At 69.1% G+C, this 56080-nt stretch carries 58 protein-coding genes (1 of these 58 running past the window's edge); 44 read left to right on the top strand and 14 right to left on the bottom strand.

The window, feature by feature from the left end; all coding sequences use genetic code 11:
- From ASE78_RS17465 to ASE78_RS17435, 7 genes are all read left to right on the top strand, one after another.
- On the top strand, window positions 1-204 hold the 3' portion of the coding sequence (locus tag ASE78_RS17465; RefSeq protein WP_056498864.1) for an OmpA family protein. The gene continues 339 nt to the left of window position 1, outside the view; only the last 204 of its 543 coding nucleotides appear in the window; its start codon lies off the left edge, out of view; its stop codon occupies window positions 202-204.
- Window positions 201-734, top strand: a complete 534-nt coding sequence (locus ASE78_RS17460; RefSeq protein ID WP_056498862.1) for a flagella basal body P-ring formation protein FlgA — start codon at window positions 201-203, stop codon at window positions 732-734. The genes ASE78_RS17465 and ASE78_RS17460 overlap by 4 nt, the downstream gene beginning before the upstream one ends.
- A 97-nt stretch (window positions 735-831) precedes the next feature.
- Window positions 832-1131, top strand: coding sequence for a flagellar biosynthesis anti-sigma factor FlgM (gene flgM / locus ASE78_RS17455; protein ID WP_082448124.1), 300 nt, complete (start codon window positions 832-834; stop codon window positions 1129-1131).
- The gene (locus tag ASE78_RS17450) at window positions 1118-1450 is read left to right on the top strand and encodes a hypothetical protein (protein ID WP_056498860.1); all 333 of its coding nucleotides are present in this window, start codon (window positions 1118-1120) and stop codon (window positions 1448-1450) included. Before flgM ends, ASE78_RS17450 begins: the two co-directional genes overlap by 14 nt.
- 199 nt (window positions 1451-1649) lie before the next feature.
- Complete coding sequence (locus tag ASE78_RS17445; protein WP_056498857.1) at window positions 1650-2528, top strand: hypothetical protein; 879 nt, start codon at window positions 1650-1652, stop codon at window positions 2526-2528.
- Entirely contained in the window at window positions 2528-4615 is a 2088-nt protein-coding gene (flhA, locus tag ASE78_RS17440) for a flagellar biosynthesis protein FlhA (RefSeq protein WP_200909729.1), read from the top strand. Before ASE78_RS17445 ends, flhA begins: the two co-directional genes overlap by 1 nt.
- Window positions 4612-5337: a sigma-70 family RNA polymerase sigma factor gene (locus ASE78_RS17435; RefSeq protein ID WP_056498853.1), complete on the top strand. Its 726-nt coding sequence runs from the start codon at window positions 4612-4614 to the stop codon at window positions 5335-5337. Before flhA ends, ASE78_RS17435 begins: the two co-directional genes overlap by 4 nt.
- A 1011-nt stretch (window positions 5338-6348) precedes the next feature.
- On the opposite strand, the gene ASE78_RS17430 is transcribed toward ASE78_RS17435, so the two are convergent.
- On the bottom strand, window positions 6349-7470 hold the full coding sequence (locus ASE78_RS17430) for a flagellin (RefSeq protein WP_055758150.1): 1122 nt from the start codon (window positions 7468-7470) through the stop codon (window positions 6349-6351).
- A 245-nt stretch (window positions 7471-7715) separates the two neighbouring features.
- On the opposite strand from ASE78_RS17430, the gene ASE78_RS17425 reads away from it, so the two are divergent.
- The 20 genes from ASE78_RS17425 to ASE78_RS17330 all read left to right on the top strand — a co-directional run bounded on the left by ASE78_RS17425 (window position 7716) and on the right by ASE78_RS17330 (window position 24334).
- Window positions 7716-8975 (top strand): sigma 54-interacting transcriptional regulator, encoded by a 1260-nt coding sequence (locus tag ASE78_RS17425; protein ID WP_055758147.1) that lies wholly within the window; start codon window positions 7716-7718, stop codon window positions 8973-8975.
- The gene (gene fliE, locus ASE78_RS17420) at window positions 8972-9343 is read left to right on the top strand and encodes a flagellar hook-basal body complex protein FliE (protein ID WP_055758144.1); all 372 of its coding nucleotides are present in this window, start codon (window positions 8972-8974) and stop codon (window positions 9341-9343) included. The genes ASE78_RS17425 and fliE overlap by 4 nt, the downstream gene beginning before the upstream one ends.
- 1 nt (window position 9344) lies before the next feature.
- Window positions 9345-11063 (top strand): flagellar basal-body MS-ring/collar protein FliF, encoded by a 1719-nt coding sequence (gene fliF / locus ASE78_RS17415; RefSeq protein ID WP_056498850.1) that lies wholly within the window; start codon window positions 9345-9347, stop codon window positions 11061-11063.
- The gene (gene fliG / locus ASE78_RS17410) at window positions 11060-12067 is read left to right on the top strand and encodes a flagellar motor switch protein FliG (RefSeq protein ID WP_055758138.1); all 1008 of its coding nucleotides are present in this window, start codon (window positions 11060-11062) and stop codon (window positions 12065-12067) included. Before fliF ends, fliG begins: the two co-directional genes overlap by 4 nt.
- Window positions 12068-12080: 13 nt before the next feature.
- Window positions 12081-12818 (top strand): FliH/SctL family protein, encoded by a 738-nt coding sequence (locus tag ASE78_RS17405; protein ID WP_156351549.1) that lies wholly within the window; start codon window positions 12081-12083, stop codon window positions 12816-12818.
- On the top strand, window positions 12812-14143 hold the full coding sequence (locus tag ASE78_RS17400) for a FliI/YscN family ATPase (protein ID WP_055758135.1): 1332 nt from the start codon (window positions 12812-12814) through the stop codon (window positions 14141-14143). Before ASE78_RS17405 ends, ASE78_RS17400 begins: the two co-directional genes overlap by 7 nt.
- Window positions 14133-14561 carry a hypothetical protein gene (locus ASE78_RS17395; RefSeq protein WP_056498844.1) on the top strand — a complete coding sequence of 143 codons (429 nt, stop codon included), beginning with the start codon at window positions 14133-14135 and terminating at the stop codon, window positions 14559-14561. Before ASE78_RS17400 ends, ASE78_RS17395 begins: the two co-directional genes overlap by 11 nt.
- Before the next feature lie 31 nt (window positions 14562-14592).
- A complete protein-coding gene (locus ASE78_RS17390; RefSeq protein WP_056498842.1) occupies window positions 14593-15675 on the top strand; it encodes a flagellar hook-length control protein FliK in 1083 nt (360 codons plus the stop codon).
- Between the two features lie 12 nt (window positions 15676-15687).
- Window positions 15688-16338, top strand: a complete 651-nt coding sequence (gene fliL, locus ASE78_RS17385; protein ID WP_056498839.1) for a flagellar basal body-associated protein FliL — start codon at window positions 15688-15690, stop codon at window positions 16336-16338.
- 6 nt (window positions 16339-16344) lie between these two features.
- Window positions 16345-17304 carry a flagellar motor switch protein FliM gene (locus ASE78_RS17380; protein WP_055758124.1) on the top strand — a complete coding sequence of 320 codons (960 nt, stop codon included), beginning with the start codon at window positions 16345-16347 and terminating at the stop codon, window positions 17302-17304.
- A complete protein-coding gene (fliN, locus tag ASE78_RS17375; RefSeq protein ID WP_055758121.1) occupies window positions 17301-17597 on the top strand; it encodes a flagellar motor switch protein FliN in 297 nt (98 codons plus the stop codon). Before ASE78_RS17380 ends, fliN begins: the two co-directional genes overlap by 4 nt.
- A complete protein-coding gene (locus ASE78_RS17370) occupies window positions 17597-17851 on the top strand; it encodes a flagellar biosynthetic protein FliO (RefSeq protein WP_055758118.1) in 255 nt (84 codons plus the stop codon). The genes fliN and ASE78_RS17370 overlap by 1 nt, the downstream gene beginning before the upstream one ends.
- Window positions 17852-17970: 119 nt before the next feature.
- Entirely contained in the window at window positions 17971-18807 is an 837-nt protein-coding gene (gene fliP, locus ASE78_RS17365; protein ID WP_235515137.1) for a flagellar type III secretion system pore protein FliP, read from the top strand.
- A gap of 1 nt (window position 18808) precedes the next feature.
- Window positions 18809-19078 carry a flagellar biosynthesis protein FliQ gene (gene fliQ / locus ASE78_RS17360; RefSeq protein ID WP_055758114.1) on the top strand — a complete coding sequence of 90 codons (270 nt, stop codon included), beginning with the start codon at window positions 18809-18811 and terminating at the stop codon, window positions 19076-19078.
- Between the two features lie 351 nt (window positions 19079-19429).
- The gene (fliR, locus tag ASE78_RS17355) at window positions 19430-20203 is read left to right on the top strand and encodes a flagellar biosynthetic protein FliR (RefSeq protein ID WP_055758112.1); all 774 of its coding nucleotides are present in this window, start codon (window positions 19430-19432) and stop codon (window positions 20201-20203) included.
- Window positions 20200-21327: a flagellar type III secretion system protein FlhB gene (flhB, locus tag ASE78_RS17350; protein WP_056498836.1), complete on the top strand. Its 1128-nt coding sequence runs from the start codon at window positions 20200-20202 to the stop codon at window positions 21325-21327. The genes fliR and flhB overlap by 4 nt, the downstream gene beginning before the upstream one ends.
- A 102-nt stretch (window positions 21328-21429) precedes the next feature.
- Window positions 21430-22932: a flagellar filament capping protein FliD gene (fliD, locus tag ASE78_RS17345; RefSeq protein ID WP_056498833.1), complete on the top strand. Its 1503-nt coding sequence runs from the start codon at window positions 21430-21432 to the stop codon at window positions 22930-22932.
- Window positions 22932-23333, top strand: a complete 402-nt coding sequence (locus ASE78_RS17340; protein ID WP_056499323.1) for a flagellar protein FliS — start codon at window positions 22932-22934, stop codon at window positions 23331-23333. Before fliD ends, ASE78_RS17340 begins: the two co-directional genes overlap by 1 nt.
- 79 nt (window positions 23334-23412) lie before the next feature.
- Complete coding sequence (locus ASE78_RS17335; RefSeq protein WP_055758104.1) at window positions 23413-23946, top strand: NADPH-dependent FMN reductase; 534 nt, start codon at window positions 23413-23415, stop codon at window positions 23944-23946.
- 31 nt (window positions 23947-23977) lie between these two features.
- Window positions 23978-24334, top strand: a complete 357-nt coding sequence (locus tag ASE78_RS17330) for a hypothetical protein (RefSeq protein WP_056498830.1) — start codon at window positions 23978-23980, stop codon at window positions 24332-24334.
- A gap of 34 nt (window positions 24335-24368) precedes the next feature.
- Here ASE78_RS17330 and ASE78_RS17325 read toward each other — a convergent pair whose 3' ends face one another.
- From ASE78_RS17325 to hemC, 6 genes are read right to left on the bottom strand one after another with little or no spacing between them, the layout of a single operon-like run.
- Window positions 24369-25478, bottom strand: a complete 1110-nt coding sequence (locus ASE78_RS17325) for a CaiB/BaiF CoA transferase family protein (protein ID WP_056498827.1) — start codon at window positions 25476-25478, stop codon at window positions 24369-24371.
- Window positions 25475-25987, bottom strand: coding sequence for a GNAT family N-acetyltransferase (locus ASE78_RS17320; RefSeq protein ID WP_056498824.1), 513 nt, complete (start codon window positions 25985-25987; stop codon window positions 25475-25477). Before ASE78_RS17320 ends, ASE78_RS17325 begins: the two co-directional genes overlap by 4 nt.
- Window positions 25987-27171 carry an acyl-CoA dehydrogenase gene (locus ASE78_RS17315; protein WP_082467302.1) on the bottom strand — a complete coding sequence of 395 codons (1185 nt, stop codon included), beginning with the start codon at window positions 27169-27171 and terminating at the stop codon, window positions 25987-25989. The genes ASE78_RS17320 and ASE78_RS17315 overlap by 1 nt, the downstream gene beginning before the upstream one ends.
- An 11-nt stretch (window positions 27172-27182) precedes the next feature.
- Complete coding sequence (locus ASE78_RS17310) at window positions 27183-28112, bottom strand: hypothetical protein (protein ID WP_156349078.1); 930 nt, start codon at window positions 28110-28112, stop codon at window positions 27183-27185.
- 31 nt (window positions 28113-28143) lie between these two features.
- A complete protein-coding gene (locus ASE78_RS17305) occupies window positions 28144-28800 on the bottom strand; it encodes a uroporphyrinogen-III synthase (RefSeq protein WP_056498813.1) in 657 nt (218 codons plus the stop codon).
- Window positions 28797-29708 (bottom strand): hydroxymethylbilane synthase, encoded by a 912-nt coding sequence (gene hemC, locus ASE78_RS17300; RefSeq protein WP_056498811.1) that lies wholly within the window; start codon window positions 29706-29708, stop codon window positions 28797-28799. The genes ASE78_RS17305 and hemC overlap by 4 nt, the downstream gene beginning before the upstream one ends.
- Before the next feature lie 491 nt (window positions 29709-30199).
- Between hemC and tsaD the strand changes: the two genes are divergently transcribed.
- Window positions 30200-31240 (top strand): tRNA (adenosine(37)-N6)-threonylcarbamoyltransferase complex transferase subunit TsaD, encoded by a 1041-nt coding sequence (tsaD, locus tag ASE78_RS17295; RefSeq protein WP_056498809.1) that lies wholly within the window; start codon window positions 30200-30202, stop codon window positions 31238-31240.
- On the top strand, window positions 31237-32211 hold the full coding sequence (locus ASE78_RS17290; protein WP_056498806.1) for an NAD(P)H-dependent glycerol-3-phosphate dehydrogenase: 975 nt from the start codon (window positions 31237-31239) through the stop codon (window positions 32209-32211). The genes tsaD and ASE78_RS17290 overlap by 4 nt, the downstream gene beginning before the upstream one ends.
- Here the strand turns inward: ASE78_RS17290 and ASE78_RS17285 are convergent, their stop codons facing one another.
- The 3 genes from ASE78_RS17285 to ASE78_RS18455 all read right to left on the bottom strand — a co-directional run bounded on the left by ASE78_RS17285 (window position 32212) and on the right by ASE78_RS18455 (window position 35179).
- Window positions 32212-32808: an SRPBCC family protein gene (locus ASE78_RS17285; RefSeq protein ID WP_235515136.1), complete on the bottom strand. Its 597-nt coding sequence runs from the start codon at window positions 32806-32808 to the stop codon at window positions 32212-32214.
- A 117-nt stretch (window positions 32809-32925) separates the two neighbouring features.
- Window positions 32926-34752: an AsmA family protein gene (locus tag ASE78_RS17280; RefSeq protein WP_056498804.1), complete on the bottom strand. Its 1827-nt coding sequence runs from the start codon at window positions 34750-34752 to the stop codon at window positions 32926-32928.
- Window positions 34753-35011: 259 nt separating this feature from the next.
- A complete protein-coding gene (locus ASE78_RS18455; RefSeq protein WP_082448120.1) occupies window positions 35012-35179 on the bottom strand; it encodes a DUF1674 domain-containing protein in 168 nt (55 codons plus the stop codon).
- Window positions 35180-35279: 100 nt separating this feature from the next.
- Here ASE78_RS18455 and ASE78_RS17275 point away from each other — a divergent pair, with 100 nt between their 5' ends.
- From ASE78_RS17275 to ASE78_RS17255, 5 genes are all read left to right on the top strand, one after another.
- Window positions 35280-36542 carry an RsmB/NOP family class I SAM-dependent RNA methyltransferase gene (locus ASE78_RS17275; RefSeq protein WP_056498801.1) on the top strand — a complete coding sequence of 421 codons (1263 nt, stop codon included), beginning with the start codon at window positions 35280-35282 and terminating at the stop codon, window positions 36540-36542.
- Between the two features lie 283 nt (window positions 36543-36825).
- Window positions 36826-37485 carry a ribulose-phosphate 3-epimerase gene (rpe, locus tag ASE78_RS17270; RefSeq protein WP_056498798.1) on the top strand — a complete coding sequence of 220 codons (660 nt, stop codon included), beginning with the start codon at window positions 36826-36828 and terminating at the stop codon, window positions 37483-37485.
- Window positions 37482-39218, top strand: coding sequence for a heparinase II/III domain-containing protein (locus tag ASE78_RS17265; RefSeq protein ID WP_056498795.1), 1737 nt, complete (start codon window positions 37482-37484; stop codon window positions 39216-39218). Before rpe ends, ASE78_RS17265 begins: the two co-directional genes overlap by 4 nt.
- Before the next feature lie 70 nt (window positions 39219-39288).
- On the top strand, window positions 39289-40878 hold the full coding sequence (purH, locus tag ASE78_RS17260) for a bifunctional phosphoribosylaminoimidazolecarboxamide formyltransferase/IMP cyclohydrolase (RefSeq protein WP_056498793.1): 1590 nt from the start codon (window positions 39289-39291) through the stop codon (window positions 40876-40878).
- A 219-nt stretch (window positions 40879-41097) separates the two neighbouring features.
- Window positions 41098-41700, top strand: a complete 603-nt coding sequence (locus ASE78_RS17255; protein ID WP_056498790.1) for an HAD-IA family hydrolase — start codon at window positions 41098-41100, stop codon at window positions 41698-41700.
- Window positions 41701-41703: 3 nt separating this feature from the next.
- Here ASE78_RS17255 and ASE78_RS17250 read toward each other — a convergent pair whose 3' ends face one another.
- The 4 genes from ASE78_RS17250 to ASE78_RS17235 all read right to left on the bottom strand — a co-directional run bounded on the left by ASE78_RS17250 (window position 41704) and on the right by ASE78_RS17235 (window position 47194).
- Window positions 41704-42861, bottom strand: a complete 1158-nt coding sequence (locus ASE78_RS17250; protein ID WP_056498788.1) for a hypothetical protein — start codon at window positions 42859-42861, stop codon at window positions 41704-41706.
- Window positions 42862-42912: 51 nt separating this feature from the next.
- A complete protein-coding gene (locus ASE78_RS17245; RefSeq protein ID WP_235515135.1) occupies window positions 42913-43989 on the bottom strand; it encodes a serine hydrolase in 1077 nt (358 codons plus the stop codon).
- Window positions 43990-44108: 119 nt separating this feature from the next.
- Window positions 44109-45698 carry an L-aspartate oxidase gene (gene nadB, locus ASE78_RS17240; protein ID WP_056498782.1) on the bottom strand — a complete coding sequence of 530 codons (1590 nt, stop codon included), beginning with the start codon at window positions 45696-45698 and terminating at the stop codon, window positions 44109-44111.
- 551 nt (window positions 45699-46249) lie between these two features.
- Complete coding sequence (locus ASE78_RS17235) at window positions 46250-47194, bottom strand: ABC transporter ATP-binding protein (RefSeq protein WP_056498781.1); 945 nt, start codon at window positions 47192-47194, stop codon at window positions 46250-46252.
- An 87-nt stretch (window positions 47195-47281) separates the two neighbouring features.
- Between ASE78_RS17235 and ASE78_RS17230 the strand changes: the two genes are divergently transcribed.
- The 10 genes from ASE78_RS17230 (at window position 47282) to ASE78_RS17190 (ending at window position 55851) form a co-directional block, all read left to right on the top strand.
- Entirely contained in the window at window positions 47282-47509 is a 228-nt protein-coding gene (locus ASE78_RS17230) for a zinc-finger domain-containing protein (protein ID WP_056498779.1), read from the top strand.
- Window positions 47510-47860: 351 nt separating this feature from the next.
- Window positions 47861-48259: a hypothetical protein gene (locus tag ASE78_RS18855; protein WP_156351548.1), complete on the top strand. Its 399-nt coding sequence runs from the start codon at window positions 47861-47863 to the stop codon at window positions 48257-48259.
- Window positions 48260-48461: 202 nt separating this feature from the next.
- The gene (tldD, locus tag ASE78_RS17225) at window positions 48462-49883 is read left to right on the top strand and encodes a metalloprotease TldD (RefSeq protein ID WP_056498777.1); all 1422 of its coding nucleotides are present in this window, start codon (window positions 48462-48464) and stop codon (window positions 49881-49883) included.
- Window positions 49883-50086, top strand: coding sequence for a DUF2007 domain-containing protein (locus tag ASE78_RS17220; RefSeq protein WP_056498776.1), 204 nt, complete (start codon window positions 49883-49885; stop codon window positions 50084-50086). The genes tldD and ASE78_RS17220 overlap by 1 nt, the downstream gene beginning before the upstream one ends.
- 303 nt (window positions 50087-50389) lie before the next feature.
- Entirely contained in the window at window positions 50390-50728 is a 339-nt protein-coding gene (locus ASE78_RS17215; protein ID WP_055758758.1) for a P-II family nitrogen regulator, read from the top strand.
- Between the two features lie 11 nt (window positions 50729-50739).
- A complete protein-coding gene (locus ASE78_RS17210; RefSeq protein ID WP_056499318.1) occupies window positions 50740-52098 on the top strand; it encodes an ammonium transporter in 1359 nt (452 codons plus the stop codon).
- A gap of 161 nt (window positions 52099-52259) precedes the next feature.
- The gene (gene thyA / locus ASE78_RS17205; RefSeq protein WP_056498774.1) at window positions 52260-53156 is read left to right on the top strand and encodes a thymidylate synthase; all 897 of its coding nucleotides are present in this window, start codon (window positions 52260-52262) and stop codon (window positions 53154-53156) included.
- Window positions 53157-53166: 10 nt separating this feature from the next.
- On the top strand, window positions 53167-53655 hold the full coding sequence (locus tag ASE78_RS17200; protein ID WP_056498772.1) for a dihydrofolate reductase: 489 nt from the start codon (window positions 53167-53169) through the stop codon (window positions 53653-53655).
- Between the two features lie 45 nt (window positions 53656-53700).
- Entirely contained in the window at window positions 53701-54900 is a 1200-nt protein-coding gene (locus tag ASE78_RS17195; RefSeq protein WP_056498770.1) for a dipeptidase, read from the top strand.
- Window positions 54901-54909: 9 nt separating this feature from the next.
- Window positions 54910-55851: a bifunctional riboflavin kinase/FAD synthetase gene (locus ASE78_RS17190; RefSeq protein WP_056498769.1), complete on the top strand. Its 942-nt coding sequence runs from the start codon at window positions 54910-54912 to the stop codon at window positions 55849-55851.
- The last annotated feature ends 229 nt before the right edge of the window (window positions 55852-56080 follow it).

The raw sequence follows: 56080 nt of genomic DNA, 5'->3' as shown, positions 1-56080 counted from the left end.
GCGATCCTCGCCAGCGACCGCGCCCGCGCGCTCGCCGCCGTGCTCGTCGCGCAAGGGGCGGTCCGCCCCGCACAAATCGTCCTTGCCGCCCCCGCCACCGGCGGACGCGGCGTCCGTATCGATCTGGGCTTTGCCGGCGACCCGGCAAGCGCTTGCCGCCCGGCAGATGCCGGTTGCCGGCCATCCACAGGAGTGACCCGATGATCCGCCCGTTCCTTGGCATCCCGCTGCTCGCGCTGGCGCTGCCCGCGATCGCGCAGGGGTTCCAGCCGACCGCGCAACTCGATGCGGCGGTCGCGCAGTTCACCGGCGTGGGCGTGGGTCAGGAAGGCGGCGCGCAGATGCCGGTCGATCCGCGCCTGAAACTGGCGCGCTGCGCGATGCCGCAGTTCGGGTGGCTGTCCGATCGCAAGGACGCGGTGGTGGTGAGCTGCATGGCCCCGGCGTGGAAGATCTATGTACCGGTGCGCCGCGCGGTGCCGGTGGCGCCGAGCGCACCGGCAGCAGCGGTGATCGCCGCCGCGCCGGTGAAGGCCGAACCGGTGATCCGGCGCGGCGACCCGATCATGGTCGAGGCCGGCGCGCGCGGCTTTTCGATCACCCGCGACGGGGTGGCGATGGGCGACGCGCCCGCCGGGGGACGGTTGATGGTCAAGGTCGACCCCGCCAAACCACCGATTCAGGCGGTCGCGATCGAGGCGGGGCGGGCCGCGCTGCCGGGCTTTGCCGGCTAAATATTGCCCTTCGAAAAAATGCCGGTAATTTTTCCTAAAGGACTTTGCCGATCGGCCGTTACCCTCTGTGTCAGCAGTTCGTACAAGGACGAGGGACATGGTAGACCCGATCGGCAATCGCCCGATAGTAACGACAGGCCCGCGTGGCGTCACGCGGGTGCAAGCCCCGTCGCCGACCGCGCCCGTCGCGAGCGTCGATACCACCGCCCCCGTCGACAAGACGAGCGCGGTCGCGAAGACCGCCGCGTCGCTCGCCCAGTCACCCCCAGTCGATGTCGACCGGGTGGCGATGATCCGTCGCGCGATCGAGGAAGGCCGCTTCCCGATCTCGCCCGCGACCATCGCCGACAATCTCATCGCTCTCAAATTCGATTGGATCAGCCGTGAACCGTCGTGAAGCCCTGATCCGCGTCATCGACAGCCTGCATGCCGAGATCGCGGCATTGCAGGCCAACGACATGACCGCGCTCACCACCGCCACCGCGACCAAGCTGGCCAGCGTCGAGGCGGTGGCCGCCAACGACGACACGCCGATGGACGACGAGCTGCGCATGCTGACCGGCGAGGCGAAGCGGCTGAACGAGACCGCGCGCATCTACGTCAACCTGATGGCCGCCAACGTCCGTCGCCGGATCGAGCAACTGGGCGGCGGGGCGTTGCCGTCCTACCGGCCAACGGCTGCCGCCCGGACGCCGCGCATGGCGCTGGTGGGGTAGGACTATAGTACGCCCCTCCCTGACAAGGGAGGGGTCGGGGGTGAGTCGGCCTGCGAGGGAACGACAGCATCCGCCCCGAGCCTACCCACCCCCAGCCCCTCCCTTGTCAGGGAGGGGAGCGGTTTAATCCCGACAACCGTTGGAACTGGCACGCCCCTTGCTCTGCGTATCCCCGAACAGGGGAAGCAAAGTCGAGCCGATGAGCGTCGTTCCGCTACACAACCGAGCATCCGTCCAGAACGCCATCGCCAGCGCGAGCGCGCGGACCGGCGTGGACTTCCATTATCTGCTGGGGCAGGCGCAGGTCGAAAGCGGCCTGCGCGCCGATGCGCGGGCGGGCACGTCGTCGGCGACCGGCCTGTACCAGTTCGTCGAGCAGAGCTGGCTGGGCGTAGTGAAGGCGCATGGCGCCGAACATGGTCTCGGCTGGGCGGCGGACAGTATCCAACGCAGCGGCTCGGGGCGCTATTACGTCGCCGATGGCGCGACGCGACAGGCGATCCTGGGGCTTCGCAACGATCCGCAGGCCGCCTCGCTGATGGCCGCCGAACATGCCGCCGACAACAAGGCCGCGCTGGAAGGCACGTTCGGGCGTGAGGCGAGCGGCACCGACCTCTATATGGCGCATTTCCTCGGGCTGGGCGGCGCGCGGCAATTCCTTGCCGCCATGGCAGACAATCCCGGCCGGTCGGGCGCGGCGATGTTTCCCGCCGCCGCGCGCGCCAACCGCTCGATCTTCTTCGGCGAGGGCGGGCAGCCGCGCTCGCTCACCGACATCTACCAGCGCTTCGCCGCCAAGCTCGATCGCGGAACGGTGGCGGGCGGCGGTTCGGGCAACGCATCGGGGATGATGCAGCGCGCGGTGCAGTTGAACGGCTTCGACGGCGACGTGGTGCTGGGTAACGAGGCGCAGGGCAATGACGATGCGTGGCTGGCGACGACGCTCGCCAACCTGAACGTCGTGCGCGGCAAGCGCAGCACGATGAACGTGCCGCTCTCCGTCGCCTCGCTCTATCGCCCGACGCCGGATTCGGCGCGGCTGGCCTATTCGATCCTCGCCAATCTGGGAGTGTCATGATGCAGGCGGTGCTGAGCAACCCCCGCCTGCTGCTGCCGATGCTGCGCGGATCGGCGCTGCCCGGCGCGATCCTGCTGCTCGTGCTGCTGATGGTCGTGCCGATCCCGGCGTTCATGCTCGACATCTTCTTCGTCATGAACATCATGATCTCGATCGCGGTCCTGATGGTCGCGCTCAATGCGCAGAAGCCGCTCGACTTCTCCGCCTTCCCGACGGTGCTGCTGTTCGCCACGCTGTTCCGCCTCGGCCTCAACGTCGCGTCGACCCGCGTGGTGCTGGTCCACGGGCATGAGGGCGAGGCGGCGGCGGGCCATGTGATCGAGGCGTTCGGATCGTTCCTGATCGGCGGCGACTATGTCGTCGGGCTGTTCGTCTTTTCGATCCTCATCATCATCAACATGATCGTCGTGACCAAGGGCGCGGGGCGCGTGTCCGAAGTGTCGGCGCGCTTCACCCTCGACGCGCTGCCCGGCAAGCAGATGGCGATCGACGCCGATCTGAACGCCGGGCTCATCACCCCCGACGAAGCCCGCGCCAAGCGGATCGAGACCGGCGCCGAAGCCGATTTCTACGGCGCGATGGACGGTTCGTCGAAGTTCGTGAAGGGCGACGCGGTCGCCGGCCTGCTGATCCTTGCGATCAATATCGTCGGCGGGCTGATCCTCGGCGTGGTCAGCCACCAGATGGCGGTGGGTCAGGCGGCGCAGACCTATGTGCTGCTGGCGATCGGCGACGCGCTGGTCGCGCAGGTGCCCTCGCTGCTGCTGTCGATCGCCGCCGCCGCGATCGTCACCCGCGTCGCCTCCACTTCCGACCAGGATCTGGCCGGACAGATCGCGACGCAGTTCGCCTCGCACCGCACTTGGGCGCCGGTCGCCGGCATCCTCGGGCTGCTGGCGATGCTGCCGGGGATGCCGTTCCTCGTCCTCGCCCCCGCCGCCGGCATCGCCGGCTATGGCTCGTGGCGATTGAGCCGCGCCAAGGCCGCCCCCCCGCCCCCGCCGCCGGTGCCCGAAGCGGTCGACCTGTCGCGGATCGGCTGGGACGAAGTGGCCGACACCTGCAACATCATGCTCGACGTCGGCTATGGCCTCGTGCCGCTGGTCGACGAGCGCAAGGGTGCGCCGCTGATGGGGCGGATCACCGGGGTGCGCCGGCAATTGTCGAAGGATCTGGGCTTCGTGGTGCCGCAGGTGCGGGTGCGCGACGACATCAACCTCGCCCCCTATACCTATCGCATCATCATCGGCGGGGTCGTGGTGGGCGAGGACGTCGCGTCGGCGACCGAGATGCTGGCGCTCGACACCGGACAGGCGGTCGGCATGCTCGACGGCAAGCTCGCCAAGGACCCGACCTTCGGATTGGACGCGGTGTGGATCCAGCCGGGTGACGCCGATGCGGCGACCGGTGCCGGATACCTCGTCGTCGATCCGAGCACGGTGATCGCCACCCACCTCAATCATATCCTGACGACCAATGCCGCCGACCTGCTGGGGCCGGACGAGGCGCAGTCGCTGCTCGACGGGTTGAAGGAACGCGCCGCCAGCCTCGTCGCCGCGATCTGCCCGCAGCCGCTGACGCTGACCACGCTGACGCAGGTGCTGCGCGCGCTCTTGGCGGAGAACATCCCGCTCAAGGAGTTCCGCCGGATCGCCTCGGCGATCGCGGTCGTCGCGCAGCGGACGCAGGATGCCGACGAGATCGTCGAGCTGATCCGGCCGCAACTGGGCGCGCTCATCATCCAGAAGCTGTGCAGCGTGCGCGAGCCGCTGCGGGTGATGACGCTCGACGGGCATCTGGAGGCGCTGCTGGGACAGGCGATGCGCGCCGATCCGTCGCGCCGCCATGCGATCGAGCCCGATCTCGGCCGGCGCATCGTCGACGCGCTGACCCATGCCGCGCAGCCGCTGATGGCCGAGGCCAAGCCGTTCGCGCTGGTCGTCCAGCCATCGATCCGGCTGGCGATCCGCAAACTCGTCAAGACCTGCCTGCCCGATACCCCGGTGATGAGCTTCTTCGAGGTTCCCGAGGACAAGGCCGTCGAAGTCGTCGCCGTGATCGGCGCACCGGAGGCACTCGCCGCATGACGCAGCTTCAGCCCGCCCCTGCACTCTATACCCGCACCCAGCGGGCGAGCGGTGACACCGACGCGATCGTCCGCCGCCACCTGCCGCTGGTCCGCCGGATCGCGTGGCACGTCCATGGCCATATGAGCAGCATGGTCGATGTCGAAGATCTGGTGCAGATCGGCCTCGTCGCGCTGGTCGAGGCGGTGCCGATGTTCGAGGACCGCGGCCAGGTGACGTTCGAGCAATATCTGTCCACGCGGCTGCGCGGGGCGATGATCGACGAGCTGCGCCGGCAGGCGACGATCAGCCGGGGCGCGATGCAGCGCCGGCGGCAGTATCAAAAAGCGGTGACGGGCCTCACCACCGAACTGGGCCGGGCACCGGTGCCGGCCGAGATCGCGACGCGGCTGGGCGTGCCGCTGGCCAAGCTCCGGCAGGACTATGCCGACATCCAGTCGCTGCATTTCGATTCGATCGACGACGTCTATACCGACGAAGGGCCGTGGTTCATGGACGAGGGCCCCGATGCGTTCGAGGCGCTGGCCGAGGGCGAGTTGCGTACCCGGCTGATCGCGGCGATCAGCGCGCTGCCCGAGCGCGAGGCGCAGGTGGTGCAGCTTTATTACGTCGAGGAACTGAACCTCGAGGAAATCGGGCAGGTGCTGGGCGTCGGCGCGGCGCGGGTGTGCCAGATCAAGAAGAGTGCGCATGACCGGTTGAAGAAGGCGATGTCGCGCTAGCGCCTCGCGAGGCGTAGCGAAGCTACGTCGAGCTACCGGAGGCGCGGCCGGCCGGCGGCGCTTTAAGCGCCGTCCGACGACACGGGCTTTGCCCGTGGCGGGCCATGGGTCCGATCGACCTTCGAGTGGAACGCCGACAATCTTGCTTCCCAGTAGGAAGGTTGCGCTCCACAACCGGCCGACCCACCCCCGCCCCCTCCCTTCCAGGGAGGGGAGGAACTGAACCACTGCCGGGCAGGAGCCGCGACGTCAGCGTGTATGGATTCCGGCCTTCGCCGGAATGACGATGGTGGGTGGTACGGGCGGTTCGCCCTCGGTCGCCCGCGTCCGATCGACATTCGGCGCTCCGCAGCGCACCAACCGGCATTTCGGATCGAACGCGCTATCCGCTTCGTCACCCCCGGACTTGTTCCGGGGTCCACCTAGCCACACACGCTACCGCACAAGGCTCGGGCGACACCGATTGCCGAACCGTGGCCCCCGGAACAAGTTCGGGGTGACGATACGGAGCGGAATGTCGCGTCCGCAGTGCCACCCAATTCCCCCCAAAGTTGACAAAGTTTACACTAACGACGCGCCGGGCAAGGCGTAGCGCAGCTACGCCGAGCCGCACGAGGCGCGGCCGGCCGGCGGCGCTGACAGCGCCGTCCGACGACACGGGCTTTGCCCGTGGCGGGACATCGAGTCCGTCGGAACCGCTCCCGGTCAGGAACCGCAGCGTCGGCGTATATGGATTCCGGCCTTCGCCGGAATGACGATGGTGGGGGGTACGGACGGTTCGCCATACGACGCTCGCCGCCCGCGGGCTGCGAGCGAGCAGCACGGATCGCGGTGCGGAGCGGCGGCGGAGCGGCATCCGCCCGGCCTAGTATAAGGCGTACCCTGTAGGACAGCGCACGCGCGAAACCCCCGGGGGCGCATGGGCCACCGGGGGTTCGCGGTTCGCAGCCTTGGTCCGGTCCCGCCGCCTGTCGAGCAGGGGGGAGACGTCGGGACCGGACAGCGTGGGGCTTAGCCGAGCAGCTTGAGCACGCCCTGCTGCGACTGGTTCGCCTGGCTGAGCATCGCGGTCGAGGCCTGGGCGAGAATCTGCGACTTGGCGAGCTGCGTCGTTTCGGTCGAGAAGTCGGCGTCCTCGATGCGGCTGCGCGCGTCGGTGAGGTTCGTCATGTTCTGCGTCAGGTTGTTGACCGCCGAGCTGAGGCGGTTCTGCGTGGCGCCGAGCGACGCGCGCAGGCCGTTCACGTCCTTCAGCGCATTGTCGACGTTGGTCAGCGTGGTCGCCGACGCGGTCGCCGCCGATGCGTCGGCCGACTTCTGCGCGGTCGACACCACGATGTTGGCCGATGCCAGCATCGCCTTGGTGCCTGCCTTCAGCGCGGCGTCGGTCGCCGAGGGATCGCCGTCGACGACCTTCTGCGCGTCGTCGACAGCGGTCTGCTGCGCGGCGGTGTTGGTGCCCTTGGCGGTCGAGATGGCGAGCGATGCCTTGGCGTCGTTCAGCGACTGCAGGCTGGCGTCGTAGTTGGTCTGCGCCGAAACCTGCTCGGTCTTGGCGGTCTTGAGCGCCGTGGCGGTCACGGTCGAACCGGCGACGTTCAGGCCGTCGGCGGTCAGCTTCGTGGCGTCGAGCGACTTGATCTTGATGTCGACCGTGTTGTCCGAGGTCGCGCCGACCTGGATCGTCAGCGACTTGCTGTTGGCATCCTGGCCGGTCTTGTCGAACAGCTTCACGCCGTTGAATTCGGTGCGGTCGAGCACGTCGTTGATCTGTGCGGTCAGCGCCGAGACTTCGGTCTGGATCGTGGCGCGGTCGTCGGTGCTGTAGGTGCCCGACTTGGCCTGCACGCCCAGTTCGCGAACGCGCTGCAGCATGTTCGACACTTCGTTCAGCGCGCCGTCGGCGGTCTGCGCGAGCGAGATGCCGTCGTTGGCGTTGCGGACGGCCTGGTTCATGCCGCGGATCTGCGAGGTCATCGACGACGAGATCGCCATGCCGGCGGCGTCGTCCTTGGCCGAGTTGATGCGCTTGCCGGTCGACAGGCGCTCCATGGAACTCTTCAGCGCTTCGTTCGCCTGGGTGTTGGCGTTGGCGGCGCGCAGCGAGCCGATGTTGGTACCGATAACACTCATGGTAATGTTCTCCAGTCTGTCTTCGGCGACCCCGCATCCCCCCTGAAAAGCGTTCGGGAACGAAGCTGCCACAGGGAGTAACGGCGGCCCGGCGGCGGATTTAAGCGAAAAAATGCGGGCTTTTCCGGCGGCTCGCGCGCGCGCGAGTACGTACGCGGAGTACAGAGCCGAATCGGGAGTCATTTTACCGGGTGTTAACCAGACTCGCGGCAAAGGATTGTCATCCAGTGGGGAACCATTCGCCGATGCGCTCGATCTATCCATCCGCCGCCGTGCTCGCTTCCAAGTTCACGCTCGTCTCGTCGCTGCGTGCGCAGGGCTTCGCGCTGGCGAATGCCGGGCAGAAACCGGGACCGGGCGATGTGTTCGTGGTGATGGACGGCGAAGTGCCGCCGATCGCGGCGCGCACGCTGATCCTCGCCGACGGCCCCTGCCGCGCGGTGCCGTTCGCCGACGGGCGTCCGGCGCGGCTCACCTACACCAACGGCGATGCCGAGTTGGCGCATGCCTTTGCCGCCGCCCTGCTGCGCGGCCGGCACGAGGCGGTGGCGGCGGACCCGGAAAGCCTCGCGCTCTATGCGCTCGCCCGCCGGGTCGCGACCGCCGACATCACCGTGCTGGTGAACGGCCCGACCGGCACCGGCAAGGAAGTGCTGGCGCGCACGATCCATGCCGAGAGCAACCGGTCGGACGGTCCGTTCATCGCGATCAATTGCGCCGCCCTGCCCGAATCGATGCTGGAGGCGATGCTGTTCGGCCATGTGAAGGGCGCGTTCACCGGGGCGGCGGCGGCGGGCGAAGGCTTCTTCCGCGCGGCGAACGGCGGCACGCTGCTGCTCGACGAGATCGCCGAGCTGCCCCTCTCCCTCCAGGCCAAGCTGCTGCGGGTGTTGCAGGAGCGCGAAGTGGTGCCGATCGGCGCGACGCAGGCCGAGGCGATCGACGTGCGCGTCGTCGCCTGCGCCAACCGCGATTTGCAGGAAGAGGTCGCGGCCGGGCGGTTCCGCGCCGATCTTTATTACCGGCTGAGCGTCTTTCCGCTCACCACCCGCCCGCTGAGCGAGCGGCCCGACGATGTGGCGGCACTGGCCGCCGCGATGATCGCGCGCCATGCCGGGCACCGGGGCGAGCTGCCATGGGTCAGCGACGATGCGCTCGCCGCACTCGTCCGCCACGACTGGCCGGGCAATGCCCGCGAGCTGGAGAATGTGATCCAGCGCGCGCTGCTGCTGGGCGTGGGCGAGGCGATCGAGGCGCGCGACATCATCTTCGACCGGCCCGCCGGATCGGCGCGCGGCGCGATCGAGACGAAGGCGGGGACGCTGGGCAACATCGTGCAGATCCACGAATTCGCCGCGATCCGCCGGACGCTGGAGGAATGCGGCGGCAGCCGGATCGAAACGGCAAAGCGGCTGGGCATTTCCGAGCGCACGCTGCGCTACCGGCTGGCGAAGGCGCGCGAGGCCGGTGAGCCGATCGCCCGTGCGATGGCGGTGTCGGCATGAGCGGGATCGGCGGTGTCGGCGGTGCGATGAGCATCGACCGGGTGATGCAGCTTCGCGCGCAGATCCTCGAACGCAACCAGGCGCTGTCGCGCGCCAATGCCAGCATCGCGCCGCAGCCGATGCCGGCGGTGGCCGAACCGGTCCGCCCGGCGAGCTTCACCGACACCTTCACGCAGGCGCTGAAAGGGGTGAACACCCAGCAGAACCGCGCGAGCGAGCTGTCGGCGATGTACGAGCGCGGCGAGACGGTCGACATCGCCAAGGTGATGATGGCGCGCCAGCAGGCATCGGTCGGCTTCGAGGCGACGCTGCAGGTCAGGAACAAACTCTTGTCCGCCTACAAGGACATCATGAGCATGCCGGTCTGATATGGAAAACGCGATCACTCCCGCCGCGCCTGGCGGCACCCCGGCCGCGCCCGGCCGCTTCGCCAATCCGGTGGGGCAGTTGGGTGGCCTGCTGAAGCAGCCGGCGGTCAAACGCAGCCTGCCGATGATCTTCATGATCGGCCTGATCCTGTCGGCGGCGATCGCGTGGATGGCGCTGGCCACCCCGCCGCAGCGGGTGCTGTTCCCGCAACTGCCCGACAGCGACAAGCAGGCGGTGGTCGATGCGCTGAGCGCGGCGAACATCGAGAACCATGTCGACGATTCGGGCGGCGTGACCGTAGCCGAGGACGATTACCACCGCGCGCGCATTCTGCTCGCCGGACAGGATCTGCCGAAGGCCGCACCGGGCGGCTATGCGATCCTCGACCAGTTGCCGATGGGCGTCAGCCGCGCGGTCGAGGGCGAGCGGTTGCGGCAGGCGCGCGAAACCGAACTGGCCAAGTCGATCGGCGAGATCGATTCGGTGTCCGACGCGCGCGTCCATCTGGCCATGCCCGAATCGAGCGTATTCGTACGCGACAATGCGCAGCCGTCCGCCTCGGTCATCGTCCGGCTGGAGCCAGGACGCAGCCTCACCCAGTCGCAGGTCCGCTCGATCGTCAACCTCGTCGCCTCCTCGGTGCCGGGGATGAAGGCGGATCAGGTGACGATCATCGACCAGATGGGCGCGCTCCTCTCCAAGCCCGGCGACGGCAGCGGCAATGATTCGCTGACCGACGCGCGGATCGATTACCAGCGCCGCGTCGAGGACAAGTATCGCGCGCAGTTGACGACGCTGCTCACCCCGCTGCTGGGTGCGAACAATTTCTCGGCCGAGATTCAGGCCGATGTCGATCTGGACGAGAGTCAGGCGACGCGCGAAAGCTATGACAAGCAGGGCGTGGTGCGCGCCGAACAGGGCAACTGGCAGGGCAACAGCCCGGAGGCGGCGACGCCCGGCGGCATCCCCGGTGCGCTGAGCAACACGCCGCCCGCCGCATCGACGCTGAGCGCGGCGACGCCGGGTCCGGCGGGGGCCACGGTCCAGCCGGGCACTGCGCCGGGCGCGACCGCCCCGGTCAAGACCGCCGAGAATTTCAGCCGCGCCTATGACACCGGCAAGGAAGTGTCGGTGACGCGGGCGGCGCCGGGCGGCATCCGCCGCCTGTCGGTCGCGGTGCTGCTGCGCGAGGCGGAGGGCGGCAAGCCGCGTTCGGCGGCCGAGGTACAGCAGATCAACGATCTGGTGAAGGCGGCGGTCGGCTATAACGCGCAGCGTCAGGACACCGTCACCGTCATCAGCCGCAAATTCTCCCCCGACGTCGTCGAGATGGCGGCGCGGCCGTGGTACGACGCGGGATGGGTGCCGATGGCGGCGCGCAACGGCACCGCGCTGCTGATCGCGCTGCTGGTGCTGTTCCTCGGCGTGCGGCCGATGGCCAAGGCGCTGCTCAAGAAGCGCGAGGCGCCCGCCGACTCGGGGATGCCGATGGGCGGCGCGCTGCCCGCGCCCGATGCCGTGACGCTCGACGAGAATGGCGAGCCGCTGGCCGGAGCCGCCCCCGGCGCGCCGCCGCGCGAGGCGGTGAGCATCGAGATGCTGGAGAGCGCGCGCAGCTACGACGACCGCGTCGGGCTGGTGCGGGGCTTCACCCGCGACAATCCCGCCCGTGCCGCGCTGGCGGTGCGGGACATGATCCAGTCGGATGCCAAGCAATGAACGCGCCCACCCGAATCTATTCCGGCGTCGAACGTGCCGCCGTCCTGATGATGCTGGTCGGCGAGGAGGAAGCCGCCGCGATCCTCCAGAAGCTGGAGCCCGAGGAGGTCCGCCAGCTCGGCAAGGCGATGTTCGCGGTGGCCGACGTCAGCGAACATGAAGTGACGCTGGTGCTCGACGATTTCGTCGACCGCGCGCGCGAGCGCACCGCGGTGGGCTTCGACCCGCGCCCGCATATCGAGACGGTGATGACCCGTGCGCTGGGGCCGGACAAGGCCGAGAGCGTGCTGGCGCGGATCATCCCGGCCGAAGCGGCGTGCGCGATCGACCTGCTCGACTGGCTGGATGCGGGCGAGATCGCGGGGCTTATCAAGGACGAGCATCCGCAGATCGTCGCCGTGCTGCTCGCCAACCTCGACTCCGGCATCGCCGCGCAGGTGCTGGAAAGCATGCCCGAGGCGATCCAGCCGCAGATCCTGCACCGGATCGCGCGGCTGGGGCCGATCACGCCCGAGGCGATCGAGACGCTGAAATCGATGCTGTCGCGGCGGATGGGCGCGCGCCAGTCGTCGGCCGGGCTGCAACTGGGCGGGACCAAGGACGCGGCGCGCATCCTGTCGTCGGGCCGCAAAGCGACCGAGACGCGGGTCATGCCCAAGATCGCCAAGATCGACCGCGACGTGGCCAAGGCGATCGAGGAAGCGCTGTTCGTCTTCGACAACCTGCTGGAGATGGACAACAAGAACCTCGGCGTGCTGATCCGCAACGTCGACAGCGACATGCTGGTGCGGGCGCTGAAGGGCGTCGACGAGAGCATCCGCGAACGCTTCCTCGGCTGCATGTCGGCGCGCGCCGCCGACGGCATCCGCGACGAGATGGAAGCGCGCGGGCCGATGAAGCTGTCCGAGGTGCTCGACGCGCAGAAGGGCGTCATCACCGTCGCCCGGCAACTGGCGAAGGACGGCACGATCATGATGGGCGGAGGCGAGGACGATTATGTTTGAAGGTGCCGTGCCGATGTCCCCCGCCCCCAGCGCCGATTTCGTCGCAGGGTTCGCCAGCCGCCATGTCGCCGCCGCCGACATCCTGGCGCGCGCGTTCGGCGCGCCCGGCCCGTTCGCGGCGACCGGGGTGGTGCCGGCCCCGCCGCGCGGCTTCGCCGGCGCGGCCCCCGATGCCACCCCGAAGCATTTCCACCCGGCCGATCCCGACAGCAAGGCGACCGAGGGCTGGGACCCGTTCGACACGGTGGTCGAGGCGCCGGTGGTCGATGTGGTCGCCGAGGCGCATGCGGCGGGGTTCGCCGAGGGACAGGCGGCGGGCGATGCCGCCGCGCGGATCGACATGGCGCGCGATCAGGCGCTGCTGGTCCATCTGGCCGACGCGCTGGGCAAGGCGACGCACATCGACCGCGACGCGATGGCCGAACGGCTGCGGCTGACGGTCATGACGCTGGTACGCCAGATCGTCGGTGAGATCGGCGTGTCGGCCAATCACCTGGGCGACCGGATCGACGCCGCCGCCGACCTGCTGGCGGACGGGGCGGAGTCGGCGATCCTGCGGATGCACGCCGCCGATATACCGCTGGTCGAGGGCAAGCTGCCCAAGGCGGTGTTCCCGGTCGCCGATCCGAGTGTCGAGCGCGGCGGCTTCATCCTCGAATCCGCGTCGACCGTGGTCGAGGACGGACCGTCGCTGTGGCTCGACCAGTTGGGCGTGGCGATCGACCGTGTGCCGGTCCCCACCGCATGCTGAATCATTTCGCCGAGGATTATCTGGGGGCGCTGGCCCCCACCGGCTATCGCCCGCAGGCGCGGGTCGCCGGGCGGCTGGCGTCGTACGACGGATTGCTGATGGAGGCGGTCGGGCTGTCGCTGCCGGTCGGCACCGTATGTCAGGTCGCGACCGGTGACGGCGGCCATATCGAGGCGGAGGCGATCGGTTTTCGCAACGGGCGCACGCTGATGATGAACTTGGGCGGCCCCGCCCCGCTCCTTCCCGGCGCACTGGTGCGGCCGGGCGGTGCTCCGGGCGAGGCGGAGATCGGCGACGCGCTGCTCGGCCGGGTGGTCGATGGCGCGGGCAAGCCGATCGACGGCAAGGGACCGATCCGGGGGGCGGGCCGCTGGCCGCTGGGCGGCAAGCTGCAATCGCCGCTCGACCGGGGGCGTGTGCTCGAACCGATGGATGTCGGCGTCCGCGCGATCAACGGGCTGCTGACGATCGGTCAGGGGCAGCGTGTCGGCATCATGGCCGGATCGGGCGTCGGCAAATCGGTGCTGCTCGGCATGATGGTGCGCGCGGCGAAGGCCGATGTCGTCGTCGTCGGGCTGATCGGCGAGCGCAGCCGCGAAGTGTCCGACTTCCTCGAAACCAAGTTGAAGGGCGATGCCCGCCAGCGATCGGTGGTGGTGGCGGTGCCTGCCAACCATTCGCCGGTGCTGCGCATCCGCGGCGCACTGCGCGCGACCGCGATCGCCGAAGGATTTCGCGAGCAGGGCAAGAAGGTGCTGCTCATCATCGATTCGCTGACCCGCGTGGCGCATGCCGGCCGCGAGATCGGCCTCGCGCTCGGCGAACCGGCTTCCGCACGAGGGTATCCGCCTTCGGCTATCGCGATGCTGCCGGGGCTGATCGAGCGCGCGGGAACGTGCGTGCGCAGCGGTGGATCGATTACCGCCATCTATACCGTGCTGGCCGATGGCGACGACAACAGCGATCCGGTGGTCGATTCGGCGCGATCGATCCTCGACGGGCATATCGTGCTCAGCCGGCAGATGGCCGAGCGCGGCGTCTATCCGGCGATCGACCTCGGCCCCTCGGTCAGCCGGGTGATGACCGACATCGCCGACAAGCCGCATCTGGCCGCCGCGCGGGTGCTGCGGCGGCATCTGGCGACGTTCGAGGAGAACCGCGATCTGGTGCTGATGGGGGCGTATCGCACCGGCACCGACGCGGCGATCGACCATGCCATCGCGGCGCAGCCGGCGGTGATGGAATATATCCGCCAGGACGCCGATGAGATCGTGTCGCTGCCCGATGCGGTTGCCGAGCTGACCGGCGTGTTCGGTGACGGATAAATCCAAGCGCCTCGCGCGCGTGCTGCGCGTCCGCACGCTGCAACTGGGGCTGACCCAGGCCGACGAGGCGCGCGCCGCCGCGCGCGTGGCGGACGAGGCGGCGATGCGCGACCGCATTCTCAGTCTGGCGCAGGCGATCGCGCCGGTGACGACCCCGGTGGCCAGCGCGTCGAGCCTCGGCGCGGCGGCGCATTATCGCGAACGGCTGCATGTGTCGGCGCAACTGGCCGAACGGCGGGTCGCGCAGGCCGACGTCGGGCTGGAACAAGCGCGCTCCGCCACGCTGGAGGCAAGGCGCGACCAGAGCGCGGTCGAAAAGCTGATCGCGCGCGCCGATGCGGCAAGCGCGCTGAAGGAAATGCGCGCGCTGGAAAATGCGCCGCCGGTGCGCAAGCCAAACCGGCACGATCCTTGCTGATGGGTCCGTCGAACTCTCGACGGACCAGCGCATGCAGCCACTTTCCCCTCTCGAACGATCGATCGCCCCGCCGGGCCGGCCTGCACGGCGCGATGCCGGCGAGGACGCCTTTGCCGCGCTGCTCGCCGGGGTCAGCGAAGCGGCCGGCGACGACGTGCGGCAGCCCGCTGCCCCGCCGGGCGGCAAACGCTTGCCGGAAGGAGCGCCCGATCCGGCGTTGCTGCTGGCCGGGCTGATCCCGCCGCCGATGGTGCCGGTGGCGCCGCCGATGGTGCAGACGCCGCCCGCCGCCGTGGCCGGCACCGCGCCGGTGCCGCCATCGCCGCCCGGGATCGCGCCGCCGCCTGCTGTGCCCGGCGTATCGCCGGTGGCGGAGACGATCGACGGCCTGCCGCTGGCACCGCCGCCGGCCGAGGGCGCGCCGCCGCCGGCAATGGCGGAGGGCAAGGCGTTGCCGGCCGCTGCGTCCGACCTGCCGGTGGCCCCACGCCACCGGATGGCCGGGGAAGCCAGTGCGCCGGTGGTGACGATCGCCCCCCCTGCCCCGCCGGTTCCCGTACAGGTCGCCCATGCCGCGCCCGCGCTGCTGGCCGACACGCTGCCGGAGGAACGCGATTCCGCCACGCCGCGCGATGGCGACGTGGCGATGCCGTGGAGCATCGCCGGCATGGCCGAGGCGGTGCCGCGCCCGATCGCCGCGCCCGCCGCCGCCGATGACGCGCGGCTGGACCTGCGCGACGATCGCTGGATGCAGGGGATGATCGACCATATCGAGACGTTGCAGGGCGAACAGGCCGGGACTGGCGAGACGCGCATCCGCCTGTCGCCCGATGCGCTGGGCACCGTCGAGATCGTGCTGAGCCACGGCGAGGACGGCGTGGCCGTCCGCTTCGCCAGCGACACCGCCGATGCCGGGCGGCTGCTGGCCGATGCCCAGCCGCGCCTTGCCGAAATGGCGGCGCAGCGCGGGTTGAAGCTGGGCGGCATGCAGGTGGACGTCGGATCGCGGCAGGGCGACCCCCGCCACGATCCGCCCCCTGCCCCGCGCCGGCCGCAACCGTTCTCGGGCGCGCAGACGCCCGACCCCGTTACCGACGACCTTCGTATCGCCTGAGGAAACTGAACCATGAGTGACAAGGACAAGCCGGCCGACGCGCCGGTCAAGAAGAAGGGCAAGATGGGCAAGATGCTCGTCTTGGGGGTTGGCGTGCTGGTGCTGCTGGGCGGCGGCGTGGGGGCGGGCCTCTATGCCAGTTCGGCCGGGCTGATCGGCGGCGGCGGCCACAAGGAAGCGGCCGATCCCGATACCCCCAAGCTGGTGCCCAAGTCCGAAGAGGTTAAGGCCGGTGCCGAATCGGGCGGCGAATCGGGCGGCGGCGAAGGCGGCGAGTCGGGCGGCGGCAACGAAACCGTCGCCGAGGGCGGCAAGCCGACGCCCGAGGGCGAAGGCGGCGATCGCTATGCGTCGAGCTATTACGCGATGGAAAAGGAGTTCACCGCGAACCTGGCCGACAGCGTCCATTTCGCGCAGATCGGCGTCGCCATCTCGACACCCTATGACCATAAGGTGCTGGATAACCTCAAGACTCACGAGATTGCGGTGCGATCGGCGGTGCTGATGGCGCTGGGCGAGACGACCGAGGATCAGGTGTTCACCGCCGATGGCAAGAAGCAACTGGCGCTGCGGCTGAAGAAGGCGATCAACGACACGCTGGTGCAAAAGGAGGGATTTGGCGGGATCGGTAACGTCTACTTTACCAATTTCGTTGTTCAGTGAACGGGCATGGTTAACACGCCCGCAACCCCCGCCCCCGCCGACCGGCGCGAGAAGGCCCGACGCACTGCCACGGCGACGCATGTCGCGACGCTGGGGGCGACGAACCTCAACCCGTTCGGCGACCTGCATGCCTTCGAGCATCTGTCGACGCGCATGGCGCGATCGATGCGGCAGGTGTTCGAACCGCTGCTGCGCCGCGCCGTGCGAAGCTGGGCCGAACCGGTCGAGGTCGACCGGTTCGCGGGGTTCTGCGCGGGGCGCAAGGGGACGGGGCTGACGGCGTGGGTGCCGCTGACGCTGTCGAGCGGGGGCAGCCCGGCGATCCTGGTGATCGACGGCGCGTTCCTGCTCGAAACGCTCGACCTGTTCTTCGGCGGGTTCGGCGACGTGCCCAATCCGTTGCCGAGCGAATTCTCGCCCGCCGCCGAGGCGATGCTGCGCCGCCTCGCCCGGGCGATCGCGCAGCCGCTGTCGGAAGCATGGGGGCCGCTGGCCGGCATCGCGTTCGAGGCGGGCAACCCGGAAGCCAATCCGGCGATGCTCAGCGCGATCGACGGCGAGGACGCGGTGGTCGCGACCCGCTTCGGCATCGCCGCGCACGAGGGCCGCCCGACCTTCATCGACATTCTCTATCCCGTCGCCGCGCTCAAGCCGCACGCGCCGCAACTCACCACCAAGGTTCACGGCAAGACCGCGACCCCCGATCCGCGCTGGCGATCGGGCCTGACCCGCGCGGTCATGACCGTGAAGCTGCCGGTGCGATCGGTGCTGGCCGAACCGGTCGTGTCGCTGGGCGTGCTGCTGGAGCTGAAGGAAGGCGACGTCATCCCGATCAGCTTCGGCCCCGAAGTGCCGGTGTGGGTCGCCAACCAGCGGCTGGGCACCGGCACGGTCGGCACCGCCAACGGGCAGGCCGCGATCAAGCTCATCTCCATCGACCCCGGTTTCGAAGAGGATTTCCAATGAACGACATGACCGGCGGCTTCCCCGCCGAGGCGTCGCTCGCCGCCAATTTCAAGCTGCTGCAGGACGTCGACGTGCGGCTGACCGTCGAGATCGGTTCGACCCACCTGACGCTGCGCGAACTGTTGGCGCTGGGCGAATCGAGCGTGATCGAGCTGGACCGCGCCGCCAACGAACTGCTCGACGTGTTCGTCAACGGCACGCTGATCGGCCGGGGCGAGGTGGTGACGGTGGGCGACCGCTTCGGCGTGCGCATGACCGAACTGGTCAGCCCCGACAAGCGGGTCCAGCGCTGATGATGTGGTCGTACATCCTCAAGCTGGTCGTGCTGCTGCCGCTGGTGTGCGGCCTGATGATCGGCTGCCTGTATCTCTGGCGTCGGCTGGAAGCGCGGATGCCGGGCAACCAGGGCGAGCGGCTGGTGAAGGTGCGCGAGACGATGATGGTGTCGACCGGCACCAAGATCGCCGTGCTGGAATTTCAGGGCCGCCAGTTGCTGGTGTCGGTCAGCCGTAGCGGCGTGACGTTGCTGGATGGGGGCAACAAGTGAACACGCTGCGTTTGCCGTTTGCCCGGCTCCGGCCCGCTCCCCCACCCGGCCATCCACAGCGTACCCTTGATGGGTGGCCGGGTGGGGGAGCGGGCCGGAGCGGCCTGCCTCACAAAAACGTGGTGAAGGTCCGCCGCCCCACGCGGGCGCTGCCGCAATGGCGGCTGGAGCTGGTGCTGGCGGCCATCGGCCTGTTGCTGATGCTGTTCCTCGCGGTGCCGGCGTTCGCGCAAGCGGTGCCGGCGGCCCCTGCCCCGGTCGCCGCGCCGGGTGCCGCCGACGCGCTCGACCGGGCGCTCGGGCAGTTGGGCGGGGCCAACGACGCGCCGATGGCGCTGTCGTTGCAGGTCCTGATCCTGATGGGGCTGTTGTCGGTCCTGCCCGGCATCCTCCTCATGATGACCAGCTTTACCCGGATCATCATCGTGCTGTCGGTGCTGCGTCAGGCTTTGGGGTTGCAGCAGACGCCGCCCAACCAAGTGCTGATCGGCCTGTCGCTGTTCCTGTCGTTCTTCGTGATGGCCCCGGTCTTCACCCAGATCAACGACAGCGCGCTGAAACCCTATGCCGCCGGGCAGATGACCTCGACCCAGATGATCGAGACCGCCGGGCGTCCCTTGCACGCCTTCATGCTCAAGCAGACGCGGACCAAGGACGTGACGATGTTTGCCGACATGGCGAAGTCCGGGCCGATCGCGACGCCCGCCGACACGCCGTTTTCGATCCTGCTGCCCGCCTTCGTCACCTCCGAACTCAAGACCGCGTTCCAGATCGCGTTCCTGATCTTCCTGCCGTTCATCGTCATCGATCTGGTGGTCGCGACCGTGCTCATGTCGCTCGGCATGATGATGTTGTCGCCGACGATCATCTCGCTGCCGTTCAAGCTGCTGCTGTTCGTGCTGGTCGATGGCTGGGCGCTGACGATGGGCAGCCTTGCCGCAAGCTTCGTGAGGTAACATGGACGCAGGCTATTTCATGACCGTCGCGCGCGAGGCGATGTGGGTGCTGGCGCTGGTCGCCGCGCCCATCCTGATCCCGGCGCTGCTGAGCGGCCTCATCCTCGGCATGATCCAGGCGGCGACGTCGATCAACGAACAGACGCTGTCGTTCGTGCCCAAGCTGGCGGTGGTCGGCATCAGCCTTGCGGTGTTCGGGGGCATGATCCTCGGGCTGCTGGGCGATTTCACCACCAGCATCTTCGAGCGGATCCCGGAACTGGTCCGGTGAATTTTCTTTCGTCCTCTCTCCCCGTCACGCCGGCGGAAGCCGGAGTCCATGGATGGGGGGACGGCTGCGCTTCCTCGATGACACCCGACACAATGGATTCCGGCCTTCGCCGGAATGACGGAGTCGACATTCAGCTAAGGGTTCGACTCCTCCCCTCCCTGGAAGGGANNGGGTCGGCCCGTTGGCGGGCGTGACCTTCCCTCGCATGCCAACCCACCCCCAACCCCTCCCTTCCAGGGAGGGGAGCAATTTTGCTAGCTGTTCGACTGAACGTCGATCGGCCCTCGCGGTCGCGATCGTGGCACTGGGTCCCCGCCTTCGCGGGGATACGGCAGCGGGACAGGGCCGGCCATGCTAGGCCTCGGCCTCGCGGTCGAGCCGCAGCTTTGGGCGTTGCTGTTCACCATGGTGCGGGTCGGCGCGGCGTTCGTCGTGGCGCCGGTGTTCGGCGCGGTGGCGATGCCGGTGCAGGTGCGCGTGCTGCTGTCGGGGGCGATCGCGGTGCTGGTGCTGCATGCGCAGAGCTTCGCCATTCCGACCGAGATATTTTCGTTCACGACCTTCCTCGGCATCGCCGCCGAGGCGCTGGTCGGGTTGGCGCTGGGCTTCGTGCTCCAGATCGCGTTCGCCGCACCGCTGATCGCGTCGGAAGTGATCGGCATTTCGATGGGCATCGGTTTCGCCGCGATGGTGAACCCGCAGAGCGGCGCGCCGACGCCCGCGCTCGGCACCTTCCTGTCGGTGCTGCTGACCTTGCTGTTCCTGTCGCTCGACGGGCATCTGATCCTCGTCGACCTGATCGTGCGGTCCTATGAGATATTGCCGCCGGGCGCGGCGTGGCTGTCGGCGGGCAAGCTTCAGAACATCGCGATGTTCGGCGGCTATGCGTTTCTCGCCGGGTTGCTGCTGGCGTTGCCGGTCGGCTTCCTGCTGCTGTGCCTCAACCTCGTCGTCGGCATGTTGTCGCGCTCGGCCCCGGCACTCAACCTGTTCGCGGTGGGCCTGCCCGCCAGCCTGTTCGTCGGGGTCGTCGCGCTGTTCGTCGCGATGCCGGCGATGGGCGATTACATGCTGGTGATCGTGCGCGAGTCGCTCGACGCTACCAAAACGCTGGTGTTGGGATGAGCGAGGACAAAACCGAAAGCCCAACCCAGAAGCGCCTCGACAAGGCGCGTGACGACGGTGACATCCTCAAGTCCAAGGAACTGGGCACCGCGCTGGTCATCCTTGCCGGGTGCGGCTGGCTGGCGACGTTCGGGCCGTCGCTGGTGGCGGCGTGCAAGGCGGTGATGACCGCCAGCTTCACCTTCGGCCGCGGTGACATCGAGGATTTCCAGCCGTGGCGGCCCCTCATCGAAGCGGGCTGGAAGCTCGCCCCTTCGCTCGGCGCGATCCTGGCGTTCGCGGTGGTGGCGGGGATCGCCGCGCAGGCGGGGCTGACCGGCATCCGCTTCGATGGCAAGGCGATGGCGCCCAAGGGATCGCGGATCAACCCCGCCTCGGGCCTGAAACGTATCTTCGGGCCGCAGGGGTGGATCGAGCTCGGCAAGTCGCTGCTGAAGGTCATGCTGCTCGGGTCGATCGGCTATGTCATGCTCAAATCGGCGTCGCACAGTTCGCTGGGGCTGGTGTCGTCGAACGTCGAACAGGCGGTCGGCGATCTGGGCGGCACGTTCCTGACCTTGCTGTTCGTGATGGCCGGCGGGCTGGTGCTGATCGCCGGGCTGGACGTGCCGCTGGCGCTGTTCCAGCGGATGAACCGGCTGCGCATGACCAAGCAGGAGGTGCGCGACGAGCATAAGGAGAGCGAGGGCGATCCGCATGTGAAGGGCCAGATCCGCCAGCGCCGCCACCAGATATTGAAGGGCGGTTTCCGCAAGGCGGTGGGCGAGGCGCATGTCGTGCTGACCAACCCGACCCATTTCGCGGTCGCGCTGCGGTATGACCGGGGACGCGATTCGGTGCCAGTGGTGGTCGCGCGGGGACGTGGCGCGACCGCGCTGGCCATCCGCGAACTGGCCGGCGAGGCGAAGGTCCCGGTGCTGGAATATCCGCAGCTTGCCCGCGCGGTCTATTATACCAGTCAGGACGGGCAGGAGGTGCGCGACGATCTGTACCTCGCCATCGCCACCGTGCTGGCGTTCGTGTTCGGGGTGAACGTGCAGGCCGGCGGCATCCAGCCGCCGATCGACGTGCCCGCCGCCGCGCGGTTCGACGAAAACGGCAATCTCGCCGGCGCATCCGCGTGAGCGGGCCGGCACCGCACAGGAAACCCGGGTTTCCGAACGGAATCTCTAAAGAAAACCGCGTCGCTGCCGCTTGATGGATAGAGACGCGCGGGGACAAGTACGATGGCCATCACCACCAGCACCAGCACCGCGACGCCGGCCACCACCACGGCGGCCAAGACGACGACCACCGGCACCAACAGCACGACCGGCAACATCGCCAAATCGCTGGGCCTCGGATCGGGCACCGACACGGTCGCGCTGGTGAAAAGCCTGGTCGACGCGCAATTCGCCGGCAAGACGGCGCAACTGACCAAGCGGCAGGATACGCTGACCTCGCAGGTGTCGACGCTGTCCGAGGTCAAGAGCGGCATCACCGGCTTCGCCAATGCGCTGACCACGCTGGTCAAGAACGGCACGCTGGCGACGCAGTTGACCAGCAGCAGCGGCGTGGTGCGGGCATCGGTGCTGCCCGGCGCGCGCGTGGCGGGGACGATGGCGAGCGTCAGCGTCACCAGACTGGCGAGCGCGCAGGTCGCGGTGACGCGCGAGGCGGTTCCCGAGGGGACGGCGCTCGGCACCGGCAGCCTCACGCTGAAATTCGGCAAGGTCGACGGCAACGGCAGTTTCAACTGGAACGGCAAGGACATCGACCCGATCGTCCTCACCAGTGGCGATACCGCCTCGCTGCAAGGGATCGCCGACAAGATCACGTCCGCCAAGGCCGGCGTGACTGCCAGCGTCGTGTCGGACGCCAACGGCCAGCGGCTGGTGCTGAAAGGGGCCAGCGGCGAGGAACAGGCGTTCACCCTGACCGCGACCCCCGATACCGCCAACAATGGCCTCGAAAAGCTGAACGTCGGTTTCGACGGTTCGACCAGCGGTGCGCGGATGGTGACGCAGGCGGGCAATGCGCAACTGACCGTCGACGGCGTCGAACTGTCGCGCGATACCAACAGCGTGACCGGCGCGATTCCGGGCGTGCGGCTGGAGCTGACCGGGCTGACCGCCGGTGTGCCCGCGACGATCGGCACCACGCCGCCGACCGATGCGATCAGCCAGGCCGTGACCGATTTCGTCGCGACCTATAACGAAGTGATGGCGACCGTGCAGAAGGCGACCGATCCGATCACCGGCGCGCTGCGCGCCGATCCGGCGACGGCGTCGCTCAAGCGGTCGCTCCAGCGGCTGACGCTGACCGAACTGACCACCGCGGGCGACGACACCCCCAGCCGGCTGGCGCAGATCGGCGTCGCGACCAACCGCGACGGCACGCTGCGCGTCGAGACGGCGCAACTGGCCAAGGCGCTGGCGGACAACCCCGCCGCGCTGGAGGCGATGTTCGTGGCGGGCACCGGTGCGACCGGCAAGGGGCTGTCGGCGGCGCTCAACGCGATCTCGCTGGCGGCGGTGGATACCCAGACGGGTCTGGGCGCGACCTCGGCCCGCTATACCAAGGCGCAGAGCGCGATCGACGACGAAAAGACCAAGGTGACGACCCAGTCCGAAACCGTCAGCACGCGGATGACGCAGCAGTTCGCCGCGTCCGAAGCGCGCGTCGCGGCGTACAAGGCGCAGCAGGCGCAGATGGAAACCATGGTCAAGATGTGGACGGCGGATCGCTGATGGCCCGCTATGCCACCGTCCTTGCCGGTGATCCGGCGCAGACCTATCGCCAGGTCGATCTGGCCGGACGCACCGGCGGGGCCGATGCCCACGGCCTCGTTTCGCTGTTGTACGAGGAAGCGATCCGCGCGCTGCGATCGGCCGCATGGGCGGCGACCAACTACCGGTTCCAGATGAAGAGCGAACGGGTGACGCGGGCGATGGCGATCCTGTTCGCGCTGGAGGCGGGACTCGATTTCGACAAGGGCGGCGACCTGTCGCGCACGCTGTCGCGGCTGTACGCGGGGCTGCGCCAGCAGATCGCCGACGCCAGCATCGGCGACGATCCGGTGCCGTTTACCGACGCCGCCGCCTCGATCACCGACATCGCCGAGGCGTGGGAGATGGTGCGGCCGAAGTAGCCGGTCCGTCATTCCCGCCTGCGCGGGAATGACATCGCGAGCCTAGCGCCGCGCCCCGCCATCGGGTAGCGCACGCGCCATGACGCAACCGCATATCGTCGCGCTGGGCGGCACGCTTCGTCCGACCTCCGCCACCGCCACCGCGCTGGAACAGGCGCTAGCCCATGCCCGGTCGCTCGGCGCGCGCACGACGCTGCTGACCGGGCCGGCGATCGACTTTCCCAATTACGAACCGGAAAGTGCTGCGGGCCATGCCGGCATCCAGGCGTTCGTCGCAGCGCTGCGCGGGGCGGACGGGGTGATCGTCGGGTCGCCGGGCTATCACGGGACGCTGTCGGGCCTCGTCAAGAACGCGCTCGACCATGTCGAGCTGCTGCGCCGCGACGACCGGGTGTATTTCGACGGAATGCCGGTCGGCATCGTGGCGACGGCAGCGGGCTGGCAGGCGGCGGTGGCGACGATGGCGACGCTGCGTACCGTCGCCCACGCGCTGCGCGGCTGGCCGACCCCGGTCGGCGTGGCGATCAACACCGCCGAGGACGGCGCGCTCGACCGCGCCGATGCGCAGTTGCGGCTGATGGTCGAACAGATGCTGGGGTTCATCGGGCGGTAGCGTGCCCACCAATCGGGGACGGGGGTGGCCCATGCGGATCGTGACGGTCGTGCTGTTTCTGGCTGCGATCGGTCTGGCCTTCGTGGCCGGCTATGGCTTGCGCCGCTCGGCACCATCGGCGTCGCCATACGACCCCGAATACTGGCCCGGTTCGGAAGCGCAGATCGACGATGCCTATCGACGTTGGGCCGTCAAGGCGGGCGAGCCGGTCGATCAGGTAAAAGGAATGTGGTTTCCGCAGTTGATGTTCCTTCCAACACGCAATCAGGGCATCGGCCTGTCGTGCGTGAAGCTTCGGATCGAACGCGGGGCAATCGGCGGTTCGCCGGTATATTGCTACGATAACGACACCATGAAACTCGTGGCGGAATACAGCGACGTGGAATGATCCTTCGTCAGCGTGACGAAGAGGAACTACCCCCCTACCCCGCCCGCAGCGGCGCGCTGCCGCGCGCGACCATCCGTTCGCCGTCGATCACGATCGGTCCGGCCAGTCCCGGCAGTCCGTCGGGCGCGATCCGCATCCCCCGCGCCACCACCTGTGGGTCGGCGAACACCTCGTTCAGCAGGTTGATCGGCCCCGCCGGAATGCCCGCCGCCTCCAGCGCGTCGGTCAGCGCCGCCTTGCGCCAGCCGCCGACCGCCGCCTGCACCATCGGGATCAGTGCGCCGCGATTCACCACCCGCCCCGGATTGGTCGCGAACCTTGGATCAAGGTGGAGGTCGAGCCCGAGGATGGCGCACAGCCGCGCGAACTGCGTGTCGTTGCCGACCGCGATCACCAGCGCGCCGTCCGCCGTCTCGAACGCCTGATACGGCGCGAGATTGGCGTGGCCGTTGCCCATCCGCCCCGGCACGGTCCCGCCCGCCAGATAGTTGAGCGCCTGATTGCCCAGCACTGCCACCTGCGTATCGAGCAGCGCCATGTCGATATGCGCGCCCTCCCCGGTCAGGTCGCGGCGGCGTAGCGCGGCGAGGATCGCCACGGCCGAATAGACGCCGGTGAACAGATCGGCATAGGCCACACCGGCCTTTTGCGGCGGCCCGTCGGGCTCGCCGGTCAGCGACATCGCCCCGCCCATCGCCTGGATGACGAAGTCGTAGCCGGCACGGTGCGCATAGGGCCCGGTCTGGCCGAAGCCGGTGATCGAGCAGGTGACGAGCCCCGGCCGCACCGCCGACAGCGCGGCATGATCGAGGCCGTATCGGGCGAGGCCGCCGACCTTGTAATTCTCGATCACGACATCGGCCTGCGCCACCAGCGCGCGGACCTCGGCCTGACCCTCGGGCGTGCCAATATCGATCGCGACCGACCGTTTGCCGCGATTGGTCGCGTGGAAATAGGCTGCGTCGCGGTTGCGCCCCGCGTCATCGGTCACGAACGGCGGTCCCCAGTGGCGGGTGTCGTCGCCCGCGCCGGGCCGCTCGACCTTCACCACCTCCGCGCCCAGATCGGCGAGCAACTGCCCGCACCATGGCCCGGCCAGAATCCGCGCCAATTCGACCACGCGGACCCCGGCGAGCGGCTTCACGGCCGGCGCAGCGCGTACACGACATGCGGGACCATGCGCCCGCCCCGCAGCACATCGATGGTGCCGGGGCGCAGCACCGCGCCCAGCGCCGCCACCGCGGTGCGCGACCGGGCATTGGCCTCCCCGATATGGAAGGTGACGGTCGCCGCGTACCGGGTGATGTGATCGATCATCAACCGCTTGGTTTCGCGGTTATACCCACGCCGCCAGCGGTCGCGCGCGAAAAACGTCCAGCCAATCTCGATCTCGTCGGCGTCAGGGTCGTAGGGACCGTAGCGGCTCGATCCGATCACGCTGCCGTCCTGGGCATCGCGGATGGTCAGCATGCCGCCGCCCGCCATCCCCTCGTCGAAGAAGGCACGGAAGACGTCCGCCCGCCAGCGGTCGTGCGCGGGATGCTGGTCCCAGATCGCCGGGTCGGACGCGACCGCGAACAGCGCATCATAATCGTCCGCGACGCTCGGCGCGATCGTGACCAATTGGCCGCGCAATACCGGCTGACGGTTCATCAGAACGCGGCAATGCCGGTGATCGCCCGCCCCTGGATCAGCCCGTGGACGTCGTGCGTGCCCTCATAGGTGTTGACCGTTTCGAGGTTGATCGCATGGCGCATCACATGGAATTCGGCGGCAATGCCGTTGCCGCCGTGCATGTCGCGCGCGACCCGCGCGATGGCCAGCGCCTTACCGCAATTGTTGCGCTTGATGATGCTGATCGCCTCGGGGGCCAGCGTGCCTTCGTCGAACATCCGCCCGGCGCGCAATGCCGCCTGCAACCCCAGCGCGATCTCGGTCTGCATGTCGGCCAGCTTCAACTGCACCAGTTGCTTCGATGCCAGCGGCACGCCGAACTGCTTGCGGTCGAGCATATATTGCCGCGCGGCGTGGAGGCAGAACTCGGCCGCCCCCATCGTGCCCCATGCGATGCCGTAGCGCGCGCGGTTGAGGCAGCCGAACGGCCCCTTCAGCCCCTCGACATTGGGGAGCAGCGCATCCTCACCCACCTCGACGCCATCCATCACGATCTCGCCGGTGACGGACGCACGCAGCGACAGCTTACCCTCGATCTTCGGCGCGGACAGCCCCTTGGTGCCCTTCTCCAGCACGAAGCCGCGAATCTTGCCGTCATGCGCGTCGGACTTCGCCCACACGATGAAGACATCGGCGATCGGCGAATTGGTGATCCACATCTTGGACCCGCTCAACCGGTAGCCACCGTCGATCTTTTCCGCCCGCGTCCGCATGCCCGCCGGATCGGAGCCGGCATCGGGTTCGGTCAGCCCGAAACAGCCGACCCATTCGCCGCTCGCGAGGCGGGGCAGATATTTGCGCTTCTGCGCTTCCGAGCCATAGGCGCTGATCGGGTGCATCACGAGGCTCGACTGCACGCTCATCGCGCTGCGATACCCTGAATCGACTGCCTCGACCTCGCGCGCGACAAGGCCGTAAGCGACATAGCCCAGCCCCGCGCCGCCATATTCGGGATCGATCGTGGGACCCAGCAGCCCCAGTTCGCCCATCTCGCTCATGATCTCGCGCGCGAAATCCTCGTCGAGAAACGCGCGGGTCACGCGCGGCAACAATTTCTCGCGGGCATAGCCGTGCGCCGCGTCGCGCACCATCCGTTCCTCGTCGGTCAGTTGCTGATCGATAAGGAACGGGTCCTGCCAGTCGAAGCGGCCCATATCGGCCATGGTGATTGTCCTTACAGCGTGGGGGCGAGCGGGTCGGGCGTCGCCGACGGGGTCGGGAGCGGGACGGGTGGTGGCGCGATCTGCGCCACCGGGGCCGGGGCCACCTGCGGCAACGGCGTGTCGAGCGCCAGCGCCTCCAGCTCGATCAGCGCCTTGCGCGCATCGACATAGCGTTTGGCCGCGGCGTTCCAGTCGGTGGCGCTGGCCCCGCCCGGCATCCGCTCGACCTCACCGATCGCCAGTTCGACGCGACCGGTGTCGAGCCGGCGGCGCGCCCGCTCCAGCCGGTCGGACGGGCGGCTGCTCGGCGTCGGCCCCTGGCGGATCACGATCAACTGCCCTGCCTCGCGCCGCAGCGACTGCCACCAGTTCTGGTCGGCGGGACCAGCCAGCAACTGGTTGGCCGAGGAATCGAGCCCGCTGCGCAGATCGTCGAGCGTTACCGGCTGGCGCGCGGCGGCAAGGATGGTGCGCACCGCATCGCCCCGCGCCGCGCCGAAGCGCACCCGCAACTGGTTTTCGAGATAGCCGAGCGGCAACCCGCGATCGAGCGCGCGGCGCGCGGCGATCACGATCATCATATTTTCGGCACGCGCGGCGAAGCCCGCCGCCGATCGCGCGCCGGTGTCGATCGCGGCGATCCGCGTCTCCAGCTCGGCCACCTGTGCCGACAGCGTCGCCTCGCGCGCCGACAGCGCGGCGAGGTTCGGCAAGGCGGCGGCAACCGGCGCGGCGCTCGCCGCCGGGGTCGGCTGGGCGACCGGCGTCGTGGTGGCGGCACGCAGCGTCCAGCCGAGGCGCGGGGCGACATAATAGAGCACCGCCAGCGTCGCGCCGATTCCGATCAGGAAGGCGACGCATGCCGCCGCCATCCATCGCCCGCCCTTCGCCCGCCGGGTCGGGCCGTTTGCCGCCATGAAAGGCGCGTCGTCGCTGGTCATGCGCGCCTTATCCCCGTGCGCGCCGACCGGGTCAATCACCGGCAAGCGCAAGGCCGGCGGCGATCACCGCCGGATCGCTCGGCATGGCGGCCACCGCGACCGCGCGCCAGCCGTTGCCGAGCATCATCGCCGCCGCCGGCGAGATCGCCGCGACCGAGGTGGTGCCACGATCCGCCACCAGCGCCGCCAGTCGCGCCGCCGCGCGCGGCGAATGGACCAGCGCCACGCTGCCCGCCAGCCGGTCCATCCCGACCGGTTCGGTGGGCACGGCGGCATAGACCGCGCGGATCGTCGCCACCACGCCATGCGCCGCCACCGCCCGGTCGCGCGCGGTCAGCAGCAGCGCGCGGCGCACCCCCGCCGCGCGCGCCGCATCGAGCAGCGCCCGGCCATCGCCCGCCCCGGTCGCGACCACGCGCAATCCCGCGTCGCGCGCCGCCCGCGCGGTCGCCGCACCCACCGCATGGACCGGCAGATAGGCGAGCGCGGCCAGCCCCGCCCCGGCGTGGCGCACCGCATTGGCGCTGGTCAGGATCAGCGCGTCATGCGCCTCCGCCGGCAGTTCCCACGCCAGCGGCACTATAGCGAACAGCGGCAGCGGGATCGCCTCGCCCCCCAGCGCCCGGATCCCCGCGACGGTCGCCGCATTGCCCGGTTCGGGGCGCAGCACCGCCAACGGCACGCTCACCGCGCGAACAGCCGCGCGACGCTTTCGGGCGCTTCGTCGAGCAGCCGTTCGGCAAGGGCGCGCGGCAGGCCGATGTCGTCGATCGCGCCGCTCGTGCTGCCGGTGACGTGCGCGCTGCCGTCCTGCGCCAGCAATTGCGCGGTCAGCGTCAGCACGTCGCCCTCGATCCGCGCCAGCGCGCCGACCGGCGAATGGCAATCGGCGCCCAGCGCTGCCAGGAAGCCGCGCTCGGCGCGCACCGCCTGATGCGTCGGCAGGTCATCGATCGCCGCCACGAAGGCGAGCGCGGCGGCGTCCTCGGCGCGCACCTCGATCCCGACCGCGCCCTGCGACGGGGCGGGCAGCAGCGTGTCGACCGGCACGGCATGGCCGATGGCGTGCCGCCCCAGCCGTTCGAGACCGGCGGCGGCGAGCAAGGTCGCATCGACCTCGCCCGCCGCCAGCTTGGCGAGGCGCGTGTCGACATTGCCGCGAAACAGTACGATCCGCGCATCGGGGCGGTGGCGCAGCACCTGCGCGGCGCGGCGCGGACTGCTGGTGCCGACCACGCCGTTCGCCGGCAGATCGGCAAGGCTCGCGATCCCGACCAGCCGGTCGCGCACGTCGGCGCGCGGCAACATCGCGGCGATGCGGATCTCGGTCGGGCGAATCGTCTCGACATCCTTCATCGAATGGACCGCCGCGTCGATCTCTCCGCCACACAGCGCCCGGTCGAGTTCCTTGGTCCACAGCGCCTTGCCGCCGATCTCGGCAAGCGCGCGGTCCTGCACCCGGTCGCCGGTGGTGCGGATCGGCACGATCTCGATCGTGGCGGGGTCCACCCCATGCGCCGCCGCCAGCGCCGCGCGCGTGGCGTGGGCCTGTACCAGCGCCAGCGGCGATCCGCGCGTGCCCAGTCTGAACATCATGGCGTTGCTCGCTACGCATCGTTGGCGTGTTGGGCAAGGCGGATAGGGTTCACGCGAAGGCGCGAAGGGCGCGAAGGGGTTGGTTCACGCGGAAGCGCGGAGACGCGGAGGGGGTTGCGATCCGGGCCAGCCGCCCGCGACCGGGAGACGACAACGCCAGCGGACGACGGGGCAAGCCCCGCCTCGAACGCGACCCCCTCCGCGCCTCTGCGCCTCTGCGCGAAAATCACTTCTTCCTGCTTTCTGGCGGACGGAGAAATAGGGAAGGAGTTTTCGCGCAGAGGCGCGGAGGCGCGGAGAATGTTGTGTTCCGGGTGAACCGGTCGCCTCCGGTAGACGAACGACGATAGCCGCTACGCGGCAAGGTCGGTCCCGAACGCAACTCCTCCGCGTCTCCGCGCCTCCGCGTGAACCACCCTTCTTCGCGCCCTTCGCGCCTTCGCATGAACCAAATATCGCCCCGCCGACCAAACCGCGCTAGAGCACCGCAAATGCCCCACCCCCTCATCCTCGGCATCGAATCCAGTTGCGACGAAACCGCCGTCGCGATCGTGCGTGGCGATCGCACCATCCTGTCGCATCGCCTCGCCGGACAGGAAGCCGCCCACGCCCCCTATGGCGGCGTCGTGCCCGAGATCGCGGCGCGCGCCCATGTCGAGATCCTGCCGGCCCTTGTCGAAGGCGCGCTCGCCGATGCGGGCGTCACGCTCCATCAGGTCGATGCGATCGCCGCCACCGCCGGTCCCGGCCTGATCGGCGGGGTGATGGTCGGCCTCGTCACCGCCAAGGCGCTGGCGCTGGCGGCGGGCAAGCCGCTGGTCGCGGTCAACCATCTGGAGGGGCATGCGCTGTCGCCACGCCTGACCGATCCCGACCTAGCCTTCCCCTACCTGCTGCTGCTGGTGTCGGGCGGGCATTGCCAGTTGCTGCGCGTCGACGGGGTCGGCGCCTATCGCCGGCTCGGCACCACCATCGACGATGCGGCGGGCGAGGCGTTCGACAAGACCGCCAAGGTCCTCGGCCTCGGCTACCCCGGTGGCCCGCGCGTCGAGGCGGCGGCGGCGCAGGGCGATCGGCGCGCGGTGCCGCTGCCCCGCCCGCTGACCGGCACGCCCGATCCGCATTTCTCGTTCGCCGGCCTCAAAAGCGCGGTGCTGCGCGCGCACGAATCGGGTCGCTACAGCGTGCCGGACATCGCCGCCTCGTTCAGCCAGGCGGTGATCGACTGCCTCGTCGACCGCACCAGACTGGCGCTGACGCTCGCCGGGCCGGTCGAGGCGCTGGTGGTCGCCGGCGGGGTCGCCGCCAATCGCGGCGTGCGCGCCGCGCTGGAGGCGCTCGCCACCGCGCACGGCCTGCGCTTCGTCGCCCCGCCGTTATGGCTGTGTACCGACAATGGCGCGATGATCGCGTGGGCCGGGGCCGAACGCTTCATGGCCGGGCATAGCGATCCGCTCGACGTCGCCGCCCGCCCGCGCTGGCCGCTCGACCCGAATGCGGAAAAGGTGCGCGGCGCGGGAGTGAAGGCATGAGGATCGGCGTCATCGGCGGCGGGGCATGGGGCACCGCGCTGGCACAGGTCGCGGCGCGCGGCGGCGACGTAACCCTGTGGGTCCGCGACGGCGCGCTGGCCGACACGATCAACACCGCGCGCGAGAACCCGCTCTACCTGCCCGGCATCCCGCTCTCCCCGGCGATTCACGCGACGACCGACAGCGCGGCGCTGGGCGATGCCGATGCGTTGCTGGTCGTCTGTCCGGCGCAGCACGTCCGCGCGGTCCTCTCTGGAATCGACGTCGGCACCCGCGCGCTGGTGTTGTGCGCCAAGGGGATCGAGGCGGGCAGCAGGCTGCTGGTCGGCGAGGTCGCCCGCTCGGTCCATCCGGACGCCCCGGTTGCGGTCCTCTCCGGCCCGACCTTCGCGCACGAGGTCGCCCGTGCCAAGCCGACCGCCGTCACCCTCGCCTGCGCCGATCCGGTCTTGCGTGATCGCCTTGCCGCGCGCCTCGCCGCGCCGGGGTTCCGCCCCTATGCCAGCGACGACGTGATCGGCGCGGAGATCGGCGGCGCGGTCAAGAACGTCCTCGCCATCGCTTGCGGCGTGGTGGAGGGTGCGGGGCTGGGGCAGAACGCCCGCGCGTCGGTGATCGCGCGCGGCTTCGCCGAGATGACCCGCTTCGGCATGGCACGCGGCGCGCGGGCGGAGACGCTTGCCGGCCTGTCGGGCTTGGGCGATCTGGTGCTGACCTGTTCGTCGACCGCCTCGCGCAACTATTCGCTTGGTGTGGGGCTTGGGCAGGGCCGCGCCGCCGCCGAGCTGTTGTCCGATCGCCGCACCGTGGCCGAAGGCGCGTTCACCGCCCCGGTGCTGGCGCAGGCGGCGGCCGACGCGCGGATCGACATGCCGGTCACGCAGGCGGTCGGCACGCTGCTGGCCGGCACCCCGGTGGGCCAAGTGATCGAAGCGCTGCTCAGCCGCCCGCTGAAACCCGAGGGACGGTAATCACAAACTCGCCGCCAGCGCCTCCAACTGGTCGGCGCACTGGTTCCAGCCGGGCTCGAACCCCATCGCCGCATGCTGATCGCGCGTCTCGGCGGTCCAGTGGCGGGCGCGGGCGATATAGCGGGTGCCGCCGTCCTCGTCGGCGAAGGTGATCGTCGCGACCATGAACGGCGCGCCGTCGCCGGGCACGAAGCCGGCGGTGAATGCATCGGTCGTCACGATCCGTTCGTTCGCCACGATGTCCAGAAAGACGCCGCGATGCGGCATGTCCGCCCCCTCGGGGCTGCGCATCGTCACGTCGAACGCCCCGCCCGGTCGCGGATCGACCACCGCGTCGGCGATCGTCCATGGCGCGGGCACAAACCAGCGCCGCAGCAGATGCGCCTCGGTCCAGCAGCGGAAGATGGCCTCGCGCGGGGCCTGTAGCAGCCGGTCGAGCACCAGTTCGCGCTCGGCAGGGAAATCGGTCATCGTCATCGCTCCCGACAGGATCGGCACCATGCTGCCGCATCCGCGCGCGCCGATCAAACCAGAAGACAGATCGACCTTCAGCCAATGCCACCGCGTTTCGTCGTTCCCGTGCAGGCGGGAACCCATAGACGCAACGGGCGCGATGCTATCACCGGCGTCGGCGTATATGGATCCCCGCCTGCGCGGGGATGACGCGGGGTTCGACGGCAAATTTCCCCTGCCAAAGTTGAATGTCGATCCGGCCTACCGCATCGCCCGCGCGATCAATGCGCCGCAGTTCGCGTCACTGGCCAGCGGGTCCTGCCGCCCGCCGATCGCCTTGCCCAGCATCCTGAGGACGCCGCCGACGCTCTTGGTGCCCGGCGGGATCGCAACTTGCGGCGATTGCAGCCGCCCCGTCACCATGACCGGCCGGTCGAGCCGCAACAGCGTCGCCTGTTTCGGTGCGCCGGTCAGCGACAGCGACAGCGTCTCGTCGGCAAGGTTCACTCGGCCCTGCCCTCGCGTCTGCGCACGCGACGTGTCGATCACCAGCGGATCGACCCGGCCGATCCCGTTGGTCACGTCGAGCCGCAGCGCGAGGCAGCGCAGCCGCGCCTGCGCATCGTCATCGGTCGTCACCCCGCGCGCTACATCGGCACCGAGCAGCGAGGCCAGCTTGGCGGGCAGCGTGCCATTGCTGGCGGCGAAACCGATCGTGCCGTCCGCCCGGCCGATCGCCGCGCGCACCGTATCGCCGCTGCCGACCAGCTTCAGCCGCGCGCGCAGCGGCGCGTCGACCGGCGCACCCCCGGCAAAGGTCGAGATACGCGAATCGGACAGCGTCAGGTCGAAGGTCGCGCGCGGCACGCGCCGCCCGCGCTGGTCGACGATCACTTGTCCCGCGATCTTCCCCTGCGACAGCGCGATCGTCAGCGGCGCGACGGTCAGCCGCCGATCGGCGATCGCCAGCGTCGCATCAAGGCCGCGCACGGCGTCCGCCTCGCGCAGCCGGTCGACATGCACCGCCAGCCGCCCGTCGAGATTGGCGAGCTTGGCAAGGTTGATCCGCGTGCCGGGCACCACGCGCGACCCGATCCGCCGCTCGATCGCCGCCGCCCGCGCCCGCCCCTCGTCGGTTTCCAGATCGGCGAAGGCCAAAGACGCGAAGCGCAGCCGGCCGTCGATCTTCGTCGTCTCGCCATCCTTGGTCACGCTCGCCCGCGCCTCGGAAAGTCGCGAGGCACCGATCGTCCCCGAGAGCCGCTCGACCGTCCATGTCGGATCGTCGTGGCGGACCTTCGCGCTCAACCGCACCGGCTGCGTCCCGAACAGCCCGGCCTCGATCAGCGCGTCGAGCGTCTTGAGATTGTCGGCGCGCGCGGTCAGCTCGACCGTCATCCGCTTGGTGTTGAGCGGTGCTGCCATCACCCCCTTGGCATCGACGGTGATCGTCGGCCCGTCGACCCGCGCGACGAACGGCCAGTCGCCGTCGCTGCGGATAACCGGGCCGGTCAGCGCCACCCGCACCGGGCGATTGTCGATCGCCCCGGTCCCGCTCGCGCGGAAGCCCTGGTCGTTCGACGTGACCGTCACCGCGAACTGCCGGTTCTGCACCGCGTCGCGATAGTCGATCACGAGGTCGCGCACGGTCAGGCTGGTGATGTCCGACGCCGATCCGCCCTTGCCCCGCTTGTCGGGTGCCCAGTTCTTGGTGCCGTCCTTCGCGCGCACCATCGCCACCCGCCCGCCGTCGACCGCCAGCGCGGTCAGGTCGAACTTGCCGCGCAGCAGCGGCAGGACGCGGAAGCGCAGGTCGATCCGGTGGAGCCGCACCAGATCGCCGGGACCGGCCCAGCTCGGCTGGGCGATGCGCAAGTCACGCACGATCAGTGTCGGCGAGAACGACAGCGGCTGGACGCGCTCGATCGTCCCGATCGACACATCGGCCCCGAACCGCTCGGCCAGTTTCGCACTCACCCGGTCGCGCAGCACGCCCCAGGGAAAGGCGGCGAGGACCAGCAGCACGAGCAACAGAAGGGCAGCGATACCGCCCAAAAGATACCGCCAGAATCGGGGAAGCGAAGCCATGGAGCGACAAGCCCGAACCCGGCGGTTCGTTCCATGGGCGCAATGGAATTACTGACAGGGGTGAAGGTTGCGTACGCCCGACACCTCTTTCCCCAAAGCGAAGGAAGCACCTGACAACCGACCGCCTTCTTTCATCGTCACCCCCGCGCAGGCGGGGGTCCATAAACGCTGCCGTCGCGCAACCAGCCGAGACCCCGGCGTGTATGGATTCCCGCCTTCGCGGGAATGACGAGTGTAGGATGTCTTGCCACCCGCCCCCCTAAAAATCGACCGCGATGCCCTTGTGCGTCCAGTCGCCATAGCGCGTCGGGCTGAGGCCAAGCGGGTCGTCGGTGTCGTTTTTGGGCGGCAGCGGTTCGGGGGTGGGCACCGGCGGCGACTTGGAGAGATGCGCAGGCGGCTTCACATGAGCGGGGCGGTTGCCCATAGGGGAGTCCTTATCCGGTTCCGTCGGGCATGATCTCGGCGGACCAGCGACAGGATTCAAGTGATCGATCTTTTCATACCCCGTTCGGAGGCGCGCTGACATGGCCCCCCCCCGCCTCGCTCCCGAAGCGCCCGGCGTCCCCGCGCGCCGCGCCGCGCTGCGCCTGCTCGATGCCGTGCTGCGGCGCGGCCTGCCGCTTGAAGCCGCACTCGCCTCGGCGACCGGCGATCTCGACCGGCGCGAGGATCGTGGGCTTGCCCATGCGATCGCCGCCGCCGTGCTGCGTCGCCTGCCCGATCTCGACGCGCTGATCGACAGCGCAACGCAGCGCCCCTTGCCCGACGATGCCAAGGCGCGTTTCGCGCTGCGCATCGCCTTGGGGCAGGCGCTGGTGCTCGGCACCCCGCCGCATGCCGCGATCGCCACCGTGCTGCCGCTGGTCGACGGTGGCCCGCGCAAGCTGGTCCATGGCGTGTTCGGCACGCTGATGCGCGGCAACGCCCGCCTGCCCGACGCCGCCAGCCTGCCCGCCGATACCGATGCGCGCTGGGTGACGGCATGGGGCGAGGACATGGTCATCGCCGCCGCGCAGGCGATCGCGCAGCAACCCCCACTCGACCTGTCGCTCAAAGGCGATAGCGGTCCCGACGGCGTCACCCTCGCCCCGCGCCATCGCCGCCTTGCCGAAGCAGGGCCGATCGCCGATCTGCCGGGCTATGCGGCGGGCGACTGGTGGGTGCAGGACCTCGCCGCCTCGATCCCCGCGCGACTGCTGGGACAGGGGCCGGGCACCGCGCTCGATCTGTGCGCCGCGCCGGGCGGCAAGACGCTGCAACTGGCCGCCGCCGGATGGGACGTGACCGCGCTCGATTCGTCGGCGGCGCGGCTTGCGCGGCTGGAAGAGAATATGGCGCGCACCGGCCTATCGGCCAGAATCGTCACCGGCGACGCGCTGGTGTGGAAACCGGCCGAGCCGGCCGACGCGGTGCTGCTCGACGCGCCGTGCAGCGCGACCGGCATCTTCCGCCGCCACCCCGACGTGCTTCACCGCGTCCGCCCCTCGGTGATCGCCGAAACGGCGGCGCTGCAAAAGCGCCTGCTGGGCCGCGCCGCCGACTGGGTGAAGCCCGGCGGGCGGCTGGTCTATGCCACCTGCTCGCTCGAACCGGCCGAAGGCGAAGTGCAGCTCGACCGTTTCTTAAGCGAGCGCAGCGATTTCACGGTCGAACCGGCGCGCGTGGACGAACTGCCCGAAGGCGTGGTGGCGCACGAGAGCGGCTATGTCCGCACGCTGCCTGGCATGCTGGCCGAGGCCGGTGGCATGGACGGTTTCTTCATCGTCCGTCTGCGTCGCGCCGGATAAGGGGTTTCACGCGAAGGCGCGAAGAAGGTATTTTCGCGCAGAGGCGCAGAGGCGCAGAGGCGCGGAGGGGTTGCGTTCGGGGCCGGGTTCGCCGCGTCAGTGACTGTCCCTCGCGAACGTCTCCCGGTTGCGGGCGGGTCGTTCCGGGCGATACCCCTCTGCGCCTCCGCGCCTCTGCGCGAACCAAAACTTCTTCTCCTTTCGCGGCCTTAGCGCCTTCGCGTGAAACACAATCTGCCCACAAACCTTGCCGCCCCCAAAGACCATGCTAGGACAACACCCTATGTCATCCGTCCGCATTGCCCCCTCGATCCTCTCCGCCGATTTCGCCCGGCTGGGCGAGGAGGTCCGCGCCATCGACGAGGCGGGGGCCGACTGGATCCATGTCGACGTCATGGACGGCCATTTCGTCCCCAACCTCACCATCGGCCCGATGGTGATGAAGGCGCTGCGCCCCCACTCCGCCAAGCCGTTCGACGTCCATCTGATGGTGACGCCGGTTGACCCGCTGATCGACGCCTTTGCCGAGGCCGGGGCCGACATCCTCTCGGTCCATCCCGAATCCGGCCCGCACCTCCACCGCACGCTCCAGCGGATCAAGGCGCTGGGCAAGCGCGCCGGCGTGGTGCTGAACCCCGCAACTCCGGTCGAGGTGGTCGATCAGGTCATTGATCTGGTCGACCTGCTGCTGGTCATGAGCGTCAATCCGGGCTTCGGCGGACAAAAGTTCATCGACAGCCAGTTGACCAAGATCGAAGTCCTGCGCCGCCGCATCGACGCGACCGGCCGGGCGATCGACCTGCAGGTCGATGGCGGCGTCGACCGCGTGACCGCGCCGCGCGCGATCGCCGCCGGGGCCGACTGCCTCGTCGCCGGCACCGCGACCTTTACCGGCGGCCCCACCGCCTATGCCGCGAACATCGCCGCCCTGCGCGGCGCATGACCGAACCGCCGCCGATCGACGAGCCGCGCGACGGGATCGATGTCGGCAAGCGACTGGTGCGGCAGGGCGGCGGCACCGGTCTGTCGCTGTCCGAACGGGTGCGCGACAAGCTGCAACGCCTCGCGTGGCGCACCCCGCTGCACGGGCTGCGGCTGAAGGGCCGCCATCCGCTCAAGCTGATCGCGGTCGCCGACGATCCGTTCCTCGGCGATCTGGATCGCGGCGCGGCGCTGCTCGCGGGCAAGCTGATGGTGCGCGGCGAAGCGCTGCCGCTCGACCGGCTGGAACTGGCCCGCCCCAAATTCTCCGCCGCCTTCGCCGAACATCTCCACGGCTTCGCATGGCTGCGCGACCTCTCCAGCGTCGCGCCGCGCGTGACGGCGGTGCCGATCGCCGAGACGATCATGCTGCAATGGCTGGCCGACCATGGCGAGCGGATCACGGAAGCGGCATGGAACGCCGCCACCTGCGGCCGGCGGATGCTGTCATGGATCGCGCACGCGCCGTTGATCCTGTCGTCGACCGACCTCCTCTATCGCTCGCAGGTGCTGCACGCCTTTGCCCGCACCGCGCGCCATCTCGACGGCGAAGCGGGCAAGGCCCCGGCGGGGATCGCCGCGATCGTCGCATGGACCGGGGTGGTCGCCGCCGGCCTCGTCATTCCCGGCGGCGATGCCCGCCGCGCGTTCGGCGAAACCGGCCTGATCCGCGCGCTGACGACCAGCGTGTTCGAGACCGGCGGCCTCGTCGGCCGCTCGCCCGCCGATCAGCTCGACGCGGTGATGACGCTCGCGGCGTTGCGCGAAATCTATGCCGCGCGGCGGATGACCATGCCCGAACCGGTCGCCGCGCATCTGACGATCATGGTGTCGGCGCTGCTCGGCGTGTGTCACGGCGACGGTGGCCTGTCATGCTGGCAGGGCGCGGGGCCGGTGCCGGGCGAGCGTATCGCCGACGTCGTCGCCGCCACCGGCGTGCGCACCCGCCCGCTTCGCCACGCCGGCGACTGGGGCTATCAGCGGCTGGCGGCCGGACGCACCATCGCGATCGTCGACGCCGCCCCGCCCCCGGTCGCCCGCGCCGCGCACGAGGGATGCGCCTCGACGCTCGCGTTCGAACTGTCCGATGGTGGGCAGCGGATCGTCGTCAACTGCGGCGGGGCGAACATCGCCGCGCTGACCCTGTCGGCCGATCTGCGCCGCGCGCTGCGCTCTACCGCCGCACATTCGACCTTGGTGCTGTCCGACACCAATTCGACCGCGATCCAGCCCGACGGCTCGCTCGGCAAGGGGGTCGGCGTGGTCGACATGGCCCGGCAGGAAAGCGACGCGATCAGCCGGATCGAGGGGAGCCACGACGGCTATGCCAAGCGCCTCGGCTTCCAGCACCGCCGCGTCCTGACCTTGAGCGCCGACGGCCGCGACGTGCAGGGCGAGGACATGCTGATCCCGACCGGCCGCCGCGCGCGGCGTGGCGACACGCCGTTCGTCGTCCGCTTCCACCTCGCCCCCGGCATCGCGATCGAAGCCGGCCCCGACGACCAGACCGCCTTCCTGCGCCTGCCAAACGGCCCCGTCTGGCAATTCCGCGCGAAGGGCGCGCTGCTCTCGGTCGAGGAAAGCCTGTGGATCGGCCCCGATGGCCTGCCGGTCGAGACGTTCCAGTTGGTACTGGCCGGCACCACCCCGCCCGGCGGCCACGACCTGTCGTGGCGGTTCCACAAGACGCGGTAGCGACCGGATCGCGATCGTCCGCCTCCCGCCCCCTTGCCCTCCCCCGCCATTCGCGCGAAAGGGCGCGCCCATGGAAAACGTCCCCGCGAAACGCGCCCTGCTCTCGGTCTCCGATAAGACCGGTATCGTCGATCTCGCCACCGCCCTTGTGGGCTACGGCGTCGAGCTCGTCTCGACCGGCGGCACCGCCGCCGCGCTGCGCGACGCCGGGCTCGCCGTCCGCGACATTGCCGACCTGACCGGTTTCCCCGAGATGATGGACGGCCGCGTCAAGACGCTACACCCGATCGTCCATGGCGGGCTGCTCGCGGTGCGCGACAATCCCGAGCATGTCGCGTCGATGACCGAACACGCCATCGGCGCGATCGATATTGTCGTCGTGAACCTCTATCCGTTCGAGGCGACGGTGGCCAAGGGCGCCGACCGCGACACGATCATCGAGAATATCGACATCGGCGGCCCGTCGATGGTGCGTTCGGCGGCCAAGAACCATGATGCGGTGGCGATCGTCACCGACCCGGCCGATTACGCCGCGCTGATCGCCGAACTGGCCGAGACGGGCGGTGCGACCACGCTCACCACCCGCCGCCGCTTCGCCGCGAAAGCCTATGCCGCCACCGCCGCCTATGATTCGGCGATCGCCCAGTGGTTCGCTTTCGCCGATCAGGGACAGGCGTTCCCCGACACGCTCCCGCTCGCCTTCACCCGCGGTGCCGAGCTGCGCTACGGCGAGAACCCGCACCAGTCCGCCTCGCTCTATATCCCGCGCGGACCCGGCGCACGGGGCATCGCGCAAGCCCAGCAGGTGCAGGGCAAGGCGCTGAGCTACAACAACTACAACGACGCCGATGCCGCGCTGGAACTGGTCAGCGAATTCCGCGACGGTCCGCCGACCGTCGTCATCGTCAAGCACGCCAACCCCTGCGGCGTCGCCAGCGGGATCACGCTGATCGAGGCGTACAAGGCCGCGCTGGCGTGCGACAGCGTGTCGGCGTTCGGCGGGATCATCGCGGTCAACCGGCCGTTGGACGGCGAAACCGCGCGCGCGATCAGCGGCATCTTCACCGAAGTCGTCGCCGCGCCCGATGCCGATGACGAGGCGAAAGCGGTGTTCGCCGCGAAAAAGAACCTGCGCCTGCTGCTGACCGGCGACCTGCCCGATCCGGCGCGCGGCGGGCTGACCGTCAAGACCATCGCCGGCGGTCTCCTCGTCCAGTCGCGCGACGCCGGCAATCTGGCGCAGGTCGACCTGAAGGTGGTGACCAAGCGCCAGCCGACGGACCAGGAACTCGCCGACTGCCGCTTCGCCTGGACCGTCGCCAAGCACGTCAAGTCGAACGCGATCGTCTATGCCAAGGACGGCAGCACGGCGGGCATCGGTGCGGGGCAGATGAACCGCCTCGAATCGGCGCGCATCGCCGCGTGGAAGGCGAAGGACGCCGCCGACAAGGCCGGCTGGGATGCCCCGCGCACGCTCGGCTCGGCGGTCGCCTCGGATGCCTTCTTCCCCTTCGCCGACGGCCTGCTCGCGGCGGTCGAGGCCGGGGCCACGGCGGTGATCCAGCCCGGCGGCTCGATCCGCGACGACGAGGTGATCGCGGCGGCCGACGCGGCGGGTCTGGCGATGGTCTTCACCGGCATGCGCCACTTCCGCCACTAAGCCGGATCGACATTCAACGAGATATTTTCACGACCTGCTCCCCTCCCTGACAAGGGAGGGGTTGGGGGTGGGTAGGCCGGTTGTGGCGCGCTTACGTTTCCTTATCAACCCACCCACCCCCGGCCCCTCCCTTGTCAGGGAGGGGAGCAGGGCGGCCAGCAAGGAACCGCAACGCCCGCCACGATTGCCTCCCCCGCCCGCCCCGGCTACCGGCACCCCATGCCGATCTTCCGCGACACGCCCTACGCCGCCTTCCTGTTCGACATGGACGGCACGCTCCTCGATTCCGGCGCGGCGGTCGAGCGCGTCTGGCGGCGCTGGTGCGCGCGCCACGGCATCGACGCCGACGCGCTGATCGCGGTGTGCCACGGCGTGCGCGGCGAGGACACCGTCCGCCGCTTCGCCACGCCGGGCATGGATGTCGCTGCCGAGGCGGCATGGCTCAACGCCGCCGAACTGGAGGACGTCGACGGCGTCGTCGCGATCGATGGCATCCACGCGCTGATCGCCACGCTTGCCCCGACCGACTGGGCGATCGTCACCTCCGCGCCGCGCAATCTGGCGCAAGTCCGCCTGCACGCGATCGGCCTGCCGCTGCCGGAGGTGTTCGTCACCGCCGAGGACGTGAGCGAAGGCAAGCCCGACCCGCAGGGCTTCCGCCTCGCCGCGCAGCGCCTCGGCGTCGCGCCAGAGGATTGCCTGGTGTTCGAGGATTCGCCGGCCGGCGTCGCGGCGGGCAGGGCGGCGGGTGCCGCCGTCGCCATCGTCGGACCGCGTGTCGCCGCAGAAGAGGGAACCTACGCGATCACCGACTATCGCTGACCTTCAGGCACCATAGCGCGACGCGATCCGATCGCGGCGCTGCGCGATCGACACATCGGGATCGAACTGCACCAGCGTCGCGCTGGTGTGGCGCAGCGCCGCTTCGATCGCGGACCAGCGATCGGCGGAAACCGCGAAATACAGCGTCGTGCCGCGCATCCGCCACGCCGGCACGCTCGCCGCGATCCGGCGCACCACCGCGACCAGATGCTCCTCCGACAAGGTAGCGAACGCTGCATCGCCCATCGTCGGATCGGTCAGCCGCTCGCGCACCCAGCCTTCGGATACGGCATAGTCGGGCGCGTCTGGCTTGCGCAGCACTGTCGTCCACGAACTGCGGCCGTCGCCGAACCGGCGCGCCCTCGCCTCGTTCAGATAGTCGTGCCAGCTTCGCTCATCGTTGATCGTTGGTCGGCGCAACGGGGCGAGGAACGCTGCCTTGTGCTCGGCCTCGGCCGCCAGCTTCGCGCGGTAGACGCGGCAGCCCGCCGTGCGCGCCCGCCCCCAGTCCCACGCATCGGCGAATGACGCCGCCCCGTCCGACACGCGAATCGTCAGGTCGACGGTACGCGCGTCGCGCACATAGCCGTGCTCGGGAATGACGATCGGCAGCATGATCCGCGACCCATTGTCGGAAAAGCGCGGCACGCCCCGCCAGTCGATCGAACTGACCGAGTGCGGCAACGCATCGACATAGAATGCCGGCAAAACATCACCGAGCGACAGCCGCCGCACGACCTTGCCGTCCGGCCCATACAGCACGATCGCGTTCGGGCCGTAACCGGTGCCATGCCAGTCGTCGAACGTTGCGGCATAGCGTCCGTCGTCGCGCACGATCGCGTCGACCGACGCCACCCCGTTCGGGATCGGCCGGTCCCACACGACCCGCCACCGGCCGTCTTGCACCCGTTCGACCCGCGCCCGCGCCGCCTTCGACCCATCCTCGCGCTGCCCTGGCGTCGCCTTGCCGTCGACCATGTCCTCGAAATACGCCAACTGGCTGTCGAGATCGCGCGGCGTCACGATCATCCGCGCCCGCCCGTTGGCCGACGGATAGGTCATAACCTCCGGCAGTTCCCAGCTATCGGCACACGACGGCTCGACCGTCGCCGACAGCCAGACCATCGCCCCCAGCACCGTCGCGATCGATCGCAGTAGCATCCCGCCCCCCTTGTCAGCGCAGGATGCCGCCTCCCCCGCCTGCCGGCAAGCTCAGCCGTGGACCGCCACGATCGACGATACCACCGTCTGGATCAACTGCTGGCGTTCGGGCACCGGCCGCGCGGTATCGCCGATCATCACCGCAATCGCATAGGCCTTGCCGTCCGGGGCGGTAATGATGCCGATGTCATTGAACCCGGCGGTGCGCCCGGCCAGATCCTGTCCGGTCCCGGTCTTGTGCGCGACGCTCCAGCCCGGCGGCAGCGCGGCGCGGATCCGCGCGCGTCCGGTGCGGGTATGCGCCATCGTGTCGAGCAGCCAGGCGGTCGACTGCTGCGACAACAGCATGCCGTGGTGCAGCCGTGCCAGCGCATCGGCAATCGCCCCCGCGCCTGCGCCATCGGGCGGATCGGCGACATAGGCCTGATACGCCGCGCGCCGCACATTGGGATCGAGCCGCGAGCGCGCCTGCGCGAACGCATTGCCCTGCGAATATTCCTGCTTCCACGACAGGCCGGCGGTCCTGGCCTGCAACAAGCGCTCACCCGGACCGAAGCGGATGTTGCCCAGCCCCCGGCTGGCGATGAAGTCGCGCACCGCCACCGGCCCGCCGACGAGGTTGAGCAGCTTGTCGTTGGCGGTATTGTCGCTCATCGTCAGCGCCCGGCGCAGCAGGTCGCCGACCGTCGTGTTGAACACGCCATCCTTCATCAGATAGGCGATCGGCTGGTGGAACAGCGTCAGGTCGCTGCGCGTGATCGCGACCGGGGTGGTCAGCGCCAGCCGGCCCTCGTCGATCGCGCTCATGGTGGTCATCGCCACCCACAGCTTGCTGACCGATTGCTGCGGCATCCGCCGGTCCATCGCATGGCCGACGACCCAGCCGTCGTCGATGCTGCGCACCGCGATGCCGACATGGCCCTGGAACCCGCCGCCCAGCGCGTTGATCGCCTGCACCAGTGCTGCCGGCGCGGGCCGGGTCTGCGCGGGCAGCGGCACTGCCACCGAATAGCGTTCGGCGCTGGCATGCGCCTGTGGCGGCATCGTGCGTGTCGCCACGCCGATCGCGCCTACGCTCACCAGTCCCACCGCCAGCATCGCTCCACGCGACCGGACCAACTTCTTCATGCCTACGCCCATCACACCCCGCTACCCGCACCATGGTTGGTATCGGGTGAACGGCAAAGTGCGCGACCGAGCGGTTGCGACGAAATACCCGGTACGAACGACGAACCGCGAAACCGCTTTCAGGGCACCAGAATCGTGTCCACCGCCGCCGCTGCCGTCTCGGGGTAATCCAGCGTATAGTGCAGCCCCCGGCTTTCCTTGCGGTGCAACGCCGATCGCACGATCAGGTCGGCCGACTGCAACAGGTTGCGCAGCTCGATCAGGTCGGGCGTCACCCGGAAATGCCCGTAATAATCGGCCACTTCCTCGTTCAGCATCGCGATGCGGTGGCGGGCGCGCTCCAGCCGCTTGGTGGTGCGCACGATGCCGACGTAATTCCACATGAACCGGCGAATCTCGGTCCAGTTCTGCTTGATGACGACTTCCTCGTCCGAATCGGCCACGCGGCTTTCGTCCCACGGCCGGATCGCGGGCGGCGGCGGCAGGTCGCCCCAGCGCGCGGCGATGTCCGCCGCCGCCGCCTCGCCGAACACGAAACATTCGAGCAGCGAGTTGGACGCGAGGCGATTGGCGCCGTGCAGTCCCGATTGCGACACCTCGCCCACCGCATACAGCCCCGGCAGGTCGGCGCGCCCCGCGCGGTCGATCACCACCCCGCCGCAGGTATAATGCTGCGCCGGCACCACCGGGATGCCCTGCCGCGTCATGTCGATGCCTAGCCCCAAAAGCTTGTCGTGGATGTTGGGGAAGTGCCCGCGCACGAAGTCCGGGTCCATGTGACTGATGTCGAGATGGACGTAATCGAGGCCAAAGCGCTTGATCTCGGCATCGATCGCCCGCGCCACGATGTCGCGCGGCGCCAGTTCGGCACGGGGATCATAATAGGGCATGAAATTCTTGCCGGTCGTCGGGTTGAGGAGCTTGCCACCCTCGCCGCGCACCGCCTCGGTAATCAGGAAGTTCTTGACCTCCAGATTATAGAGACAGGTCGGGTGGAACTGCATGAATTCCATGTTCGACACGCGGCACCCCGCGCGCCACGCCATCGCGATGCCGTCGCCGGTCGCCCCCCTGGGGGCAGTGCTGAACAGATAGGTCCGCCCCGCGCCGCCGGTGGCGAGGATCGTCGCCCGCGCGGTGTACAGCTCGACCCGGTCGGTCGCGCGGTTGAAGGCATAGGCCCCCCACACATTGCCCGCCCCCGAATAGCGCTGCTCGTGCCGGCTGGTCGCAAGGTCGACCGCGACCATGTCGGGCAGCAGGGTGATGTTGGGATGCGCCTTCGCCGCGCGGATCAGCGCTTCCTGCACCGCCCATCCGGTGGCGTCGTCGACATGGACGATGCGGCGATGCGAATGGCCGCCCTCGCGCGTCAGGTGCAGCGCGTCGCCGTTCATGTTGAACGGCACGCCCAGCTTCGCCAGCCGCTCGATCGCCGCCGGCGCGCCCTCGACCACGAACTCCACCGCCGAGCGGTCGTTGAGGCCGGCGCCCGCGACCATCGTGTCCTCGACATGGTTCTCGAACGTGTCGCCGGGTTCGAGCACGGCGGCGATCCCGCCCTGCGCCCACGCGGTCGACCCCTCGTTCAGCGCCCCCTTGGCCAGCACCGTCACCCGGAACCGCTCGGCAAGGTTCAGCGCGGCGGTCAGCCCCGCCGCACCCGATCCGATGATGAGGACGTCGGACTGGCACGCATCGTTGGGCAAGGGGCTCTCCGCGGTTCGTTTCACCCCCGCCTACGCGGGTTTGCCGGCGGGTTACAAGGCGGTAGGGGGAGCCAGGCGTTCACGCGAAGGCGCGGAGACACGAAGGGGGTCCGGCGTCCCACAAGCGCCGCCGTTACCACAACCCGTTCACGACAACCACGCCAGCCACCACGAGCGAGCGCCCCTCTGCGCCTCCGCGCGAACCTCTTATCTAAGCCAGCGATGCCCCCTGGACACCCGCCACACCCACGTCGTCATCCCGGCGAAGGCCGGGATCCACCGCGCCGCGCACCCGCCGGCGTCGGCGCTCGCGGAACCATGGATCCCGGCCTTCGCCGGGATGACGGAGGTGATCGGGTTGGGCGATGGTCCCGAAAACCCGGCAAGGCTGAAAGAAGGTTGTTCGCGCGGAGGCGCGGAGGCGCAGAGCGGCCCCGACTGCCGATCGCGTCCGCCACCATCACCGCCGGGGAAGAAACGAGGGCGCATCCGGCCACGCAACCCCTTCGCGTCTCCGCGCCTTCGCGTGAACCAACCCTCTTACAGACCCCTCAAACGTTGGTCAGATTGAGGAACACATCCTCCAGATCGGCCTCGCGCGTCACCACGTCGACGATGCCGTATCCCTGCCCCGCGACCGCCGCCAGCACCTCGCCCGCGTTCGCCACGTCCTTGCGATACGTCACGGCCAGCACCCGCTCGCCCTTGCGCTCGACCTTCTCGAAACAGCCCGCATCGGGCAGCGCCCCCACGTCGCGGTCCAGCGTCAGTTCGACCACCTTCTCCTGCGCCAGCTCGATCAGCGCGCGCGTCGGCTCGTTCGCCACCACCCGGCCGTGGTTGATGATCGCGATCCGGTCGCACAGTTGCTCGGCTTCCTCGAGGTAATGGGTGGTCAGCACCACCGTCACCCCCTGCGCGTTGAGGTCGCGCACATAGTCCCACAATTGCTGGCGAAGCTGGATGTCGACCCCGGCGGTCGGCTCGTCGAGCACGAGCACCGGCGGCGAATGGACCATCGCCTTGGCCACCATCAACCGCCGCTTCATGCCGCCCGACAGCGTCCGGGCATAGGCGTTGGCCTTGTCCTCCAGATGTACCGCGCGCAACAGGTCCATCGTCCGCCGCTGCCCCTTGGGCACGCCGTACAGCCCGGCCTGGATCTCCAGCGTCTCGGACGGTGTGAAGAACGGATCGAACAGGATTTCCTGGTTCACGATCCCGATCGACGCCTTGGCGTTGCGCGGGTGCCTGTCGATGTCGAAGCCCCAGATCGACGCGCTGCCGCTGGTCTTGTTCACGAGGCCCGCCAGCGTGTTGATGAGCGTCGACTTGCCCGCCCCGTTCGGCCCCAGCAGCCCGAAAATCTGCCCGCGCGGCACATCGAACGACACCCCGTCGAGCGCCACCTTGGGCGCGGCCCCGCCCTTGCCCCCCGCATAGGTCTTGCACAGGTCGCGGATCGAAATGGCGGCGTCGGTGTGGGGGCTGGTCATGGCTGTGGCGATTACGCGCATGGGCGTGCGCCGCCAAGTGCCGATCCAACTTGTCGCGCGGCGGCCACGTTGCTATTCGCGCTATCCATGTTGCCACCGCCCGAAACCTTCCGCGTCACCTCCCCTCGCGTCGCCTGCGACGGTGGCGGCGAGATCGCGCCCGCACTCGGCCATCCGCGCGTCTGGCTCCAGATCGACGAGACCGGCTATGTCGACTGCGGCTATTGCGACCGCCGCTTCATTCTGGCGGGCAGCCCGGCCGACGGCGCGGACCAGTCGACGTTGAAGGATCATGGGGACGGCGCCGGGCGCTGAGATCGACCGAAGGTCGAGCGAATACCAGCGGCCGGCGCAGGGCAAGCTCACCCTTGCCCTGCGACCGACGACGCGGCTCCGCCGCGGCGCTGACGTTCGCCTTCCCATTTCCCAAAACGTCATCCCAGCGAAGGCTGGGATCTCTTGGTAATAGCGCGGCACCTTCGTCGGTAGAGGCCCCAGCCTTCGCTGGGGCGACGTTCAAGTCCGACCGGAACAGGCTTTCCTACAAATCGCCAGCCTGACAGACTTCCACACGTTCTTCGAACTGTGGAAACAATTCTGAACGTCCGTCCTGCGTGGTCGGGATCATTGTTGGCGAGGCACGGCGTCAACCGCTACCGTCTTCCCATGCGCACGAACCTAGAATTCAGATCGTCGAAATTGTCCGACGTTCCATCGGCGGACGGTGTACCGGTTGGCGAAGCCGTCGCCAACCTTTTGAAAGACGAACTCCCAAAGCACGGGTTCGCAGTTTCCCGAATCCTCCCCGAGGATTGGGGATGGATAATCTGGATCGAAAACCCATCCTTCCCGCTGTGGGTCGGCTGCGGATTCTACGGGGAATGGGACGACGGCATGCTCCTCTTCATCCAACCAAACCGGCCCTATGTTCGGCGCTGGTTCAGAAAGCTGTCCGTTGCTGAAACCGTCGAACGTCTTGCCATGGCGCTGGAAAGCATCGTCCGGCAATCCGGGAAAGCCAGCGAGGTCCGCTGGTGGACCGAAAGCGAAAATATTCGCGGATAGCATCCTGCATCAACACGCATCGACCATTCATGCGCAAACTTCGACGCTTAAAAGTGTCTCGTCACTACGCGGAACCAGAAGCGAATAACGGCGGATTAATGCGATAATGGGCCTTTCGACCTTCCGGGGGTCATCGTTCCGCGTAACCTTCGCCAACTTCCACCCCCATTCCCCCACGCCCCCACCGCCCTATATTAGGCAAATGACCCCAACCGATCCCCGCTCGTTCCTCTATTCCGGCGACCTTGATCCCGCCGCCGCGCTCCGCGCCACGCAGGCGACGCTCGCCAATGCCGAGGACGGCGAACTCTACCTCCAGTACCGCCGCTCGGAAGCATTCGGCTTCGACGACGGCCGCCTGAAGACCGCGTCCTACGACACCAACGCCGGCTTCGGTCTGCGCGCCGTGTCGGGCGAGACGACCGCCTTCGCCCATGCCAACGAACTGTCCGAAGCCGCCATCCGCCGCGCCGGCGAAACGATGGCGCTGATCGATCGGGCGAAGGGTGCCAAGGCCCCGCCGCCGCGCGGCAACAACCGCCATCTCTACACCGCCGCCGATCCGCTCGACCTCGTGCCGTTCGCCGACAAGGTGGCGCTGTGCCAGGCGATCGACGCCACCGCCCGCGCCCGCGACCCGCGCGTCTGCCAGGTCTCGGCCAGCCTGCTCGGATCGTGGAGCGTCGTCGAGATCGTGCGCCCCGACGGCTTCGTCGCCACCGACGTCCGTCCGCTCGTCCGCCTCAACGTCTCGATCGTGGTCGAGCAGAACGGCCGCCGCGAAACCGGCAGCTTCGGCATCGGCGGCCGCTATCTCTACGATTCGCTGATGGACCCGGCGACTTGGGCTCGCGCGATCGACGTGGCGCTCGCCCAGGCGCTGGTGAACCTCGACGCGGTCGCCGCCCCTGCGGGCGAGATGACCGTGCTGCTCAGCCCCGGCTGGCCCGGCATCCTGCTCCACGAAGCGATCGGCCACGGCCTCGAAGGCGACTTCAACCGCAAGGGCACCAGCGCCTTTTCGGGCCGCATCGGCGAGCGGGTCGCAGCGCCCGGCGTCACCGTGATCGACGACGGATCGATCGCCGACCGGCGCGGCTCGCTCTCGATCGACGACGAAGGCACGCCGACGCAGGAGAATGTGCTGATCGAGGATGGTATCCTCAAGGGCTATATCCACGACCGGCTGAACGCCCGGCTGATGGGCGTCGCCCCCACCGGCAACGGCCGGCGTCAGGACTTCGCCCATGCGCCGATGCCGCGCATGACCAACACCTTCATGACCGCCGGCAACGACGATCCGGCCGAACTGCTCTCGCGCGTGAAAAACGGCATCTTCGCCAAATCCTTCGGCGGCGGGCAGGTCGACATCGTCTCGGGCAAGTTCGTGTTCTCCTGCACCGAGGCGTACCGGGTCGAGAACGGCCGGATCGGCGCCCCGATCAAGGGCGCGACGCTGATCGGCGACGGCCCCAGCGTGCTGACCAAGGTGCTGGGCGTTGGCAACGACTTCGCGCTCGACGAAGGCATCGGCATGTGCGGCAAGGCCGGGCAATCGGTCCCCGCCGGCGTCGGACAGCCGACATTGCTGGTCGGCGGGTTGACCGTCGGCGGCACCGCCTGATGGCGCTGGTCGAACTCGGCCGCTTTCCCCGCGTCGAGGCGCAGATCATCGTCGGCCGGCTAACAAGCGAAGGATTGCCCGCGATCGCCTTCGACAGCGAAACCAGTTTCGCCGAGGGGAGTTGGTTGTTGATCCCGGTGCGCGTCATGGTCGACGAGGATGACCTCGCCGCTGCCCGCGCGTTGCTCGACGACACTGTCTGAAAACGCGCGGTTGCGCGTTTTGCGGTGCCGGCCCGCTCCCCCTCCCGACCACCCACAGCGTATCCTGAATGGGTGGTTGGGAGGGGGAGCGGGCCGGCACCGCACTTAAAACTCGCCCTTTCGCGAGTTTCCAAACGAATCCGCCGCTCCTGCCTGAAAAACAGGCAACATTGCCGCGTTGCACAATTTTACCGCTTGGTAACGATTGAGGCAGCGGCAGAACCGCCCGAAACGCGCCGTTCCTGCGATTGGCACGCCCCTTGCGATGTAGCTGCCAAGGGAAACAAGCGACGAGGGGGCGACATGAAACTAGTCATCGCCATCATCAAGCCGTTCAAGCTGGATGAGGTACGCGAAGCGCTGACCGAGATCGGGGTCGCGGGCATGACCGTGACCGAGGTCAAGGGATTCGGCCGGCAGAAGGGCCAGACCGAAATCTATCGCGGCGCGGAATACAGCACCAACATGGTGCCCAAGATCAAGATCGAGGTCGTCTGCGACAGCGACATCGCAGGCCGCGTCGTGGAGGCGGTGCAGGTCGCCGCCAACACCGGCGCGATCGGCGACGGCAAGATCTTCGTGCTCGACGTCGGCCAGGCGGTGCGCATCCGCACCGGCGAAACCGATTTGACCGCTTTGTGATGGGGGGCATCATGAAACATCCGATGAAATTGCTGGCCGGTGCAGGCCTCGGCCTGTTTGCCGCATTGCCCGCATGGGCGCAGGACGCCGCGCTTCAGGCACCCGCCGCCGCGCCGGCGGCGACCGTTGACAAGGGCGATACCGCCTGGATGATGGTGTCGACCATCCTCGTGCTGATGATGATCCTGCCCGGCCTCGCGCTGTTCTACGGCGGGCTTACCCGCACCAAGAACATGCTGTCGGTCATGACGCAGATCGGCGCGGTCAGCGCGCTCGCGATGCTGTTGTGGGTGATGTACGGCTATTCGCTCGCCTTCGGTCCCGACGTATCGAGCGCGACGCTGGCCAACTTCATCGCCAGCCCGGCCAAGGCGTTCCTTGCCGGGGTCACGCCCGCATCGCAGGCGGCGACCTTCACCGCCGGGGTCGAAATCCCCGAATATGTCTTCATCTGCTTCCAGATGACCTTCGCCGCGATCACCATCTCGCTGGTGCTCGGCTCGGTCGTCGAGCGGATCAAGTTCGCGGCGGTCATGGTCTTCGCGATCGTGTGGCTGACGATCACCTATCTGCCGATCGCGCACATGGTCTGGGCGGCAAGCGGCTATTTCTTCAAGGCGGGCGCGCTCGACTTCGCCGGCGGCACCGTGGTCCACATCAACGCGGGCGTCTCGTCGCTGGTGCTGGCGGTGCTCCTCGGCAAGCGCCTCGGCTTCCCGACCGAGCGCATGGCACCGCACTCGCTGACCCTCACCATGGTCGGCACCGGGCTGCTGTGGGTGGGCTGGTTCGGCTTCAACGCCGGCTCGGCGCTCGAAGCCAACGGCACCGCCGGCCTCGCCATGATCAACACCTTCGTCGCCACCGCATCGGCCGGCCTGTTCTGGATGCTCGCCGAGAAGTTCTCGGGGCATAAGGGTTCGGCACTGGGCTTCTGCTCGGGGATCATCGCCGGCCTCGTCGCCGTCACCCCGGCAGCAGGTAACTCGGGTCCGTTCGGCGCGATCGTGCTCGGCGCCATCGCCTCGATCGTCTGCTTCTTCGCCGTCACCGTCGTGAAGCCCAAGCTCGGCTACGACGACTCGCTCGACGCCTTCGGCATCCACGGCGTCGGCGGCATCATCGGTGCGATCGGCACGGCGGTGGTCTATGCCCCGTCGCTCGGCGGACCGGGTGCGGCGGACTATGACATGGGCGCCAAGCTCGGCGTGCAGGTCTTCGCGGTCCTCGTCACCATCGTCTGGGCCGCCGTCGGCACCACCATCGCGTGGTTCGTTGCCAAGGCGCTCACCGGTGGCCGCGTCTCGAAGGAAGTCGAACTGGAAGGTCTCGACCTCGGCGAACACGGCGAACGCGCCTACAACATCTGATCTTTCTTTCGGGTGGCGGGACGACCTCCCTCACCCGACCAACAGTTTCCTCCTGCGGAAAAACACTGGGCCGGTGCGGCGACGCACCGGCCCTCTTTTTTATTGGCGGCCGCTGGCCTAGGCCGACGCAACCCTACGCCGTGAAGCGAAAGACCCCGACGATGCGCCACCCCGAACACCAGTATCTCGATCTGCTGGAGCAGGTGCTGGACCATGGCGACGAACGGATCGACCGCACCGGGGTCGGCACCCGCTCGATCTTCGGCGCGATGCTCCGCTTCGATCTGAGCCAAGGGCAGGTGCCGATCCTGACGACCAAGCGCGTCTACTGGAAAACTGCGGTCCGCGAGATGCTGTGGTTCCTGACCGGGAACACCAATATCCAGCCGCTGCTGCGCGACAACGTCCGCATCTGGACCGACTGGCCGCTCGCCGCCTATCGCCGCGACACCGGCGAGGCGATTGAACAAGAAGCGTTCGAACAACGCATCGTCGAGGACGACACCTTCGCCGCGCGCTGGGGCGACCTGGGGCCGGTATACGGCAAGCAATGGCGCCGCTGGCTAGGCAGCGACGGCCGCGAGCACGACCAGATCGCCGATCTGGTCCACACGCTGCGCACCAATCCGACCAGCCGGCGGATGCTGTTCCACGGCTGGAACGTCGGCGAACTCGGCCAGATGGCGCTACCGCCGTGCCACATGGTGTACCAGTATCACGTCACTTCGGACGGCCGGCTCAACTGCCTGCTGTTCCAGCGCTCGGTCGACCTGCTGCTCGGCGCCCCGTTCAACTTCGTCGGCGCGACCGCGCTGCAACTGATGCTGGCCGATCAGGCCGACCTGCGACCGGGGGAGCTGGTGTGGGTGGCAGGCGACGCGCACCTGTACCGCAACCATCTGGAGCAGGCGCGCGAGCAATGCGGGCGCGAGCCGAGGGCATTGCCGACGATGCGGCTGGTGCGGAAGGCGGCGGGGATCGATGGCTATTCGATCGGGGATTTCGTTGTCGAGGGGTATGCTCCCCATGCCGCGATCCGGGGCGAGGTTGCAGTTTGAAAGGCCACCGATGATCGATGCCATCCTTGCCCGCGCGACCAATGGCGTGATCGGGCGTGACGGGCAGTTGCCGTGGCATCTGCCGGCGGACCTTAAACGCTTCAAGGCGCTGACCATGGGGCGGGCGATGGTGATGGGGCGCAAGACGTTCGAGAGCTTTCCCGCCCCCCTGCCAGGGCGGCGGCATATCGTGCTGACCCGCGATCGCGACTGGACGGCCGAGGGGGCCGAGGTCGCGCATGCTCCGGATGCGGCGCTGGCGCTGGCCGGGCCGGACGCGGCGGTGATCGGCGGGGCGGAGATCTTCGCGCTGTTGCTCGACCGGATCGAGCGGATCGAGCTGACCGAGGTCCATGCCGCGCCGCCGGGGGATGCGGTAGTGCCCCCGTTCGCCGGTTGGCGCGAAACGTGGCGCGAGGACCACAGTGCGACAGGCGATCGGCCGGCGTACAGCTTCGTGACGCTGATCCGCTCGACTCTGCCCGACACGCGGGTCTAAGGGCCGCGCCAGCGCCAAGCTGGGCGCCAAGGGAACAGGGCGGCGATGCGCAAGGCGATCTGGTGGGGCGTGGCGTTGCTGGCGATCGCGGCGGCCGCGTTCTTCGCGCTGGTGCCCGGCATCGTAGAGCGATCGATGAACAAGGTGGAGCCGACCCCGGCGCTGGCCGCGCGCTTCGCCGCCGGCCAGCCCGCGACCCAGGCGACCGGGCCGATCGTCGACCTGCATGCCGACACGCTGCTGTGGTCGCGCGACCTGATGACGCGGGCGCAGCGCGGACAGGTCGACGTGCCCCGGCTGGCGGCGGGCAATGTCGCGCTCCAGGTCTTTTCGTCGGTGACGAAGACGCCGCGCGGGCAGAATTATGACGCCAACGATGGCGACAGCGACAATATCACCCCGCTGGTGGTCGCGCAGTTGCAGCCGGTGCGGACATGGGGGTCGCTGCTCGAACGATCGGTGTGGCATGCGACCAAGCTGCGCCGGACCGCGCGCACCTCGAACGGGGCGCTGCGGCTGGTGACGAACCCGGCCGAACTGGATGCGCTGCTCGCCGACCGGGCGGCGGCGCGGGGGGTGCGGCCGGTCGGGGCGATGCTGTCGATCGAGGGGCTGAACGGGCTGGAGGGGAGCCTCGGCAATCTCGACCGGCTGTATCGCAGCGGGTTCCGCATGGGCGGCCTGACCCATTTCTATGACAACGAGGTCGCCGGATCGATGCACGGCCGCGCCAAGGGCGGCCTCACGCCGTTCGGGCGGACGGTGATGGCGCGGATGGAAGACGTCGGCATGATCGTCGATGTCGCGCATCTGAGCCACGCGGGACTGGCCGAGGTATTGGCCCGCGCGCGCCGGCCGGTCGTCTCCAGCCATGGCGGGGTGCAGGCGACCTGCCCGGTCAACCGCAACCTGACCGACGACGAGGTGCGCGGCATCGCCCGTACCGGCGGCGTGGTCGGCATCGGCTATTGGGCGGGCGCGGTGTGTTCGACCGACCCGCAGGCGATCGTCCGCGCGATCCTGCACGTCCGTAAGGTCGCGGGGATCGATCATGTCGCGCTGGGATCGGATTTCGACGGGGCGGTAACAACCGCGTTCGACGCCGCGCATCTGGCGGTGGTGCCCGAGGCGCTGCGGGCGGCAGGGCTGAACCAGCGTGAGCTGGACAAGGTGATGGGCGGCAATGCGCTCAGGGTGCTGCGCGCCGGTATACAGCCCCTTTCGCGGCGGGCGGCCGCCGGGTAAGGGGCGGCGATGGAGCGGCTGGACGGCAGCGCCCCGGTGCCGGCGCCTCTGCGTGGCGGGATCGTCGCGCTCGGCAATTTCGATGGATTTCATGCCGGGCATCAGGCGGTGGTCGCCCGCGCGGTGGCGCGGGCGCGCGCCGCCGGCCGCCCGGCGATCGTCGCGACGTTCGATCCGCATCCGCGCCGCTTCTTCCGGCCCGACACGCCGCCGTTCCGGTTGACCAGCCTCGACCAGCGCGAGCGGTTGTTCGCCGCCGCCGGGGCGGACGCGATGCTGGTGTTCGGCTTCGACGCCGCGCTTGCCGGGCTGTCGGCCGAACGGTTCGCGCTCGACCGGCTGGTCGCGCTGATCGGGGCGGGCGGAGTCGTGACCGGCACCGACTTCACCTTCGGCCGGGGACGCGACGGCGATGTCGCGACGCTGAAGGCGCTGGGCGAGGCGCATGGCTTCGTCGCCGAGACGGTCGCGCCGGTCGGCGACGGGCAGGCGGTCGTATCGTCGTCGCGCATCCGCGACCTGCTGCGCGGCGGCGAGCCGCGCGCGGCGGCGGCGCTGCTGACCCGGCCGTTCGCGGTCGAAGGGGTGGTGGAACATGGCGCGAAGCTGGGGCGGACGCTCGGCTATCCGACCGCCAATCTGACGCTGGGCAGTTATCTGCGCCCCGCCTATGGCATTTATGCCGCGACCGGGCGGCTGGCCGATGGCCGGGTGTTGAACGGGGCGGCGAGCCTTGGCATCCGCCCGACGATCGAGGGGGCACCGATCGAGTTGCTGGAAACGTATTTCCTCGATTTCTCGGGCGACCTGTACGGGCAGCGGATCGAGGTGGCGCTGATCGAGTATCTGCGGCCCGAGGTGAAGTTCGATTCGCTGGAGGCGTTGACGGTGCAGATGGCGAAGGATTGTCAGAGGGCGAGGCAGGTGCTCGGCGCGCCGGGCAAAGCGTAGCGAAGCTACGCCGCGCCAAGAGGCGCGCCCGGCCGGCGGCGCGAAAAGCGCCGTCCGACGACACGGGCTTTGCCCGTGGCGGGTGTTCGGGACCGGTGGAACCGCTGTCGGGCAGGAGCCGCAACGTCGGCGTGTATGGATTCCGGCCTTCGCCGGAATGACGAGGGTGAATGGTGCGCGCCGGGCAAGGCGTAGCGAAGCTACGCCGCGCCAAGAGGCGCGCCCGGCC

The organism is Sphingomonas sp. Leaf25, assembly GCF_001421635.1.
GTDB lineage: Bacteria > Pseudomonadota > Alphaproteobacteria > Sphingomonadales > Sphingomonadaceae > Sphingomonas.
The sequence above is the reverse complement of the archived record's forward strand: the minus strand, read 5'-3'. Positions and strand labels throughout refer to the sequence as shown.

Coding starts and splice junctions, on each gene's coding strand:
- ASE78_RS17230 (WP_056498779.1), top strand. CDS start 47,282: ATGTTGCCACCGCCCGAAACCTTCCGCGTCACCTCCCCTCGCGTCGCC.
- ASE78_RS17195 (WP_056498770.1), top strand. CDS start 53,701: ATGCGCAAGGCGATCTGGTGGGGCGTGGCGTTGCTGGCGATCGCGGCG.
- rpe (WP_056498798.1), top strand. CDS start 36,826: ATGTCATCCGTCCGCATTGCCCCCTCGATCCTCTCCGCCGATTTCGCC.
- fliL (WP_056498839.1), top strand. CDS start 15,688: ATGAGTGACAAGGACAAGCCGGCCGACGCGCCGGTCAAGAAGAAGGGC.
- flgM (WP_082448124.1), top strand. CDS start 832: ATGGTAGACCCGATCGGCAATCGCCCGATAGTAACGACAGGCCCGCGT.
- ASE78_RS17390 (WP_056498842.1), top strand. CDS start 14,593: ATGCAGCCACTTTCCCCTCTCGAACGATCGATCGCCCCGCCGGGCCGG.
- ASE78_RS17210 (WP_056499318.1), top strand. CDS start 50,740: ATGAAACATCCGATGAAATTGCTGGCCGGTGCAGGCCTCGGCCTGTTT.
- ASE78_RS17255 (WP_056498790.1), top strand. CDS start 41,098: ATGCCGATCTTCCGCGACACGCCCTACGCCGCCTTCCTGTTCGACATG.
- thyA (WP_056498774.1), top strand. CDS start 52,260: ATGCGCCACCCCGAACACCAGTATCTCGATCTGCTGGAGCAGGTGCTG.
- ASE78_RS17290 (WP_056498806.1), top strand. CDS start 31,237: ATGAGGATCGGCGTCATCGGCGGCGGGGCATGGGGCACCGCGCTGGCA.
- ASE78_RS17235 (WP_056498781.1), bottom strand. CDS start 47,194: ATGACCAGCCCCCACACCGACGCCGCCATTTCGATCCGCGACCTGTGC.
- ASE78_RS17220 (WP_056498776.1), top strand. CDS start 49,883: ATGGCGCTGGTCGAACTCGGCCGCTTTCCCCGCGTCGAGGCGCAGATC.
- fliF (WP_056498850.1), top strand. CDS start 9,345: ATGGAAAACGCGATCACTCCCGCCGCGCCTGGCGGCACCCCGGCCGCG.
- fliE (WP_055758144.1), top strand. CDS start 8,972: ATGAGCGGGATCGGCGGTGTCGGCGGTGCGATGAGCATCGACCGGGTG.
- ASE78_RS18855 (WP_156351548.1), top strand. CDS start 47,861: ATGCGCACGAACCTAGAATTCAGATCGTCGAAATTGTCCGACGTTCCA.
- ASE78_RS17340 (WP_056499323.1), top strand. CDS start 22,932: ATGGCCCGCTATGCCACCGTCCTTGCCGGTGATCCGGCGCAGACCTAT.
- ASE78_RS17330 (WP_056498830.1), top strand. CDS start 23,978: ATGCGGATCGTGACGGTCGTGCTGTTTCTGGCTGCGATCGGTCTGGCC.
- ASE78_RS17445 (WP_056498857.1), top strand. CDS start 1,650: ATGAGCGTCGTTCCGCTACACAACCGAGCATCCGTCCAGAACGCCATC.
- ASE78_RS17285 (WP_235515136.1), bottom strand. CDS start 32,808: ATGGGTTCCCGCCTGCACGGGAACGACGAAACGCGGTGGCATTGGCTG.
- tsaD (WP_056498809.1), top strand. CDS start 30,200: ATGCCCCACCCCCTCATCCTCGGCATCGAATCCAGTTGCGACGAAACC.
- ASE78_RS17425 (WP_055758147.1), top strand. CDS start 7,716: ATGCGCTCGATCTATCCATCCGCCGCCGTGCTCGCTTCCAAGTTCACG.
- ASE78_RS17310 (WP_156349078.1), bottom strand. CDS start 28,112: ATGACCAGCGACGACGCGCCTTTCATGGCGGCAAACGGCCCGACCCGG.
- fliQ (WP_055758114.1), top strand. CDS start 18,809: ATGGACGCAGGCTATTTCATGACCGTCGCGCGCGAGGCGATGTGGGTG.
- fliG (WP_055758138.1), top strand. CDS start 11,060: ATGAACGCGCCCACCCGAATCTATTCCGGCGTCGAACGTGCCGCCGTC.
- ASE78_RS17335 (WP_055758104.1), top strand. CDS start 23,413: ATGACGCAACCGCATATCGTCGCGCTGGGCGGCACGCTTCGTCCGACC.
- flhA (WP_200909729.1), top strand. CDS start 2,528: ATGCAGGCGGTGCTGAGCAACCCCCGCCTGCTGCTGCCGATGCTGCGC.
- ASE78_RS17200 (WP_056498772.1), top strand. CDS start 53,167: ATGATCGATGCCATCCTTGCCCGCGCGACCAATGGCGTGATCGGGCGT.
- ASE78_RS17215 (WP_055758758.1), top strand. CDS start 50,390: ATGAAACTAGTCATCGCCATCATCAAGCCGTTCAAGCTGGATGAGGTA.
- ASE78_RS17190 (WP_056498769.1), top strand. CDS start 54,910: ATGGAGCGGCTGGACGGCAGCGCCCCGGTGCCGGCGCCTCTGCGTGGC.
- ASE78_RS17245 (WP_235515135.1), bottom strand. CDS start 43,989: ATGAAGAAGTTGGTCCGGTCGCGTGGAGCGATGCTGGCGGTGGGACTG.
- ASE78_RS17280 (WP_056498804.1), bottom strand. CDS start 34,752: ATGGCTTCGCTTCCCCGATTCTGGCGGTATCTTTTGGGCGGTATCGCT.
- hemC (WP_056498811.1), bottom strand. CDS start 29,708: ATGATGTTCAGACTGGGCACGCGCGGATCGCCGCTGGCGCTGGTACAG.
- ASE78_RS17315 (WP_082467302.1), bottom strand. CDS start 27,171: ATGGCCGATATGGGCCGCTTCGACTGGCAGGACCCGTTCCTTATCGAT.
- ASE78_RS17405 (WP_156351549.1), top strand. CDS start 12,081: ATGTCCCCCGCCCCCAGCGCCGATTTCGTCGCAGGGTTCGCCAGCCGC.
- ASE78_RS17430 (WP_055758150.1), bottom strand. CDS start 7,470: ATGAGTGTTATCGGTACCAACATCGGCTCGCTGCGCGCCGCCAACGCC.
- ASE78_RS17265 (WP_056498795.1), top strand. CDS start 37,482: ATGACCGAACCGCCGCCGATCGACGAGCCGCGCGACGGGATCGATGTC.
- purH (WP_056498793.1), top strand. CDS start 39,289: ATGGAAAACGTCCCCGCGAAACGCGCCCTGCTCTCGGTCTCCGATAAG.
- ASE78_RS17320 (WP_056498824.1), bottom strand. CDS start 25,987: ATGAACCGTCAGCCGGTATTGCGCGGCCAATTGGTCACGATCGCGCCG.
- ASE78_RS17275 (WP_056498801.1), top strand. CDS start 35,280: ATGGCCCCCCCCCGCCTCGCTCCCGAAGCGCCCGGCGTCCCCGCGCGC.
- ASE78_RS17250 (WP_056498788.1), bottom strand. CDS start 42,861: ATGCTACTGCGATCGATCGCGACGGTGCTGGGGGCGATGGTCTGGCTG.
- ASE78_RS17370 (WP_055758118.1), top strand. CDS start 17,597: ATGATGTGGTCGTACATCCTCAAGCTGGTCGTGCTGCTGCCGCTGGTG.
- ASE78_RS18455 (WP_082448120.1), bottom strand. CDS start 35,179: ATGGGCAACCGCCCCGCTCATGTGAAGCCGCCTGCGCATCTCTCCAAG.
- ASE78_RS17380 (WP_055758124.1), top strand. CDS start 16,345: ATGGTTAACACGCCCGCAACCCCCGCCCCCGCCGACCGGCGCGAGAAG.
- fliR (WP_055758112.1), top strand. CDS start 19,430: ATGCTAGGCCTCGGCCTCGCGGTCGAGCCGCAGCTTTGGGCGTTGCTG.
- ASE78_RS17400 (WP_055758135.1), top strand. CDS start 12,812: ATGCTGAATCATTTCGCCGAGGATTATCTGGGGGCGCTGGCCCCCACC.
- ASE78_RS17460 (WP_056498862.1), top strand. CDS start 201: ATGATCCGCCCGTTCCTTGGCATCCCGCTGCTCGCGCTGGCGCTGCCC.
- ASE78_RS17435 (WP_056498853.1), top strand. CDS start 4,612: ATGACGCAGCTTCAGCCCGCCCCTGCACTCTATACCCGCACCCAGCGG.
- fliN (WP_055758121.1), top strand. CDS start 17,301: ATGAACGACATGACCGGCGGCTTCCCCGCCGAGGCGTCGCTCGCCGCC.
- flhB (WP_056498836.1), top strand. CDS start 20,200: ATGAGCGAGGACAAAACCGAAAGCCCAACCCAGAAGCGCCTCGACAAG.
- fliD (WP_056498833.1), top strand. CDS start 21,430: ATGGCCATCACCACCAGCACCAGCACCGCGACGCCGGCCACCACCACG.
- tldD (WP_056498777.1), top strand. CDS start 48,462: ATGACCCCAACCGATCCCCGCTCGTTCCTCTATTCCGGCGACCTTGAT.